Below are 56,844 nucleotides of genomic sequence, written 5' to 3' on the forward strand. Positions count from 1 at the left end.
TCATCCGGGAGCGGATCGGCCGGAAACGGATCATACTGGGCGGGCGGAATGCTCGCGGCCATAGGGACGCCCTTGCGCGCTGGGGGAAACGGCGTCCGGGCGGCTCGTGCCTGCATGGCCTTGGCGCCGTTTCCAGTTGACGTGGCGAAACGGTATCAACTTGGCCTGCCGCCGCAATGAACCAGACAGCTATCATCCCTTGTGGCAGAAACCCGCGCGCAGAATAGCTTATCGGGAGCCGTCCGTGGGCGGCTTCCGCGGGGATCGGGCGCCCGGACAGGAAACAGGGTTAATGCTTTGGGATAGGGGACCGCCCGTAACGCATTTCACCGCCTGATTTTTATGCGCGCGCGTCGGACAGGCGGGAGCGATTTTGGGGGATGGCGATCGGGCATGGCAGTCGTCCCGCGCAGGACCGGACCGGGCATCGCACGGCTTGTCCGCAGCGGAAGAAGCCATGCCCCGAACGGGTTAATCATTATTCCTGCCGCCTTCGACCCGAAGATTGTTTGATCGCGCCCGCCAAAAGCCCGAAGTTCGGGCCTTCCGATGTCTTGACGCCGTCACGGAGACATATTCATGCTATCGCAAACAGGTGCAATGGGCGCCCCGCTTCTGGAAGCGAGGCCCGAGCGGCCCACGGAAGGAAATTCCGCGCCCTTGAGCATGTCCGCGCGACAGGTGCTCAAGATCATAAGGCGGCATGAACTGCTGCTCGGCGCGATCGTGTTCGTCGCGGTGCTGGTGGTTCTGGTCGCGCAGCTTTTGACCACCCCGGTCTATGAAGCGACCGCCACGGTGCAGGTGGAACTCAATGACGACAGCGGTTCGCCCGACATGGCGGCCCGCAACCAGCAGCGCGTTTCCAATGAGGCGGGCATCTACCGCTCCCGCGCGCTGGCGGAGCGCGTCGTGCAGGACCTGAAACTGGCCCATGACCCCCGCTTCGTGGATTCGCCGCTGAAGGAAGGCGCCGTTCTCGATTCCCGGCGATTGACGCGGCTGGCGGGCAGGCTGCTGGCGCGGACATCGGTGTCGAACGTCAAGGATTCGGATTTTATCGAGATCACGGTGCGGTCGGCCTCGCCGGAAATGGCGTCCGAAATCGCCAATCAATATCCGGTCAGCCTGGCCGCCTATCGGGCCGCCATGCGCGACGAGCGGCAGGGCAAGATCGTCCGCCAGCTTGACGATGAGCGCGACCGGCTGGCGGCGGAGGCGCATCAGGCCGAACAGGCCGTCGCCGGTTTCCGGCGCAGCCATCAGATGCTGACCGGCGCGGGCGGGTCGGAGGATTACGCCCAGATCAACCGCATCGCGGTGGAAGCCGCCTCCGCCGCCGCCATGCGCGCCGCGCAGAGCGCCCGCGCCGCCGGCGTCAGCCGGGCGGTTTCGAACATCAGCACGGCGAACGCCTCTTCCTCGCTGCTCGAACAGCAAAGGCGGCAGCTGGACGACCTGACGCGGACGCGCACGGAAATGGCGATGACCTATGGCGTGGAGCATCCCCGCATGCTGGGGCTCGACGCGCAGATTTCCGAAACCCTGGGCGGAATGCAGAAGGAGCAGGCGCGGGTCAACGCCGCCGCCCAGGCGCAGGCGCAGGCGGACGCGGCCCGTGAAGCGGGCATGGCGCGCAGCGAGGCGGCGGCTTCCGCCTCGCGGGCGGGCCAGCTGGAAGGAACGCTGCACGCGATCACGGGCAAGGCCTTCGCCAACACCGCCGCGATGGTCGAACTCAACGCGCTGGAACGCAATGCGGAAACGGCGCGCGCCGCCTTCCTCTCCATGAGCACCAGGGCGCAGCAGGTGAAGGCCAGCCTTGCGGCGGCGGGCATCCATTCGCGTCTGATGTCGCCCGCCGCCATTCCCGAAAACCCGGTCGCGCCCCGGCCCAAATCCGCGACCTTCGCGGCCTTCATCGGATCGCTGATCCTGGGGCTGCTGATCGTGTTCGGGATCGAGCTGACGGACAACCGGCTGTGGAATGCGGAACAGATCTTCCATCAGTTCGGCCTGCGCACCTTCGCGATGCTGCCGGAACTGGCGGGCGACGCCGTGACTTCGGCCAAGGCCAATCCGGTGTTGCAGGACCCTCAATCCCTGTTCGCCGAAGTCGCGCGCGGACTGGGAAGCGAGGTCGCCGACCTCGCCATCCCCGGTCAGGCGCAGACGGTGCTCATTACCTCTCCCATCACCGGCGACGGGAAATCGACGGTCACGCTCACCCTTCTGGCGGCCGCCGTGGCAATGGGACGCCGCGCCATCGTCATCGACCTCGACCTGCGCCGGCCCAGCGACAGCGTGTTGCGCTCCACCGAGGAGCGTGGCGGCATGCCCGACCTGATCGATTATCTGTCCGGCACGGCCGAGGTCGCCAATCTGCTCCCCGCGCCCGCGCAGGCCGCGCCCCCGGCAGAAGGCGCGCGCAGTGCCCCGACCTATGAGCCGGTCGTCATCAGCGCGCGCGAACCGGCGCGCAATCCGGTGGCGCTGATGCGGCTGGGCCGCGTCAGGGAATTGCTGGAGAAGCTGCGGCAGCAATATGACCTGATCGTCATCAACGCGCCTCCCACTCTGGCGACGCGCGATTCCCGCATGTTGATGGAGACGGCGGACCAAACCCTGCTGGTGGTCCGCTGGGGCAAGACCACGACCGAACAGGTGCGCGCGGCGATGCAGGTCCTTCAGAAACCCGTCGACGGCGTCGTCATGAACCGGGTGGATTATGCCGAACATGCGCGGCGGGGCTATGGCGATCCCGTCCAGTTCTACATGGCGTCGGCTGAATATTTCGAAGGCGAAATGCCCCGCCCGCGCCGGTGGTATGAGCGGCTGGGCGGCTTCCCGTGGCGCAAGCGCGCGCCCACCTACGCCTAGATGGCCTTTCGATCGGTGAGATGCCGCCTTTTCAGGCGGCGTTTTGCTGTCTGACCGTTTTGGCTATTCCGCCGCCGCGGCCGAAGGCATTTCCGGCTGGCTCCGATACACCCACCCAAGGTCCAGCAGCACCGCCGTCACCACCGCCAGCACGATATGCGCCACGCTGGCGCCCATGGGTCCGAAATAGACGAGCCCCGGGATCGCCACCATGTAGAAGATGACGGTGCTGAGCGCGAAGACATGGAGCACGAGCTGCGGCTGCCCCATGGACAGCAGGGCGCTGCGCGCGGGCGCGGAATGCATGATGAAAAGCACGGCGATCACCTGGCTCATCAGCAGCGGGAACGCGGCGACATATTGCGCCCCCGGCCCGATGCGCAGCAGCCATTCCCCGAAAAACCATGTGAGCACGGCGATGGCCACGCCCGTTCCGCTCAGCAGCATCTGCGTGTTGAAGATGGTGCCGCGAAACATGTCCCGCTCGCCGCTGCGCCACATGCGCGCCAGTTCGGGATAGAGCACCGTCTGCACCTGCCCTGCGATCTGCTGCCCCAGCTTCGCGATCCGCTTGGCCAGATTGTACATGCCCGCCGCTCCCTGACCGGCGAGCGCGCCGACCACCAGCTCGTCCGCCTCATGGGTGAGCGTCCGGAGCGCCGTGGAAAGATTGGTGGACCAGGCGAAGGACAGGAAATCGGGGAAGTCCCGCTTCAGCCCTTTTAGCGGGACGCTGAGCGGGAAGGGCACGCCCTGCCGCCTCAGCGACTGGCAGCCGAGCCAGACATAGAAGGCGCTGTAGGAGATTTCGGCCACGGTCCATGCCAGTATGAAGCCGATGATGCCCGTCTCCAGCCAGAGGCACAGGGCGGCCAGGATCACCCGCAGGATGTTCGACAGGATCTGCGAATAGGCGACCGCCGCGAACCGTCCGTCCAGACGCAGGGCGGCTCCGGGCGCGCCGATCACCTTGGTCAGCATGGTCAGGGAATAGAGGGCCGCCGCGTCGAGCGGAATGCCCTTCACCCCGAAGACCGGCCCCAGCACCGCCGCGATGGCCACCAGCAGGAACGCCGAAAGCGCCGCCGTGCTGATGTCCAGCAACACGCCATAGCCGTAAAGCCGCGCCATCCGTACCGGATCGGCCTCCACCTCTTCCTCGGCGGCGAACTTGATCAGCGGTTGCCAGGATTCGAACTTGACCAGACGCTCGATGGTGCTCGCCAGAGCGAGGATCAGCACCATCGATCCCCACAGTTCCGGCCCCAGCCCGCGCGCGGCCAGCGCCACGGCGACCAGCATCACGCCCGCATTGACGAAATTGCCCGTCAGCATATGGCCGATATTGACCAGTCGGCGGCCCATCGGGCTGCTCAGCACGGAAGCGATCATCCCCATGGCGCGAAAATCCTTCAGGGTCCGGATGACGGCATCGGTCCGCCCGCTGCCCTGCCCGGTCGCGGCGCAACGGCCCCGTAGGAGATCAGGGCCGGGCTCGCCGCCAGGAAGATGAACAGGAACCAGGCGCGTCCATAGACATGCGGCACGCCCATGACGGCGTTGGCGAACACGACCACCGTCGTGAAGATGGTGAGGAATATGAGTTTTCCGTGGGGCAGCCGCCAGGCGAAGATGCCCGCCAGGATCGGCACGCCCAGGATCACCATATAGCCCAGCAGCGACAGGCCGCCGCCCTCGTTCAGCAGCAGCAGGTAGAGATTATGGACCGGGTGCCCATATTGGCTGACGACGCGATACTGGTCCGCCCCCATGCCGATGATGAGGTTGTCGTCGGCCAGCGTCAGTGCCTCCATGTTCAGTTCCTGCCGGTCCTCGAACGTGCCCGCGCCGGAAATATCGCCCGAATTGATCGCGCCCAGCACGCGCTCCTGGAATTTCTGCGGCATATAGTCCTGCCCGAAGGTCAGGGCGGCGATGCCCAGCGCGCCCACGACGAGCAATGTCTTGAAGTTGCGCCGCCCGCCGAAGAAGATCAGCGTCGCCGCGATCATGCTGTAAAGGCCGGTATTCGAACTGGTCAGGATGATGCCGTAGACGAGCAGGCCCAGGCAGAGCAGGGCGACCGGGGGACGCCACTGCCGCGAGAGCAGCAGGAACCAGACCAGCGGCAGGGTCATGACGGTCAGCACCGCCATGGCGTTGGGATTGTCGACGAAACCGGCGAGACGCCTGCTGCCGGTGATGACCGCCATCTGGCCCCGCGACATGCTGTACCAGCCGGTCAGGTAGATCGCGATGCCGATCGCGCACATGGCGACCATGCCCCAGACGCCGCATTTGATGAGGCGGATGACCTGATCTTCGGGGCGGCGGAGCAGCACCAGCGGCACGATCAGATAGGCGAAGCAATATTGGGCGATCAGCACCAGGCAGCGGGCCATGTCGCCATGGAACATGCTGCTGAAGAAAAGGCCCCCGGTCAGCATGAAAAGCCCCAACAGCCAGAGCCATGTCAGGTTGGCGAAGGGCGGCATCATCCGGCCCGTGGCAAGGCGCAGGCAGAAAGCGCCGGCGAACAGGGCGTCGCTGATGGTGATGTAGATGGCGGGATGGCGGAAGGAGATGTAGGGCGCCAGGAAAACCGCGCCTTGCAACAGGAAGAATTCCCATTTCCGCAACTCGTTCGACCAGAGCTGCGATGCGTTCCTGCTGGCGCTGGATGGACGGCGCGCGGGGGCGGCATATCGGGCCGCTGGATGGTGACTGGTCTGCACGCGGCGGCGCTCCGGCTTGGCTTGGCCTTGATTTCGCACCAGAATGAAGGGACGGTCCGGCTCCGTCCATTGCACATTTTATCCTCCGCCAGATCAAAAGGGGCAGGGGCGGCTAAGCCCATTGGCTATTTCGCCGGTCGTCGAGGATATGAAGCCGGGGGTAAAGTCCGCCCGCCGTCGATACAGTCATCGCGCCGGGAATATTCGGAACATTTTCCAGTCTGGCGATGAAGGCCGGTTCGCCGCCGGGCATGGAGTCTGCCCCATGCCCGGCGGCGAATATGATCATGCGTGGGCGAGATGCGGCTCGGCCCTTGCACCGGCCTGATAGGCAGGCGCCGCGACTGACGGCTGGCTGCCGATCCTGGACGTGGCCACGGCCGGCGCCGCCCATTCGCCGTCCATGCCCATGCCTTGTAGGCCCTGGGTCGCGGCCCAGATGGCTGCCTGCGTCCGGTTGGTGACGCGCAGCTTGCGGAGAACCGCCTTCACATGGACCTTCACGGTCGCTTCGCTGATGGAGAGCTGCCGCGAAATCACCTTGTTGGGCAGTCCGGCGATCAGCCGCCGGAGAATCTCCAGCTCCCGCGCCGAGATGTTGGCGGAATCGATCGTCGCCGCATTGGGAACATGATCGTAGGCGGAACTGCGGTCGATCAGTTTCTGGGCCAGTTGGGACGGAAAGATTTTCTCGCCCAGCGTGATGAGGTCGAGATAGCCGATCAGCCGTTCCCACGGCACGTCCTTGGTGAGATAGCCTTCCACGCCCACCCGGAACGCTTCGAGCATGGCGGAGAAATCGAATTCATTGGCAAGAATGGCGATCCGCGCCGCCGGATGGCGTCGATGGATGGCCGCCAGTGCATCCCCGTCCCATTCCGATCTTTTGTCTTCGATCAGAAGAAGCAGGAAATCCGATTCGGCGACATCCGCCCTTTGAAGGTCTTCAAGACCAAAGCCGGAAAATATGATCTGTCGATCCTGTTCGGAAAGCAGGCATCGAAGTCCCTCCCTGACGATGGAACTTCGGCCGATAAGTACTACTTTGGAAGCTGTCGTCATCCTCCGTCACTCCGTTCAGCATCACGGTTTTACCGCGATGAGTTGAAAGGCAATTTATCTTGACCGAGGCAACCCTGTTATGGACGAGAAGAGTAACACATATGAAGCCCGCCACAAGTGCTTTAAGAATGATTAAAGGAACGATTCCGAAACGATTCATCCAGTGGACCTATTATTAGGGCGATTCGACGGATGATTTCTTGGGACGCGCAGGTTGTTCTGGAGAAGAAGCGCCGCTCGACATCATGGCATCTGCGAATCGGAGTAATCCTGTTGCGATTATTGTGCGATCCAAGAAAGGGATGCTGTCTATCGTACTGGAATGACAGGATTAGTTCAGGACCAGCGAGGCCAGGGCGGTGCGATTGGCGATTTGCAGCTTCTGATAGATGTTCTGGAGATGGATCTTGATCGTGCCCGCCGACGACCCAAGCTCGCGGGCGATCATCTTGTTCGAATAGCCGCGGCAGACGAGTTCCGCGATTTCCATTTCGCGGCGCGTGAGCGTGGCGCAGGCGTCCGCGCGCTCCCTCGGCACGGGCGGGGGCGTTGCCGCCTTCGCCACCAGTTCGGGCGGCAGCCAGCGCCGCCCGGCGGCTACTTCCCGCAGGCAGACGATCAGCGCCTCCGGCGCGCTTTCCTTGAGCAGCAGGCCCGCCACGCCCAGGTCCAGCGCCTCTGAAATCTGGGGTCCGGTGATCGTGGCCGTCAGGAAGATGATCCTGACGTCGATCCCCGATTCGACCACTGCCCGCAGGATGTCCATTCCTCCCAGATCAGGCATGGACACGTCGATGACGCCGATATCGACCCGGCCGTCCTTCAGCAGGGCGAGCGCCTCATGTCCCGATGTGCTGGCCCCCACCACGGTGAAGTCGGGCTCGATCTCCAGAAGGTCGCATAGCCCCCGCAGCAGCAGGGGATGATCGTCGGACAGGACAACGCCATGCATATCCGTTTCCCCTAAACCGGCAACTGGATCAGCATCGCGAGGCCCGGCGCCGTATGCGTGATCGCGAACTGGCCATGAAGATCGGCGACTCGCGCCGCCATGGAGCCGGGCGGACGGCAGGCGGCGGGCGGCGTGCCCGCCATGCCGGTGCCGTTGTCGGCGATTCGAAGCTGAAGCGCCTTCCGCTCCATCGCCGCTTCCAGTTCGAGTTGGGTCGCGCCGCCATGGCGGACGGCGTTGGCGGTCGCCTCCGCCAGCAGTTTCGAGATTTCCAGCGTCATTGCACCCGGCAGCACGAGTTGCTGCGGCTCCACCTCGACATGAATGTCGCAATTCCACTGCTGGCGCAGCGAAGCCGCACAATTCCGCAGGGTGGCTTCCAGCGATCCGTCCTCGTCGGCCAGTTGCACATTCTCGACATAGTGCCGCACCCGGCGCTGCTGATCGAGAATGACGGCGTTGACCAGCGCGAGGCCGTCCCTGGCCTGTTCGGGCACATGCGCCATCGTCGCCTTCAGCCGGAGACTGGCGGCGGTCAGGTCCTGGAGGATGCTGTCGTGCAGATCGCGCGCCAGCCGCGCCCGTTCTTCCGCCCGCGCCGATTGGGCGATGTCGCCCATCAGTGCCAGCCGCTCCAGTTCCGCCGCGACGCGGGCCGCGATGATCGTGGTGAGCGAAGCGCCTTCCTCCAGATAGCAGGTGGGATTGATGACGAAGAGTTCCCCCCGGTAACGAATGCCGGAAAAGGGCGCCGAATAGGCTTTGCGCAACCGGGTGGCCGCCGTCAGGATGGAGGGCGTTGATGGCGAACGGGCAACCACGGCCGATAGGCGCCGGAATGTCGCGGTGGCGTCGGCAGGTTGCAGCAACTCCGCGTCGATAGCCGACCATAGCTCCATGTCCGACATGTCGGCGATCTGAAGATGGCCTGCGCGCCAGACCGCCACCATGCCCGTGGTTTTTTCCTGATCCTGCCAGAATACGATGAGCTGCGGATCGCCGAGCACGTTCGCGGCGTGCCCCAGCAACGATCCCAGCCAGACCCGGATGTCCGCGGAAAACAGGTTCGGCCATGCCGCCAGACGTTCGAGCCGCCGGCGGCTGAGGTCGCGTGATGCGCCGAAATAGCCCAGCATGATGGCCGCGACCAGATAATAGGCGGATCGCATGATGAGGACGTTGAGTTCGGCGTCCCCGTCATCGAGATCGGGCCAGCCCACCAGCAGCAGGACCCCTTCCAGGGCCATCGCCCCCAGGATGGCGCCCAGAAGGCCCCAGCGCACCGTCGTGGCGAGCAGGATGAACGGCAGGAAGGTGCAAAAGGGGCTGCTCAATTCGTCGGTGAGCAGGGCGAGGCCGCCAATGACCAGCAGGTCCATGCCATGGGTGAGCAAATGGACCGGATGGTCGATCCGCCGCCGGACGGGCCGGACGACAAGGATGACGGCGAAAAAGAAGTAGAGCGTCAGGGTGACCCGTGCTTCGGTAGCAAGATAGCCGGGTTTGGTCGGATCGAGATAGATCGCCACCAGGGCGAATATGGCGGTGATCATCCGCGCCACGCCGATCAGTGCCTGGGGATCGACGGACAGCAGCAAATTGGCGGGCTGGGCGGCAAATTTGGCCGTGGCGAACGCATCACGTTTCGGTGTTGGCTTCACGGTGCCACCTTCTTCCTTTGTGGGGGGAAGAATAGCAGCCGCCGATATCGCGCCAATTGCGATTACGGATAGACTCATCCCTTTGAGCCTCTACCGCGATCAGCCGGAAGGGTATGTAATGCCGCCCGGCGAAAGGATCGGGCGATGCACAGCCTCATCATACTCGAAGTCGCGCGTCAGCCGGACGGGTCGCTGCCCGACCGGCTGCTGGAACTCGCCTATCGCGCGAGCCAGCGCGGCTGCATCATGCTGCTGCTGAACGGCGTTTCGCCCTTCGAGGTCGATGCCGCGCTCGATCCGCTGGTGGGGCGGATGCCGCTGGACATTCCGGGCGTGGTCTATCGCGACGTGGCGGAAGGAGATTCGCTTTCGCCGGCGGTGACGGATGCCGCCATGATATTTCTGTCGCCCGGACTGGCGCGGCGCTGCCCGTCCCTTACCCGCCTTGCCAGCCGCCGCTATGCCCGCCCTGCTGCCGCGCTTCCCATTCTGGAGCGCCTGGGCCGCCCGACCTCGCTCAGGGAACTGGCGGGCCGCGCCCATGGGTAGGATGGACTGCCTCCAATGGGCAGTGCTGAAGGTGGTATGCTGATCGGCAGATTCCGCTTTTGAGATGAAGGCCCTATTCCTCTGTCGGTAAACCGAAGCCTTCTCACGACCGATGGAGCGGATATGGATCATTTCATAGGATTGTTCGAAGGCGGCTATGACCCTTGCGCCGCGCTGGTCAGGGCGGGATCGCTCGTGGCCTTCGCGGAGGAGGAGCGCTTCCTGCGGAACAAGCATGCGAAGGGCTGGTATCCGACGCGGGCGCTGCGCTTCTGCCTGGATCAGGGCGGGATCGGCGCGGCGGACGTGAAGGCGATCGCGATCAACTGGGACGTCCCCTCCTACACGAACGGCGTCATGCGCAGCTTCTTTTCGGAAATGCGGAAGAACTGGCCGGTGGATGCCAAGACCGTCGCCTGGCAGAACGGCCTGCTCAACATCTTTTCCGACGAAGCGGTCGTGGCGCGCCACAATGCCGCATGGCGCAAGGCGCTGGGCGCCCGCTCCGCGCCGCCGCTTCATCCGGTGCCGCATCATTATACCCACGCCGTGCACGCCTATCTGCAATCGCCGTTCAACGAGGCGCTGTGCCTGACCGTCGACGGGTCGGGTGACCAGCTCTGCACCGTGCTGTGGCATTGCAACGGCGATCATATCGTGCCGATCTACGAAGTGCCGATGCCGCATTCGCTGGGCTGGTTCTATGCCGCCGCCACCGAATATCTGGGCTTTGAAGCCTATGACGGCGAATATAAGGTCATGGGCCTTGCCGCCTATGGCAAGCATGATCCGGCGATCAAGGCGCTGGTCGACAGGATCGTCTTCCCGTCGGAGGATGGCATCGGCTATTGCGTCGATCCGCGCATGATCCATTACGGCCCGCGTACCTGGTCGGACCGTTTCACCGACTATCTGCCGCGCCTGCTGGGCCGCGATCCCCGCTCCGAAAACCAGCCTATCGAGGAATGGCACCATGACTTCGCCTTCGCCGTTCAGGAGGCGCTGGAGGAAGCCGTCACCCGGCTCGTCCGCTGGGGTCGGCAGAAGACGGGCGCCACTAACCTTTGCGTGGGCGGAGGCGTCGGCCTCAATGTGAAGATGAACAGCAAGCTCTACGACATCGAGGGCATAGAGCATATCTTCCCCCATCCCCTCTGCGCGGACAGCGGCGCGGCGGCGGGGGCGGCGTTCATTGCCTGCTGGCAGCAGACGGGCGTCCATCCGGAAAAGCTGACTTCCCTCGCCTTGGGCCCGGAAGAGAGCGACGCCGAGATCGAGGCTATGCTCAACCGCTGTGGGATCGACTATCACCGCCCCAACGACATCGCCCGCACCGTCGCGGAGGATTTGAGCGAAGGGCGGATCGTGGGCTGGTTCCAGGGCCGCATGGAGGCGGGGCCGCGCGCGCTGGGACAGCGCAGCATCCTTGCCGACCCGCGTACCGTCGAGGCCCGCGACCGGGTGAACGCCGTCATCAAATATCGCGAGCCATGGCGTCCCTTCTGCCCATCCATGAAGGCGGAGGCGGCGGATCATTATCTGGAACGGCCCGACAATGCGCCGTTCATGGTCATCGCCTTCCGCGCCAAGCCCGAACTCGCCCGCGATGCGCCCGCCGTGGTCCATGTCGACGGCACCGCGCGGGTGCAGATGGTGCATGAACAGACGAACCCGCTGTTCCACCGGCTGCTGAGCGCCTTTGAGAGCATCACGGGCGTGCCGGTGCTGCTCAACACATCGTTCAACGTGAAGGGCGAGCCGGTCGTGTGCAGCGCGGTGGACGCGGTGCGGACATTTTTCGGCACTGGCATGGATACGCTGGCGCTCGGCAACTGCCTGATCCGCAAGCCGGTCGCGCCGATGGCGGCCTGACGGGCCCCGACAATCAAGGAAGGGAGAGCGGGTGATGGAAGCCTTCTCCGAATCGCCGGCCCATGCCGGGCTGTCTCTGCCACCCCACGCCGATGCCATGGCGGCATCCCCGCCGTCCTCGCCCGAAGGCCGGCCCGCGCCAAGACGAAGCCTGATCGGCCAGATCGAAAAGGCGCTGGTGATCGCTCCCCATCCCGACGACGAGGTTCTGGGGGTCGGCGGCACCATGGCCCGGCTCGCCCGCCAGGGCGCGGACGTGCAGGTCTGCATCCTGACGCGCGGCGATCCGCCTCGCTTCCCGGCGGGCGCGACCGAGCGGGTGCGGCGGGAAAGCGCCGTGGCGCATCGGAACCTGTCCGTCACCCAGACCCATTTCTGCGACCTGCCCGCCGCCGAACTCGACCGGGTGCCCCATGCCGAAATGAACGCGAGGATCGGCGCGGTCATCGATCGGATGCGGCCTGATGCCCTGTTCGTGCCCTTCGTCGGCGACATCCATCTGGACCACCAACTGGCCTTCATCTCCGCCCTCGTCGCCGCGCGGCCGCGCCATGGGCAGTCCCCCGGCCTCATCCTCGCCTATGAGACGCTGTCGGAAACCAACTGGTATGCGCCCGGCGTGACCCCGGCTTTCGTGCCCAATGTTTTCGTCGACATCAGCGAAACGCTCGAAATCAAGCTGGAGGCCTTCGCCGCCTATGAATCGCAGGTGAAGGCCTTTCCCGACGAACGGTCCATCGAGGCGCTGAGAGCGCTGGCGAAGGTGCGCGGCGCATCCGTGTTCCGCGAGGCGGCGGAAGCCTTCATGCTGGTCCGCCAGATCGCCTGACGGGTGTATGCCCTTTTCCGTCTGCCGAACTCCTTGGCGAAATGCACATGAGCGTCGATCAGGCCGGGCATCACGTGAGATTGGATGGACCAAGACAATCGGCCGGACGATCGCTGTAACCCCAATCATGGGAATTTTCCGGCGATCATATTCCGGCGCCCGCCCCATGGCGAACAGGCCGGGACACTGTCCCGGCCTGTCCTCAAACGGGGCTATGCCATGATAGCGATTTGCTTCACGCCGATAGCGCGGGTGTGGCCGCCATGCCCAGCGCATCCGCGACGCCCGCGCCATAGGCGGGGTCGCAGCGCGTGCAATTGTCGATATGGCGCTGCTTGATGAAATCGGGGGCATCGCCCATCGCCCGCGCGGTGTTGCCGAACAGCGCCTGCTGCTGCTCGGGGCTCATCTGCTGGAACAGCTTGCGGGGCTGGGTGAAATAATCATCGTCATCCTCGCGATAGTTCCAGTGCATCGCATCGCCCGAAATCCGCAATGGCGGCTCGCTATAGTCAGGCTGCTGCTGCCACTGGCCGAAGCTGTTGGGCTCATAATGCGGGCGGCCGCCATAATTGCCGTCCACCCGGCCAGCACCGTCGCGATGATTGCTCATCACCGGACAGCGCGCCGCATTGACCGGAATCTGGTGATAGTTCACGCCCAGCCGGTAACGTTGGGCATCGGCATAGTTGAACAGCCGCGCCTGCAGCATCCGGTCGGGCGACACGCCGATGCCCGGCACTAGGTTCGACGGCGCGAAGGCCGACTGTTCCACGTCCGCGAAGAAATTCTCCGGATTGCGGTTCAGTTCGAACTCGCCCACCTCGATCAACGGATAGTCCGCCTTGTACCAGACCTTCGTCAGGTCGAAGGGATGGAAGCGATAGGTTTCGGCCTCCGCCTCGGGCATGATCTGCACATACATCTTCCATTTCGGGAAGTCGCCGCGTTCGATCGCGCCATAGAGGTCGCGCTGATGCGTTTCGCGGTCGCCGCCGGCCAGCGCCGCGGCCTCCGCGTCGGTGAGGTTTTCGATGCCCTGCTGGCTTTTGAAGTGGAACTTCACCCAGAAACGCTCGCCCGCCTCGTTCCAGAAGCTGTAGGTGTGGCTGCCGAAGCCGTGCATGTGACGGTAGCTTTTCGGGATGCCGCGGTCGGACATCACGATCGTCACCTGGTGGAAGGCTTCGGGGAGCAGCGTCCAGAAATCCCAATTATTGGTGGCGCTCCGCATGTTGGTGCGCGGGTCGCGCTTCACCGCCTTGTTGAGATCAGGGAATTTGCGCGGATCGCGCAGGAAGAAGACGGGCGTGTTGTTGCCCACCATGTCCCAATTGCCTTCCTCTGTATAGAATTTCAGCGCGAAACCGCGAATGTCCCGCTCGGCATCGGCTGCGCCGCGTTCTCCGGCGACGGTGGTGAAGCGGGCGAACATCTCCGTCTTCTTGCCCACCTCGCTGAAGATTTTCGCGCGGGTGTAACGGCTGATGTCATTGGTGACGGTGAAGGTGCCGAACGCGCCCGATCCCTTGGCGTGCATCCGTCGTTCGGGGATCACCTCGCGCACGAAATTGGCGAGCTTCTCATTCAGCCACACGTCCTGCGCGAGCAGCGGTCCGCGCGGACCCGCCGTCAGGCTGTCCTGATTATCGGGCACCGGCGCACCGAAGGCGGTGGTGAGATGAGACACGGGACATTGGCCGGCGTCGGGATGCGTCTTGGTCATGGCGATACCTCCTTTTTGAATGGCACCCCTGCTTTCTACGCCTTGACTATTAATTCGTCCTCTTCATTAAATCTGTCATTGTGATTGAGAAATTTGATGAGTGATCCGAAACGACCATTTGCGGAGATCGCGTCGATCGCCATCGGCCCGAACGGCTTCAAGTGAGGTCCAGGCCGAGATAGCGCAGCGCAGCGGATACCGCCGCATGGGCCAGACTCATCGCAGGAAGAACTCGACCGGCACCACCAGTTCGATGGTGTCGCCCGTGACCGACGCCGGCGGTTTGGGCAAGGGCTGGGCCCGCTTGGGCAGGGCGATCGCCTCCGCATCGAGGGACGCGATGCCCGACGACCGTTCCAGCCGCGCGCTCAGCACCTTGCCCTCCCGGTCCATCAGGAAGCGGATATAGGGCACGCCCTGTTGCTTGCGGAACAGCGCATCGCGCGGATAGCGGCGCACCTTGTTGAGCGCCGCCAGCACCTGTCCTTCCCAGGTCGGCTTGGCGTTGCCGGGCGGCGGTGGCGCGGCCGCGGGCTTCACTTCAGGCGGCGGCGTCTTGTCGACCGGCACGGGCGTTGGCCGCACCGGCGGCGGCACAGGGATCGTGACGGGAGTGGGAATCTGCACCTTGGGAGGTTCGGGCTGCACCTTCTCCTCCGGCTGCTGCTGTGGGGCGATTTCGGGCGGCGGCGGTTCATCGACCGCTATTTCCGCCGGAGGCGCGGGGGGCGCGACATCGAAAACGCTGAGCGTCGTCGCCTGCTGCTTCACATATTCGCTGTGCCACCGGACCAGCATCAGCCCGGCCACCACGATATGAACGGCGATCGTCAGCGACAGGCCCATCGCCCTGCGGCGACCATGGGCGCCTGCGCGATAACCGCCGTCCGAAGCGGCGGCATCGACGGCGGCGGACGATGGAACGATCGGCTCCCGCTTGCCCCTATGGTCCTCATCAAGGCGGATGGCGGCGCGAAGCATCAGGCTACTCCCGAAAGGACCGCCGTGCCCAGCGACAGCGGTACGGCGACAAGGCCTGCCAGCGGCAGCAGGCGAGGACGGTAGGTAAGGCCAAGGGCCGCGCCGAGCGCCGCGAGCGTCAGCACGCCCAGCCAGAAGGTGATGCCGACCGCCGTTCCGAAGCGCAACATCAGCGGCACGGCGGCAAGCGCGATCGCGGCCCACCCGGCCGCCTTCCAGGGCGCGACGGAGCGTCCCTTGGGCAGCACGCCGGTCATGTCGCGATGATGTTTGTCCATCGCGAAGGCCAGCGCGATGAAGCCCGCGAAACTGGCGAGCAAGGCGGACAGCGCCGGAAGACATCCGATCATGACGCCGCTCCCGGTCCGGCGGCCCAGAGTATCGCCCCGGCGGGAGCGGCGACGGCCAGCAGCCCCAGCCACGCCCTCGTCGCGCTGCGGGCATGGAAGACGGCCATGATGATGGCGGCATAGAGGAAGAAACTCGCTAGGGTCGTCGCATGCAACGCCTCTGCCGCCGATACGCCCAGCCATGGCAGCGCGAGCGTCGCCAGCAGCGTCAGCATATTGGTCAGGACATAGCCGCCGCCGACCGCGGCGAGGATACGCGACAGCAGCGGCCCGTCGACCGGCAACCTGCGGAGTCTATGGCTGAACGGCTTCGGCTTCATGCGGCCACCGCTTCGGCTGCGCGCTGGCGCGCTCTGGCGGGCGCTGCCGTGCCTGCCCGCTGTTTGCGGATCAGGATGCGGCGTATATGGGCAAAGAGCAAGGCGAGGCCGATCGCGCCCAGATCGATGCTGGCCAGCGTCCAGTCGCCCGCCGGAAGGCTGACGCCCAGATGCCGGTTCGTGGTCAGCAGGTTGATGACCGGGACCAGGCCGAAGGCGGCGATGGCGATGGCGGTCAGTTCGCCCCATGCCCTGGCGGTCGGCCGCCAGATCGCATACAGGAAGCAGGCCCCCCAGGTCAGGAACAGCGTGTGCATTTCCCAGGCCGCGCGCCCTTCCATCGCCGCCGGGATCAGCCGGTTCGCCCAGAAATAGGCCGCCACGCCGATGGGAAGCCCCATGATGGTCCCCAGATTCAATATGTCGACCAGGACGATGCCGAAGGGCAGCCGGCCCGCCTTCGCCAGCTTCGCCTTGCGCTTGGCCGACCAGAGCAGCAGCCCGGTGGCGATCATCGCCGCGCCGCCCAGCCCCGACAGCACATAGAGCGCGCGCAGCACCGGCCCCGCGAAATGCCCTTCATGCGCCGCCAGCAATGCCAGCGAGAAGCGGGCCGAGGCCGTGCCCCTATCGCCGTCGTCGGGCAAGCGCGCGCCGGTCACGCCATCGAACCGCATGGCCGGCCCGTTCCGGCTGAGCGTGGTCAGGGTGTGAGCGGCGATCACGACCTTCGCATCGGCCCGGCCGGGATGCTCCACCGTCAGACGGGCGATGCTCCCCGCCCCCCATTTCCGCTCAGCTTGGCCTAGCATCGGAGCCAGCGGCGCGTTGCCCGCAGGCGCCTCCTTCACTTTCCCGCTCTCTTCCTCGCCATAAACCTGTTCGTAGAAGCGGTCGCGCGACGGGCCTTCGGGATAGAGCGTGTCGATCGGCACCGGCATATAGGTGAAGAGGAAGAAGATCAGCCCCGACCAGGTGATCATCAGGTGGAAGGGCAAGGCGGTGACGCTCAGCAGATTATGCGCGTCGAGCCAGCTCCGTTGCCCCTTGGCGGGACGGAAGGTGAAGAAATCCTTGAAGATCTTCTTATGCGTGACGATGCCGCTCAGGATCGCCACCAGCATGAACATGGTGCACACGCCAACGATGCGGATTGCCCAGTCATAGGGCATGTATCGCAATGCATAATGCATGGCGTACAGTTCCTCGCCCCCGCCCGTCTCGCGTATTCGTCCTTTCTGCTCGGCCCCGGTCGCGGGATCGACGGCGGCGAGGGTGAAGGCGCCATAATCCTCGCCCGGCTTGGGCCAGGCCTGCCAGCCTGCCTTGAACTGCGTCTCGCCACGGCGGCCGGGGAAGAAAATATACCAGCGCTCGGCGTCCTGCCCATGGGCGCGCAGCCATGTCTCGCCGGCGGGCAGCAGGGATCGGGCGGCGGGCGGCGCGCCCTGCAACGGCAGTTCAGGCCGCATCCAGCGGCTGACCTCGCTGTTCACATAGCCGAAGGTGCCGGTCACGAAGACGAAGAACAGAACCCAGCCGACCAGCAGGCCGGTCCAGGTGTGCAACCACGCCATGGATTGGCGGAAGCCCTCCTTCATGACCGTCCTTCCAAGCGCGCCGCCCGTTCCATCAGAACTGGCCGCGCAACGTGACCATGACGTTGCGGGGATCGCCATAGAGATTGCCGTAACCCGGCCCGTCGATGGTCACATAATAGGTCTTGTCGAAGATGTTGTTGAGGTTCGCGCTGATCGAGAAGCGGTCGTTGAACGCATAGCCCGCCCGCGCCGACCAGATCGCATAGCCCTTCACGCGGAACTGATATTCATAATAAGGACCGTCATAGAGGCCGGTCAGCGGATTGAGTTCCTGTATCCAGCCCGAATGGAAATTGCTGCTCTGCGCGGTGACGCCCGCGCCGATGCTGAGGCCCTTGAGCGCATCGCCCTGGAATTTATAGTCGGTCCACAGCTTCAACAGATGCTTGGGCGTGGTTTCAGAATACCGGGCGTCGCTATCCCGCTTGTTGACGTTGTTGTTGTAGGTATAGCCGAACGCGACCTGAAGGCCGGGGAAAATCTCTCCGTTCAGTTCGACCTCCACGCCCTGGCTCTTGATATAGCCGTCGCGGATATAGCAGCAACTGTCGCCGCCAATCGGCGGACTGGCCGGGTCGGACGCCGCCTCGCCCTTCTTCGTCACGCGATACCAGGCGACCGATCCGGTCAGCTTGCCATCGGCCAGCTCGCCCTTGATCCCCGCCTCATAGTTGCGGCCGGTCACGGGGTCGAGCGGCGAGCCGGGACGCGGGCCGCTATTATATTGCGCCTGCGACTGATAGATTTCGGCTACGCTGGCGTAGAGGCTGAACCCCTTGTAAAAGTCCCAGATCGCCGCACCATAGGGAATGAACACACTGTCCTGTTCGACCCGATCGCGCAGCGCGTTCGTGATGAGATCGTAATTGCGGGTCTTGTCCCGGAACGCCAGACGGCCGCCGCCGATCAGCGACAGGCTTTCGACGGGATGAATACGCAGCGTTCCATAAAGCCCCATCCGCTCGATCGTCTGGCGATTGCGGTAATTCCAGTTGGGCGGGAAAACAGGCTGCTCAGGATAGACCGGATCGAAGATGTCGTCCTCCAGGCCGATATAGGTCCAGAGTTGCTGATACACCTGATTAAGGCGGACATAATCGACGCCCAGGATCAGATTATGGGTCTGGCCGAACAGTTCGAAGCTGCCCTGCGCGTTCAGATCGACGGTGGTTTCCTTCGTCGCCTTGTCCTGCTGGAAATACCACCAGTTGAGGCCGGAACCGTTAACCGGATCCACGGCGTTTTCCATCTCCGCCGCGTTGGTCTTGTCACGGTTGCGCATGTGATTGGCGGTCAGCTTGATCGCCCAGTCGTCGCCGATCCGCTGCTCCAACCGTCCAAAGAAGACGCTCGTGCCGCGCTTGATCCAGTTCCACGGCGTGCCCATGTTGAAATCGCGCGGTAGGCCGATGTCGACGCCGTTGCGGTAACGCGGCAGCGAAACGTTGAAACCATCCTTCCGGTCTTCCTGCCGGGTGAAGCCCGCGACCAGCAGGGTGGACGGGGTCAGATCGGCTTCGATCAGACCATGGATCAGCGCGCGGCGATCCTGCTTGAAGCGCTGGAAGCTGTGGCCGCTGTCGATGACGCCGATGGCACGGCCGCGGATCGCGCCATTGGCCGCTAGCGGGCCGGTGACATCGCCTTCCACTCGATAATTGTCCCAGCTGCCGCCATAGGCGTTGAGCTGAAGCTGCGCCTCCTCCAGCGCGCGCTTGCGCGTGAAGTTCAGGACGCCGCCAGCTTCCCCGGCGCCGAACAATCCGTCCGCGCCGCGCACCAGAGCGATGCTGTCATAGATGGCCGTGTCGATGTCCGACATGCCATCGACCCGGAAGCTCGTGGCGCCCCCGTCATAGCGGGCATAGCTGATATTCAGACCCCGGCTGTTATAGGTCGAGGACAGCCAGTTGCGGTCCACCGTCACGCCGGTGGTCTGCAACATCACATCCTCGATGCTGATGAGATTCTGGTCCTCCAGCCGCTGGCGGGTGATGACGGTGACCGACTGCGGAATCTGACGCAGGCTTTGCGCGGCTTTCCCGACATTGGTGGCCAGCGGCGCATAGCTGCGGCTTCCTTCGGTCATGACCGGATCGCTGGCGGCGGAGAGGGGCGAAACCGAACCCCCGGCACGGCCGTTACCGCTTCCTTCCACCCGCACCGGACCGAGTGAAACCGCGTCCCCGGCAATGTCGGGCACGTGCTCCAGCACGACCGTATTGCCCATCAGGCGGAAGGAAAGGCCGGTGCCGCTCAGCAAACGGGATAGCGCCGACATGGCCGACATGCGGCCAGCGACTCCGCTCGACGTTCGGCCGGACAGAAGATCGGCCGGCGCGCTCACCTGCAGGCCCGCTTGCTGGCCATAGCTGGTGATGGCCGTCGCCAAAGGCTGGGCGGGGATGTCGTACGACCGTTCGGACGCGGTGGATTGCGCCATTGCGATCGACGGCGCCACGACTATTGAACTCGTGCCAGCCAGCAAGGCGGCCGCGAAGACTCTTTCCATCTGTCCGAAACGCAAAATATTTCCCCCGGAGTGCATTCTTTCTGAGCATGAAACTGCGAATGCGTTGCAATTGCTTGCCCAGAGAAAGAGACGTTGCAGGCCCGTCCGTTTTCGGTCGGAGAAGAAAAATTTATTCCGAAAAGGTCGTAACCGGCTCAATCCTGCGAATAAATGACCAGCCAGCCGCCGATCGTCATCACCCGTCCACCATAAGCACGGGCCATGCCGTGCAGCGCTTCAAGGGGGTCGGATGCGTTAAAGACGCCGGTCAGGCGTTGACGGGCCAGCGCGTCACCCCGCGCCACGATCATGCCGTTGAACCAGGGGCGTAGTCGCTCGATGGCGTCGGCGATCGACTCATCCTGAACGATCAGCTGGCGCTCGCGCCACGCCGCCACCTGTGTCGCAGGCACGATCTGCCGATTGACGCGTCCCGACGCGGCCACGATGGCGGCCTCGCCTCCGGTCAGGATGTCGGCGGGCCCGTCGGCGGGCTCGACCCGAACCCGGCCATGTTCCACCCCGATGAAGGCGGGCTGTGCCGCCGCCTCCGCCTCGCGGACGTCAAAGGCAGTGCCCAGCACGGTCACGGTGGCCCGCGCGCCCCTCACCCGGAACGGCCGTTGCGGATCGGGCGTGACGGTGAAGAAGGCTTCGCCCTTCAGCAGCCTGATGTCGCGCCGTCCTTCCGCATAGTCGACGGCGATGGCGGACCGGGGGGCCAGTTGGACGACACTGCCGTCCGCCAATGTAATCCGCTGTATTTCGGCAACGCCGGTGCGATGATCGGCCTGCAATCTCAGCATCGCGGCTGGCATGAACAGCAGGCCGAGGCATAGCGCGCAGCCCGCCAATAGTGCCGCGCCACGCCAATGACGCGAGGATGCGGTTATCCTTTCCGCCCGCGTGGCGGGCCATGGCCGCCGCGCCTGACCGGTCCGGACGGCATAGGTCGGTTCGATCTCGCCCAACCGATCATGGATATGGCGCATCTCCGCCCAGGCGAGATGATGCGCGGCATTCGCCTCCAGCCAGGTCTGGAAGTGCTGCTGAAGCACCTCGTCAGCGGGACGCTCGTGCAGAGCGATAGCCCATATGACCGCCTGCTCCTCTGCACCCCGCTCAAAGGAAATGGGAGGATACCCCTCTATGCCGCGGTCCATGCGCGTCCTTGTCCCCTGATCGTCGCCATGACCATCAGACGTTCAACCAGCGGATTTTTTCGCCCGTAGCAGGATAGCAATCACTGTCCAGCATCGGCAGGCTGACGCAGCGCCGCGCGGCAATGCCGCAGTGCAGCGGCGACCAGTTCATGTGCCCGCGTTATCGAAATGCCGAGCGCAATGGCGATATCTTGCAGCCGCTCGCCCTCGAACCGATGCATTTCAAACGCCACGCGGGTCCGGTCGTCGAGCGTGTTCAGGGCATCGCGTAAAATTTCCAACTCGCGGCGCGCGATCACCGCCCGCTCGACCGAAGGCGCGTCGTCGGCAGCCGCCCGCCTGATATCGCTGGGATCGCCGTCCTGCGATCTCGCCCGTTCGCGTGCCAAGCTGCGGTTGCGGTCTATCGATAGGTTGCGGAGCACACGCCGGAACAGATGGGCGGGGTCGCCGATACTTTCCCGGCTCGCAATGGTGCGACAGCGAATCCAGGCATCCTGCACCAGATCCTCCGCCCCGAACTCGTCGGAACTGACCGTGCGCGCATAGCGGACCAAACCGCCATGTTGCCGTTGATAAAAATCGCTTAGCCCTTTCACACCACGGCCTTTAAGGAAATGCGAACGATTCGCAAGCGTGATGTAAGGGGCGCCTCCAATGGCTCGCCGCCTATCGGTTGAGATGCGCTTTCGCAGGGCATTGCGGAAGTCCCGCCGGGCGGGGGGGACGTCAGCCGAGGCTGGGCTGTCGCACACGACGATCCGCCGGATTTGGGGCGCGTTTGGCTTGCAGCCGCACCGGTCGGAGGCGTTCAAGCTGTCGAGCAATCCGCTGTTCGTCGACAAAGTGCAGGACGTTGTCGGTCTTTACCTGTCGTTTAGGGTCCAAGCCTTCTCCCTCGGCTTGGCGGCATTGATCTGGATATAGGTCAGCATGGTCGTTTTCCCAGCAAAGCCGGGTCGATCCGAGAGTAACAAAAGGAGCAACATTTTGTGGCTGCTGCTGTTGCTCTTAGCCGGATTTCACCGGACGGTGTCTGGCAATTCTCAGTCGAAAAATGATGTGAGACCAGCCGCTTACTGGACTTATCTGGACGTATCCAGAGCCAGTGTTGGTGCCCAGAAGAAGTCTTTTCTAAGTAAATATGCCTGCGGAAGGCGTTGAAATCAATGTATTTTCTTTTACAATCGGTGACGCAAGATTACTTGTTTTGACCTCATATTGTGCCAAATGTGCCACAATACTTAGGTTGGTCGCGTCTTTGATTTGAGTAAGGAGGATACAAGCGATGGCTACCATCCAAAAGCGCAAAAAGGCTTGGCGGGTTCAAGTCCGCCGCAAGGTGGTGACACGCCTCGAAGAGGAGACCCGGATCGGCAAAGGCGGGACCCTGGCGGCGCAGCTGTCGCGGCTCGATCTGATCGTGCTCGACGAGCTTGGATATCTGCCGTTCGCACGCTCGGGAGGGCAGTTGCTGTTCCACCTCATCAGCAAGCTTTATGAGCGCACCAGCGTCATCATCACCACCAACCTTGCCTTCGGCGAGTGGCCTACCGTCTTCGGGGATCCCAAGATGACTACGGCGCTGCTCGACCGCGTCACCCACCACTGCGATATCATCGAGACGGGCAACGACAGCTGGCGCTTCAAAAACCGCAGCTGACCGCTACCTTCGGCGCCTTCAAAAATCTATCTTGCGCTGCGCGCGCCTCCGGTCGGGCTACGCCCGCCCTCCGCCGCACGCAGCGCAAGGCCATCTTCAACAAACCAACATCATATCCGAAAAAGGGGGTCCCTCTTCGACGCCGATCGGGGGTCCCTTTTGAACGCCGTTTGACATCAAGCCCGGCGACTTCGGCAATTATCGTCATCGGATCTCGATCCAGCGCGCGGATAACGTCAATCAGCTCGATAAGATCAAGACGCCGTTCGCCGACTTCATATTTGGCGACGAAAGATTGCGGTTTTCCGACTTTGGCGGCCAGTTGGTCTTGCGTCCACCCGCCAGCCTTGCGCGCATCGACAAGCAGTTGCCGAAGCTTTTGATGGCGAGGTGAGCGAAGGGATTTATACATGCAGGACCGGCGAATTGTGAACAACCGCCGTCGCCATCATCCCGATTCAGGATTATCCCATTTTAGGATTATTGACTTTGCCGGGCGGAGGCCCATGGTTAAGAACGACCTCCCGGCGCAAAGCCGAACATGGGAGGTGGAGAGCATCATGCGCCCACGCCCCAGCCTCGAACCGGAGTTGCTACCGGCTCCCCCTGCATCGGACGATCTGACCGACTACGATTATCTTCTGCTGGTCGTCTATCTGCGTCTGCTCGATGCCGACGCGGACGGCGCGGATTGGGCGGAAGTCGCCCGGATCGTGCTGCATCTCGATCCAGCGAGCGACCCCGAAAAGACGCGCGCTATCCATGCCGCGCATCTGGCGCGGGCGCGATGGATGCGCGACCACGGCCATGACAAGCTGCTGGCCGACACACAGGAACTGATACCGCCGCGCGACCGGATGCATTAAAACGCTAGATGCGGGCTACTCAAAGCAATTTTGGGGAGCGGCTTCGGCAAGCGGTGGGCGTAACGCCGCTACGCTTTCGGCTCGAACGGATGCGGTAGAACAGGACGGTTATCGGATTGTTCGAGGACGCCCCATGCGTTTTACCGGGGAACCGCTGTTGGCATTTGCCCAATCCCGAACCACCTCCGGTAGCCATCTCGGACGTGCCAGTGCCGCCACGCGCGGCGGTAACTTTTCCGGCTGCTGCGATACCATCCGGCAAATGGTGCTTTCCGAATAACCCAGGAACCTTGCCAACTCCCTCGGCGTCCAAAGCTTATTATCTTCCATTGTCATGCCTCCTTTGGACCGAGGAGGTTAAGGCAGAAATTGTCACATAATGCCGACCCCATTCACACAAGCTGGACCTCCACGCGCCGCCCGACGATCGCGGCGGCGCGCTGCAAGGTTTCGATGGTGACATTGCCATCGTTGGGGTCAAGCAGCCGGTTTACCTGCGTGCGGCTGGTTTTCATCATCGTGGCGAGACGGTTCTTGCTCAACTTGCGCGCCCGCATCGCCTCCGCAAGCTGCCACGCGATCACCTCCTTGATGGCCTTGGCCTGAAACTCCCCAAGCATCCCTTCTTCTTCAAGGAAGCTATCGAGAGTCGATCCCCGGTGCGGATTGTCAGCCATGTTCGACCTCCTTCTTGCGCTCGCGCGCCAGTTTCAAATCCGGCTCCGGCGTTTTCGGGCTTTTCTTGATGAAGCCGTGCAACGCATACAGTTCGCCGTCATGGAAGCAGAACAGCACGCGGGCGATGGTCTTATCCGGCAAATCCGTGCGGACCTCGAACAAGCCTTTTCCCATCGGCCGGACTAGGGGCATCCCCACAGACCAGCGATATTGCACCCGCTGCAAGTCCTGACCGACAATCCGCCTGTTCTCGATTGGCAGGCCCGCCAACCAATCCCGAACCGGCTCGTTACCGGCAAGCGTCCTGTAAAAGACCAGTTCGATCTTACGGGCCGACTGCTCCATATCCGCACCTTATATAGTCCATGCACCTTATATAGTGCAAGAGAAGAATCGGCCGGTCGATCCGCCTTCATGCGTTCGACCGGCCGCCGCGAGCCGTGCCAGCGGCCTAGCCCGCCCTCTGGAAGCGCCTGCCGAAATCCGGTTTCAGGATTTTCCCGCCGTCGCGCAGGTTATCGAGATAATCGGACCAGTGCTGCATCATCTTGACGCGCTCATCCCAATACTCGCCACGAGCATAGGCGCGGCGCACGCCGTTGTTTTCCATGTGCGCCAACTGGCGTTCGATGGCGTCGGGGTTCCAGATGCCCATTTCGTTGAGCAAGGTCGCGGCCATTGCCCGGAAGCCGTGCGCCGTCATTTGCTCCTTGGCATAGCCCATCCGGCGAAGCGCAATGGTGATGGTGTTTTCCGACATGGGCCGCTTCCATGTATGGAAGGCCGGAAAGACATAAGGGCCGTGGCCGGTCAGCGGATGCAGTTCTTCAAGGATTTGGAGAACCTGCCGGGACAGCGGCACCTTATGCGGCCAGCGCATTTTCATCTTCTCGGCGGGGATCGACCATATCGCGCGGTCAAAATCGAACTCACTCCATTCCGCCCGGCGCAATTCGCCGGGCCGGACGAACACATGCGGCGTCATGCGAAGCGCAAACCGGGTGATGGCATGGCCGGAACAAAGCTCGATGGCCCGCATGATCTCGGCCGCATCCTTGGGCGTGGTGAGCGCGGCATAATGCTTGGTCTTGGGGACGATGATCGCCCCGCGTAGATCGGCGGCAACGTCGCGTTGCGCCCGCCCGGTGGCGACGCCATAGCGGAATATCCGGCTGATGACGCTCCGCATACGGCGGGCGCTTTCATAGCGGCCGGTCGCTTCCAGCACGCGAAGGACGGCAAGAACCTCCTGAACCTCGATCTTGTTCAAGGGCCGCTCGCCAATCAGCGGATAGGCCATGTCGAGCAGCCAGCGCACCTTGTCGAGCGTAACCGGCGCGCGGCCTTCGCGCTCGATCTTGACCAGCCATTCCTCCGCGACCGACTTGAAGGTAATGGCGGCGTCGATCTCCGCGCGCACGCGGGCAAGCTTCTTCTGCGCGTTGGGGTCGAAGCCTTCCTTGATCTGCTCGCGCGCCTTGTCCCGCCTGTCGCGGGCGTCGGCAAGGCTGACCTCCGGCCATACGCCGAAGGACAGGGTTTTGACCTTGCCGAGATAGCGGTAGTTCATCCGCCAGTATTTTCCGCCCTGCGGCGTCACCAGCAGATACAGAGCGCGTTCGTCGTGAAGCTTGTAAGCCTTGTCACGGGGCCGCGCATTTTTGATGGCAATGGCAGTTAAAGGCATGAGGGTATCTCCATCCGAAACCGGGTGGAACGACCCTCCTAGATACCTCCAAAGTGGGGGTATCTGTGGCCGGACGCACCCGAACCATGTTGGACAAGATACCGGAAAAAACGCTTTGGCCCCAGTCACTTACGGGACGTTGGTGGACGTCCACGGACGGGTAAATGGTGCCCAGAAGAAATGTAGAATGTTATTCTCATGCAATATCAGGGCGTCCCTAACTACACTGTAAAACAAACGATTTTTATTTCATAGTGTTCGTGGTCGGTCGCCCTGATTTGTCTGAACTTGGTATGAAACGTGGGAATAATTGTGGGGTCATTTAGCGTGGTAAGAGGCGTGGGAACTGACTCCAAATATCCCCTATCAGGGACTCGAACCAATTGCACTTACGGCATTGAAGGTAAAGAACGCGAAGCCTGGTCGGTATACCGATGGACGGGGCTTGTGCCTCTATGTGAAGCCGAGCGGCTCGCGGACATGGGTGCTGCGGATGCAGAAGGGCGGCAGGAGACGAGACTATGGCCTGGGATCGGCCCTGGACGTGTCGCTAGCCGAAGCGCGGGAAGCCGCGATAGCCCTGCGTCGAAAGGTGCGGGAGGGTTGTGATCCGGTTGCCGAGCGGCGGAAGGCGCGCAAGGTCGTTCCGAATTTCGAGAAGGCCGCGCGTGACTGCTACGAGGCGTTGAAGGAGGGCTGGAAAAACCGGCGTCATACCAACTGGATTTCCAGCCTTGAGAACCATGTCTTTCCGGCAATCGGCAAGAAGCCGGTGGATCAGATAGGCAGTGCTGCCGTGGTCGCGGTTCTGTCGCCCATCTGGCTTGAGATACCGGAAACCGCCCGAAAAATCCTGCAACGCATTGGCGCGGTGCTGGACTTCGCCCACATCAAAGGCTGGGTGCCGGAGGAAGTGTCGCTGCGTTCCGTTCGCAAGGGACTTCCCCGCCAGATCGGTAAGGGCGGGCATCTGGAAGCCATGCCCTATGCCGATGTTCCGGCCATCATGCAGAAGCTCGCGGCAGCATCGCCGACGACCGGGCGGGATGCCTTGCGCTTCACCGTCTATAACGCCGTGCGGTCGAACGAGACACGCTTTGCCGTGTGGACCGAGTTCGATCTGGACAAGGCTATCTGGACAATTCCGGGAGAGCGCATGAAGGCGCGCGAAACCCATGTCGTGCCGTTGTCCGCGCCCGCCGTGGCATTGCTTCGCAAGCGGTGGGCGCAGCGCACCAGCGAAACCGGCCTTGTATTCTCCCCAGACGGCAAGCGGCCTATCAGCGATATGACCATGACCAAGGCGCTACGCGATGAGGGCGTCAAAGGCGCAACCGTTCACGGCTTCCGTTCCACCTTCACCGATTGGGCAGCGGAAACCACGGACTTTCCCAAGGAGGTTGCCGACAAGGCGCTGGCGCACAAGCTCCCCAACCAGGTTGAAGCAGCCTATCGACGCACCGATTTTTTTGAGAAGCGGCGCAGCCTTATGGCGCTTTGGGCCGAGTATCTGGACAAGGTGCCCGCGAAGGAAGGGGAGGACGCCGCTGCCACGGCGTCCGAACCTACAGACTTCCTCGCTGCCGCCTGATGAGGTCGTGCAGGCTGGCGGTGGTGATGCGAGTGGATTTCCCGAGCTTCACTGTCTCGACTTCGCCAGCCGCGATCAGCTCGTAGAGCTTGGTGCGGCCGACGCCGATCATGCGGGCAGCGTCATTGACGCGAACGCAGATTGGATCGGGGGATGGGCGCGCGGTCATGGCGCGGCCCTTTCGCTTTCATCAGCGCGATAGCCTGCTGGATCGGCAATCCAGCGTTGGACGGCTGACTCATGCCAGCCCGCGCCGTTGATGCTGATGGACACCTGCCGGGGAAACGTCCCATCCGCGATCTTGCGATAGAGGGTGGAGCGGGAAAGGCCGGTGCGATGAAGCACCGTCTTTAGACGAATGATCCTTTCAGGGTTGGACATTGAGGTAACTTTCGATTTGTAGCGGTTGACAAAGCTCCCCTGCGAACAGAATTGGTGACCGTGACGCCGCCCGCAAGAGCGTCACGTCCGCGATGTGGTGAAGATGGTGCTTACGGCAGTATAAATGTGGGTAACTGCGGCGAACGGCGGCGTATGTCGGCATACTGCGGCGCACGGCGGTGGAATACGGCACATGGCGGTATTCGAGACTCTATTCTTGCACGTTCCTTTACCAACCGTGACAAATTAGCCACGGCATTTCTCAGTTTACAGGGGCAAGAAGCGGCGGGATGGACCTTGCCTGTTTCCGAGTCGCGCAACATGATCGACCTCTTTCTTTCGCCGGTCCGTCCGCCACATGGTCAAGTTGTATCGCCTTGTCCCGCCTTGCAAGAGGGGGAGGCACTACAGTGCCGATCATAGCCAACTTAGTCCTGAAAGCGCCAACATAGTGGCTTTCGGCAAGCGCGCCTTCGGGCATCCGGCATTGAACTATAATGCTATGTGTTATATATCGACTATGGAGCAGGAGAACCGCCATCACGCGCATTTTCAAGAATGGCTGGTTCGAGCGCTTTTCGCGGAAGGAACGAATCAATGATTCGGCCCTTCGCGACGCCGTGCAGCGGGCGGAAAGCGGGCTGGTGGACGCCGACCTTGGCGGCGGCGTCATCAAGCAGCGCGTGGCGCGTGCCGGTCAGGGCAAGTCGGGCGGCTATCGCACGCTGATCCTGTTCCGGCACGGTGACAGGGCGATATTCGCTTTCGGCTTCGCCAAGAGCGCGCAGGCGAACATATCGAAGGCGGACTTGGCACTGTTGCGCGATGCGGCTGCCGAAGCGTTGGAATGGAGCGGCGAGGAATTGGACCGGCTAGTAGTGGCCGGAACGCTGGTGGAGATCGAAGATGGCAACGACGACGAAGGATAAGGGCTATCGCAGCGAGATCGCGGGTGCGATTCATGAGATGATGAGCGACGCGCACGACGCGGGCGTTGTGTCGCGCGCGACGCTCCGGACTTTTGATGAAGCGTGCCTCGCTCCGGCCCCCGTGCTGGCTGGCGATGAAATCCGCGCGATCCGCGAGCGCGAGCATGTCTCGCAGCCGATATTCGCTGCCTATCTCAACGTATCGCGCAATCTGGTGTCCGACTGGGAGCGTGGCGTTAAGCGGCCAGGTGGTCCCGCCCTGCGGCTGTTGTCCATCATCCAGCGCAAGGGGTTGCAGGCAGTGGCTTGAGCGCCATTGGCCCTCTCATTTCGTGATTCTGAGATCGGCCCGCATCGCTTCCTTCATGTCGTAGTCGGCTTTCATGCGCGCCGAACGATCATCATTGGTTTCGACAATTCGGCGGATCGCATCGCGCACAGACACCGGCGCAACCAACTCACATCGCATCTGCCAGTAGGCGAACGCCTTTGCAGCTTCGTCTGTCCTTTCGACAGCCGCGCGATGATAGGCTTCCAACAATCCGATATAGGCAGCTTGTTTCTCACGAAACGCGCGTTCATCCTGCTTCGATCGCTGCGCCAACCACGATTGGATTAGGGCCGTGACGATCGACCCGAGGCCGAAGGCGGTTAGCAAGGGAATGAGTTGAACCATTTGAACACGGTAACGACAATCGTTGCTCGGCGCGATGTTCGTTCTATAGTTTTGGTATGCGCGATCACATCATTGCAGAGATACGGCGACTGGCAGCAGCGAATGGTGGAAAGCCGCCCGGCAAAAGCGCATTTCAGTCGCAGACCGGAATCGGTGAAACAAAATGGAGCGGCGTCTATTGGTCGAAATGGGGCGACGCTGTTGAAGAAGCCGGATTTTCCGCGAATGAATGGACCAAACGCCGCGATACGGCAGAACTCACTGAACAGTTTGCCCAAATCACCTTAGCGCTGGGGCACGTTCCAACAGTCCGTGAGCTTAAACTGCTTCGACGCAAGGGTGATGAAGCTGCGCCGAGCCCCGGCATCATCAGCGAGCATTTTCAGGGCCAGAATGGTGTTATCGAAGCGCTACGCGAACTGTCGTATCGCGATCCAACTTATGAACGGTTGAGAGCCTTACTGCCAACTCCAAAGCCTGCGATACGCCTAGCCAAAACGGCAACACCTGATGGGTGGGTGTATCTCGTCAAGTCCGGCGAGTTCTACAAAATTGGTCGTAGCGACGAAATCGAACGGCGGCTTAAAGAGATCAAGGTCGCGCTGCCCGATAAAGCCGTGCTGTTCCATTCTATCCAAACCGATGATCCTGCCGGTATAGAAGCATATTGGCATCGCCGTTTTGCTGATCGTCGCGCGAACGGCGAATGGTTCAAACTCACGTCTGCGGATGTGGCCGCATTCAAGCGTCGTAAGTTTCAATAAAGATGAACGGGCCTATCGCCGTCGCGGTCATAACAGCTGTAACTGGCATCTTTATCAGCGCACTCACTTTCTATCTAACGCGGCAAAGAGAGCGCGAAGCGGAATGGCGGACGCAGAAACTCGCGCACTACAAGCAGTTTATGACAGCACTAAACGCGATCGTCGGTCCGCCACCTACGACCGAAGAACGTGTCACATTCGCCAACGCCGCCAATAACATATTCCTTGTTGGCTCGCCTCGCGTTCTAGTTGCGCTGCGGCACTATTTGGACGAAACGGCGGATTCAAATAGCAACAAGGAAGTCGATCGACATGACGAACTTCTAACCCTTCTGATATTCGCCATACGCGACGACATAGGGATAAAGCCGAACCAGCCGACCGAGCCGTTTGAGTTTCGCCTATGGTCCGGCAAGCCTCGCGCCTGACAGGATGATCGAAGCGCCGATTTCGCCGGTCAACCCGTTTCGGTCTCTGCCTCGAACGCGCGCTTGCCCTTGCGCTTCCACAGCGCCAATGCGTGATCGCGTTCCTCGCCTTGCAACTTGCCGGCGATGGAGAGGAACGCGCCGTAGAGTGTGGTGCGGTCGTCGTCGATCAGATCGACCAGCCCGGCCTTGACGACGAGGCCGCCGAGTTCGATCAGATGCCGCGTTCTCTCTCGCCTTTTCACGACCCATGCCCTTGTGTCGGTTCGCGCCTTTTGTGCTTCAAGCCGATGCCGCGCCGCCTTCGAGCGGTAGAGCGCCCTCCGGCTCACGTTCAGATCGCGGCGCAGGCTTGCGCGCCTTGCTCCGAAAGAAGGCCGCGCCCGCCTTGCGCCAGCCCTCCCTTGTTGTCGCGTCCTTGCTGGCGATGGCGTCGAGCAGCGCCCCGGCCAGCAGATCGGCGTCAAGCGTATCGGCCCCGGTTGCGGCGACCAGTTCGCCAAGCTGGCGCACGCGGCGTTCCTTAATCGCCTTCGCCTTGTCGGCAAGGGCCTTGAGTTCCGAATCAAAGTCACGCAGTTTACGCATCACAGTCTCCATTCTTTGCGGATAGAGTGATTCTAAAGTATCGTCGCGCGTAATGCTGTAGAGTCGCCGGGACGCTCTGGAACCACCTAGTCCCTGCTCGAATTTTATTCGAGAAGGGCGCGCTTATACGTCGTGCCGACGTGCGCTTAGTGGCGTAGATGGATTGCCCTCATGGCAATCTATCACTTCTCGGTCCAGGTCATCAGCCGCGCGGATGGACGCAGCGCCGTCGCGGCAGCGGCCTATCGTTCGGCCGACCGGCTGCACGACGAGCGCCTTGACCGCGACCATGATTTCCGCGCCAAGAGCAGCGTCGAGCATAGCGAAATCATGCTGCCGGAGAACGCGCCGGAGCAATGGCGCGACCGCGAACGCCTTTGGAACGATGTCGAGGCGTTCGAGAAGCGCAAGGACGCGCAGCTTGCCCGCGAGGTGGAGTTCGCCATTCCGCGCGAGATGTCGAAGGCGGACGGCATCGAGCTTGCCCGCGATTTCGTCGGCCAAGAGTTCGTCGCGCGTGGCATGATCGCGGATTTGAATGTGCATTGGGACATTGGCGCTGACGATCAGCCCAAGCCCCATGCCCATGTCATGCTCACCATGCGCGAGGTCAACGAGGATGGTTTCGGGCCGAAGGTCCGCGACTGGAACCGCACCGAGCTTGTCGAGCAATGGCGCGAGCGTTGGGCCGATCATGTCAACGCGCGCCTTGCCGAACTCGATATTGACGTCCGCATAGACCACCGCAGCCTTGAGGCGCAGGGCATCGAGCTTGAGCCGCAAGACAAGATCGGCCCCGCCGCACAGCGCATGGGCGAGCGCGGGCTTGAATCCGAGCGGATCGAGGATCACCGCGCCATCGCGCAGCGCAACGGCGAGCGCATCATTGCCGACCCGCGCGTTGCCCTGGACGCGATCACCCACCAGCAGGCGACCTTCACCACGCGCGACCTTGCCATGTTCATTTATCGGCACAGCGACGGCAAGGACCAATATGACCGGGCGATGAGCGCCGTTCGCGCCTCGCCCGATTTGATCGCCTTGGGCAAGGACGGGCACGGCGATGACAGGTTCACCAGCCGCGAGATGATCGAAACCGAGCAGCGGTTGCAGCGCGCATCGGAATTGATGGCCGAGCGCGAGCGGCATCGCGTGGATGAGAAGGACCGCGCCGCCGCACTGGCAAACGCGGAGGGGCGCGGGTTGGTGTTGACCGGCGAGCAGCGCGCGGCGTTCGACCATGTGACCGGCGAGCGGGGCCTTAGCGTTGTCGTCGGCTACGCAGGCACCGGCAAGAGCGCGATGCTTGGCGTTGCGCGGGAGGCGTGGGAGCGCAGCGGATTCGAGGTGCGGGGCGCGGCGCTGTCCGGCATCGCCGCCGAAGGCTTGGAGAACGGCTCCGGTATCGCGTCGCGCACCATCGCCAGCATGGAACATAGCTGGGCGCAGGGCCGTGATATGCTCACCGCGCGCGATGTGCTGGTGATAGACGAGGCGGGCATGGTCGGCACGCGCCAGATGGAGCGCGTTCTTTCTCATGCCGCCGACGCTGGCGCAAAGGTCGTGCTGGTAGGCGACCCGCAGCAGTTGCAGGCGATCGAGGCGGGCGCGGCGTTCCGGGCGATCAACGAGCGGCATGGCGGCGTCGAGATTACGGAGGTCCGTCGCCAGCACGAGGAATGGCAGCGCGACGCCACCCGGCATCTTGCGACCGGCCGCACCGGCGACGCGATCAGGGCCTATGCCGATCATGGCATGGTCCATGCGGCCGAAACGCGCGAGCAGGCGCGCGGTGATCTTGTCGAGCGGTGGGACCGCGAGCGCACCGACGCGCCGGATCAAAGCCGGATCATCCTCACCCATACCAATGACGAGGTGCGCGAGTTGAACGAGGCGGCGCGCGACCGGATGCGCGCGGCGGGCGAGCTTGGCGATGACGTGCGCGTGAAAACCGAGCGCGGCGACCGCGCCTTTGCGACCGGCGACCGTATCATGTTCCTCAAGAACGAGCGTGGGCTTGAGGTGAAGAACGGCACGCTGGGCACCGTCGAGCAGGTCAGCCCGGAGCATATCGCCGTCCGCACCGATGACGGGCGCAGCATCGCGTTCGACCTGAAGGATTATGCCCATGTCGATCATGGCTACGCCGCCACGATCCACAAGGCGCAGGGCATGACCGTGGACCGGGGGCACCCGGCATGGATCGCCACGGCTCCTATGTCGGTATGACCCGCCATCGGGACGGCATGGCGCTGCACTATGGCCGCGATGATTTCCGCGATCAGTCGAAACTCGTTCGCACGCTCAGCCGCGAGCGCGTCAAGGACATGGCGAGCGACTATGAGCGCCGCGACCCCGCACAGCAATTCGCAGAGCGGCGCGGCATCGGCCTTGGCGAACGGATCGTGGAAATGGCCCGCGCGGGAGCGGAGAAAGCGCGCGGAATCTTCGACGGCCTGCGCCTGTCCCTGTCCGCCCAACAGCGCGAGCCATCGGCCACGCCTGAACGATCGCGCTCCATCTTTGCGGATTTCAAACCGCCAGCCTCTGTTGCCGATCCCGCAAGGACGGCGCAGGCCGAGCGCGAGCATATCCGGCAGCTTGCCGTTCAGCGCCATGCCCGCGCCGTCGCTGACATATGGAAGATGCAGGACAAGGGCTTGCCCATCCTGCCCCACCAGCGCGCCGCACTCGACAAGGCCCGCGAGGCGATGAACCAGACGAGCAAGTACGCCGCGCACGACATGGAGCGCGCCTATAACCGCGATCCCGCGCTGGCATCGGATGCGGCAGGCGGCCGTGTCCGCCAGGCTATGCGCGCCATGCAGCTTGAAGCCGAAATCCGCACCGATCCCGACAAGCGCGCCGACAGGTTCGTGGAGGGCTGGCAGCAGCTCGGCCGGCATCGAGAGGAACTACAGCGCGACGGCGATTTCCGAGGGGCGCGCAAGGTATCTGAGCAGATGGCGGGCATGGCGAAAAGCCTCGAACGCGACGCGCAGGTGGAATCGCTGTTGCGCGACCGCAAGCAGGAATTGGGCATCGGCTTCGAGAAGGCCGCCAACTCTCCCACCACCTTTCCACCAGCGTCGGCATCGAGATGGGCCGGGGCCACGACCACGGACTTAGCAGATAGGAGAGAAGATCATGGGCAATTTGCCAGCCATTGCGCCCGAAGCTGATCCAGCCACCCACGCCTTCGCGCGACTCGCGGAGAAGGTGGACTTGCTGGAAGCGGCCATTGCCGGGCTTGCCGCCAAACGCGAAGCTACGCCCGATTACAGCGAAACGCTTGGCGAGATCGCGGCCTTGCTCGAAAAGATGCGGAGCTCGATCCACGCGCTGGCGCGCAGGCCCGCCATGGATATTACGCCCGCTGCAATGGCCGAGCGGATCGCGGCGGCCGCTGCCAGGGCACGCGCGGAGGATGCCGCGACCATCAATCAGATGCAGGAGCGATTCAACAGGGCCACGGCCCGGATGGAGTATATTCAGGGTACTATCGCCACCGCCCGCGAGCAGCGCCGCCAGTTTCATCTATGGGGGATCGGCGGCGCGCTGGCGGCCACGGTGCTTTGCTCATTCCTTCCCGGCTTCGTTGCGCGCGCCATGCCTGATAGCTGGCACCTGCCCGAACGCATGGCCGCGCGGACGCTGGACCTTGACCGATGGACGGCCGGAGAACGCCTGCTTGCCACGTCTGAGCCGGAACGCTGGCGAACAGTGGTTTTCGCCAATGCGATTTTGCAGGATAATCGCGGCGCTCTTGCGAATTGCCTTCGTGTAGCAGGCGCGAGCAACAAAGAAATCAGATGCAATATCCTGGTGAAATCGGCGTTACGTAGCGTGCTATGAGGACGCCACTGAGGTCAAGATACAGCGTTAAGCAGATGCTTGACCATGCTCTCCGTCCGTCTCCGTTCCAACAATCAGGTTGGACCCTATCGAGAGGGTGAAAGCCGCGCCGCCATCGGGATCGTTGGAGGCGCTTACGTCGATGCCCAGCGCTTCGGTAAACCCCTTGACGATCGCAAGCCCGAGGCCGCTCCCGCCGCGCCGGTCTCCACCCGCGCCTTGCGCGAACGTCTCGAATATCGCGGCTTCGGTTCCCGGTTCCAGGCCCGGTCCTTGGTCCCGCACCGTCAGCAGGATGGCATCACTTGTCCGTCGCCCAGCTATTGTAATCGGCCCATCGGCTCCGCCATGTTGAACAGCGTTGGCCAGCAGATTGATGAGGATATGGTGCAGCAGGCGAGCATCTGCCCGGACTAACGGCAGGTCGGCTGGCACCTTGAAGTCGATATGATGGCCGCGCAGCATATCCTTCAGATCATGGACGGCACCAGCGACGGCATCGGTCAGGTCGATCGGCTCAGGCACGAGATTCAACGCGCCCGCATCGAGACGAACCATATCGACCAGATTGTCGAGGAACCGCCGCAGCCTAGCCACCTCCGCGCGGGCAAGCGGCAGCGATGCGGCATCGGGGTGCTCGACCCCGATAGCTTCGATCGCGCCAGTGACGCCGGTGAGTGGCGTCCGCAGATCATGACCGATGGACGACAACAGGGCGGCGCGCAGCCGGTCGCGTTCCTTGAGCAGCGAGATGCTACGCATCTCATCTTCAAGATGCAGCCGCTCGTGTGCGAGCGCTGCCTGACCGACCAGCGTTGAGAGCAGCACGGCCCGGTCGGCGGGCACCGGATCGCGGCCATCGTCGCGCGCCACGCCGAGGACGGCGAGCACTCCGAGCGAGGTCTTGAGCGGATGAAACTGCCAATCCGCCACCGGCAGCGTGGCGCTACCGGAACCTGCCAGCTCGCCGCGAGTCCAAGCCCAATCGGCCGCCGCCTGATCCAACGGACTTAGTGTCGCGTCCGCCGGCATGGCGGCGACCGTGCGCAGCTTTCCATTCCGCTCAGCAAGAAGCACGGAGCGGACTTCCAGCAGCCGGGAGACTTCCTCGCATACCGCTTCCGCCGTCCCCGTGCGATCCGAAGCGCGAGCTAGAGTCTGGGAGAAAGCCGCCAGCGCCGCGCTTTCCTGAGCACTGCGCACGCCTAGCCTTGCCCTTGTTCGCAACCGACCGGCCAGATTGCTGGAAAAGGCCGCAACCCCGGTCAGGATCAGCATTGTAAGGACACTTTGCGGGTCCGCGATCGTGAACGTCCAGGTTGGCGCAAGGAAGAAGAAATTGAACGCGAGAGCGGCGGCGAGACTGGCGACCAGGCCCGGCCGTAGGCCGTAGAGACTGGCGGCGATGATGACCGGAACGAGATAGAGGAGGTCGATCGCGCCGGTGCCGATCCAGGGTTGCGCCAGCACGGCCAGCAGCGTCGTGCCCGCGATCATCAGTGCGATAGCAGCATAGGTCCGGGGACGCCCCCAACCTCTGAGCAGCGTTCGCACCTGATCGGATGACGCCTCGCCTTCTGCCACCGAAGGGATGACATGCACAGCGACGCCCTGCGCGCTTTTGACGAGCGCATCGACCACCGATCCGTGGCGGAACTCGAACCACCAACTGCGCTGCGACTTTCCGATCACAACCTGGGTTGCGCGCATCCCTTCGATCTGGCTGCGCAGGCCGGCGACGACGCTTTCCGCGGGCACAGTCGCAATGGTGGCACCTAGTGTCGCTGCCAGCGCGAGCGAAGCGGCGACACGCCGCTTTGCCACTTCATCGAACCCCTCGCTGCGCGGTGTTTCGATATGCACCGCCATCCAGGGCGCGCGCAGAGCGTCGGCAAGCCGCTTGGCAGTCCTGACCAGCGCGTCCGATCCAGGCTGCTCGCTGACGGCGAGGAGGATGCGATCGCCCGCGCCGAAGGTGCCGGGCAACGCGGTGGCGTCCAACTCCTGCAACATCTGGCGATCGACGCTGAGCGCCGCGCGGCGAAGCGCCATCTCGCGCAGCGCGGACAGGTTCGGCTTGGAGAAGAAATGGCCCAGCGCGCGGGAAGCCTCATGTGGCACATAAACCTTGCCCTCTTTCAGCCGGTCGATCAGTTCATCAGGCGGCAGGTCAACGACCATGATCTCGGCGTTTTCGAACACGCTATCAGGCACGGTTTCGCGCACGCGGACGCGCGTAAAGCTGGCCACTACATCGTTGAGGCTTTCGACGTGCTGGATATTCAGTGTGGTGTAAACGTCGATTCCCGCATCCAGCAGTTCTTCAATGTCCTGCCATCTTTTCGGATGCCGACTGCCTTCAATATTGGTGTGGGCATATTCGTCCACCAGCGCGAGGGCTGGCGCGCGGGCAAGCACGGCATCCAGGTCCATTTCGGTCAGGGTGCGGCCGTGATATTCGATGCTGCGGCGCGGGATCACCTCGAAAGGTTCCAGCAGCGCTTCAGTCTCGGCCCGGCCGTGCGTTTCGACCACCGCCACCACAACATCGACGCCTTCGCGCAGTAGGCCGGCTCCCTCGGTCAGCATCGCGAAGGTCTTGCCCACGCCGGGAGCGGCACCGAGAAATATCTTGAGCTGCCCACGCTCTGCGCGCCGCGCTTGCCGCAGTAGGGCATCTGGCGAAGGTCTTTTCTCGTTGGCGGCATGATCGGACATGACCAAGTGCTTACGCTCGCTTGTTTCCCGGCACCATGCGCGACTTGTTCAACTTAATGCGGATTTAATGCGGCACCGCATTTTCGCCCGCGAAACTTAATGCACTTGAAGCGTAGTCACAGGGCGACAGCGGCCCGACTCCACGGGTCCGTCACCTGAGGAATTATCCATGTCCGATCTATTGTGGCTCGGGCTGCTCGCCGGGCTGTTCGCCCTGACGCTCGCCTACGCCAAGCTCTGCGACGAAGCCTGAAGCCATGCCGTCGTCGCTCATCATCGCCGGCATCGTTGCCATCGCTCTCCTCCTCTACCTCGTTGTCGTGCTCCTGCGGCCCGAGCGCTTCTGACCGGAGCCATAAACCATGACCATAGCAGGCTGGGCACTGATCCTGCTCTTCACCATCGTCACTTTCGCGCTGGCTAAGCCGATGGGGCTATGGCTTTTCGCGCTCTACGAGGGCCGCACGACGCCACTGCATCGGTTGCTTGGTCCGGTCGAGCGCGGCTTTTACCGGCTCGCGGGGATCAACCCCGCCGAGGAACAGGGATGGCGGCGCTATGCCATCCATATGCTGTTGTTCAACCTCGCCTTGCTGCTGCTCACCTATGCGGTGCTGCGCCTGCAAGCCGTTCTCCCGCTCAACCCGCGAGGCTTTGCCGGTGTCAGCGCTGACGGCGCGTTCAACATCGCGGTCAGCTTCACCACCAACACCAACTGGCAATGGTATGCGGGCGAAACGACGCTCTCGAACCTGAGCCAGATGCTCGGCCTCACCATCCATAATTTCCTGTCGGCGGCGACGGGCATTGCCATTGCCTTCGCGCTGTTTCGGGGTTTCGCGCGGCGTGAGGCGAAGGGCGTTGGTAATTTTTGGGCGGATGTGACGCGGATCACTCTCTACCTGCTGCTGCCGCTTTGCATCCTCTATGCGCTGTTCCTGATCGTCAGCGGTGTCCCGCAGACGCTAGCTGGGTCGGTGGACGCGACGACGCTCGAGGGCGCGCGGCAGACCATCGCCCTGGGGCCGGTCGCCAGCCAGGAAGCGATCAAGATGCTTGGCACCAATGGCGGGGGCTTCTTCAACGCCAACAGCGCGCATCCGTTCGAGAACCCCACGGCGCTCACCAATTTCGTGCAGATGCTTTCGATCTTCGCGATCGGCGTCGGCCTCGCCTATGCTTTCGGCAAAGCGGTCAAGGACACGCGGCAAGGCTGGACGATCCTCGCCGCGATGGCCGTTTTGTTCCTTGCCGGCACGGCCGTCGCCTATTGGCAGGAAGCGGCGGGCAACCCCGTCCTCCATCAGCTAGGCATTGCCGGCGGCAATATGGAAGGCAAGGAGGTTCGCTTCGGCATCGCCGCCTCGGCCCTGTTCGCCGTCATCACCACGGCCGCGTCCTGTGGCGCCGTCAACGCCATGCACGACAGTTTCACGCCTCTGGGCGGCATGATCCCGCTGTTCAACATGCAGCTTGGCGAGGTAGTGGTCGGCGGTGTCGGCGCGGGCATTTACGGCTTCCTGCTGTTCGCCATCCTCGCGGTTTTCGTCGCCGGGCTAATGGTCGGCCGCACGCCCGAATATGTCGGCAAGAAGATCGAGGCGCGCGAGGTCAAGCTGGCCGTGCTCGCCATCGCCGTGCTGCCACTCTGCATCCTCGGGTTGACTGCGTTGTCCGCCGTGTTGCCTGCCGGCCTCGCGGGGCCGCTCAATAAAGGACCGCATGGCTTTTCCGAGATCCTCTACGCCTACGCCTCGGGCACGGGAAACAACGGATCGGCCTTCGCTGGCCTGACGGCGGGCACGCCGTTCTATAACGGGCTGCTCGGCATCGCCATGTGGCTGGGGCGCTTCTTCGTGATCGTGCCGGTGCTCGCCATCGCTGGCAGCCTTGCCGCCAAGCGCTACACGCCGGCCACCAGCGGCTCCTTTCCCACCACGGGCGGACTATGGGTTGGCCTACTGGTGGGCATCATCCTGATCCTGGGCGGCCTCACCTTCCTGCCCAGCCTCGCACTCGGTCCCATCGCCGATCATCTCGCGATGATCGAAGGTCAGCTTTTCTAACGGACATTGTTGTGATGGAAATTGGCATGAACACACCTTCCTCCATGTTCAGCGCTTCGCTGGTCCTGCCCGCGATCCGGGATGCCTTCGGCAAGCTGAATCCGCGCGAACTGATCCGCAATCCGGTGATGTTCGTGACCGCCTGCGTCGCGACGCTGCTCACCCTTCTCCTGATTCTTGGCGAACCGGGTCTGCCGCTCGGCTTCCAGCTCCAGCTCATTCTCTGGCTCTGGCTGACCGTGCTGTTCGGCACTTTCGCCGAGGCGCTGGCCGAAGGCCGGGGCCGCGCACAGGCCGCCTCGCTCCGCGCCACCAAGGCCGAACTGAAAGCCAAGCTCATGCTGGGCGTCGGCGACACCTATGAGATCGTTCCCGCCAGCCGGCTTGAAAAGGGCGAGATCGTGCTTGTCGAGACGGGCGATTTGATCCCCGCCGATGGCGAGGTGATCGAAGGCGTTGCCAGCGTCAACGAGGCGGCGATCACCGGCGAAAGCGCGCCGGTGATCCGCGAGGCGGGCGGCGACCGTTCCGCCGTGACGGCTGGCACGCGCGTTATTTCCGACAGGATCACGGTTCGCGTCACCGCTGAACCGGGCCAGGGCTTCCTCGACCGGATGATCGCGCTGGTCGAAGGCGCGGAGCGTCGCAAAACGCCGAACGAGGTGGCGCTCACCATCCTGCTGGTCGGTCTCACCATCATCTTCCTGATCGCGGTGGCCACGATACCGGGCTTTGCCGCCTATGCCGGGGGCATGGTGCCTGTGGCGCTGCTCGCCGCGCTGCTTATCACGCTCATTCCCACGACCATCGCGGCGCTGCTTTCCGCCATCGGCATCGCGGGCATGGACCGGCTCGTGCGCTTCAACGTGCTCGCCAAGTCGGGCCGCGCGGTTGAGGCAGCCGGCGACGTGGATGTGCTGCTGCTCGACAAGACTGGCACCATCACGATCGGTGATCGGCAAGCGAGCGAGTTCCGCCCGCTCGCAGGCGTGGATGTCGATACGCTCGCCGAGGCGGCGCTGCTGTCCAGCCTAGCAGACGAGACACCGGAAGGGCGCTCGATCGTGGTGCTGGCGCGGGAGCGTCACGCGGTTCGCGTCGCCGCGCTCGTGGCCGGCTCGGAGGTCATCCCCTTTTCGGCGCAGACCCGGCTTTCGGGCGTTCGCGTGGCGGACGCGCTCATCCAGAAGGGCGCGATCGATTCCGTGCTTAAAGCCCATGAGCAGCCCGGGGACAGCCTCGCCGTCCGCGAATTGATACGCGTTACCGATGAGATTGCGCGGGGTGGCGGCACGCCGCTCGCCGTCGTCCGGGAAGGAAAGTTGCTCGGTGCCATTCACTTGAAAGACGTGGTGAAGGCGGGCATCCGCGAACGCTTCGGCGAGCTGCGCAAGATGGGCATACGCACGGTGATGATTACCGGCGACAACCCGCTGACCGCCGCCGCCATAGCGGCCGAGGCGGGTGTGGACGACTTTCTCGCCCAGGCCACGCCCGAGGACAAGCTGGCGCTGATCCGGCGCGAACAGGCGGAGGGCAGGCTGGTCGCCATGTGCGGTGACGGCACCAACGACGCGCCCGCGCTCGCCCAGGCGGATGTCGGCGTCGCCATGAACACGGGCACGCAGGCGGCGCGCGAAGCGGGCAACATGGTCGATCTCGACAGCGATCCCACCAAGCTGATCGAGATTGTCGGCCTGGGCAAGCAACTGCTGATGACGCGCGGCGCGCTCACCACCTTTTCGGTGGCGAACGATGTCGCCAAATATTTCGCGATCATCCCGGCGATCTTCGTCGCGCTCTATCCGGGCCTTGGCGTGCTTAACGTCATGGGACTAGCGACGCCGCGAAGCGCGGTGCTGTCCGCGATCATCTTCAACGCGCTCATCATTCCGCTGCTGGTGCCGCTCGCGCTGAAAGGCGTGCGCTATCGGCCGATGGCGGCCGGGCCGCTGCTAGCGCGCAACCTGTCCATCTACGGCCTGGGCGGCCTGGTCGCGCCTTTCATCGGCATCAAGCTGATCGACCTCGCCGTGTCCGGCCTCCATCTTGCCTGAGGATTTCTCGCCATGCTTTCCGACCTTCGTTCCGCATTGCGCCCCGCGCTGGTGCTCACCTTGCTCTTCGCGCTGCTGCTGGGCTTGGCCTATCCCCTGGCGCTCACCGGCATAGGTCAGGCACTTTTCCCCTATCAGGCAAACGGCAGTCTGGTCCGCGAAGGCGACCGGGTTATCGGTTCCGCGCTCATCGGTCAGGCATTTGCCAGCGACCGCTATTTCCACGGACGGCCCTCCGCCGCTGGCGCGAACGGCTATGATGCCGCCGCCTCCGCAGGTTCCAACCTTGGCCCCGCCAGCAAGGCGCTGGCCGAGCGTGTCCGCAATGATGCGCAAGCACTTGCCGCCCTCGCACCGGGTCGCCCCGTCCCGCCCGATCTGGTGACGACCTCCGCCTCGGGACTCGATCCCCATATCAGTCCCGAGGCGGCCTTGTATCAAGTCGATCGCGTCGCCAAAGTGCGGGGCTTGCCGGCCGAACAGGTCCGCGCATGGGTCCAGGCGCGGATAGAATATCCCCTTCTAGGATTCATCGGCGAGTCTCGCGTCAATGTTCTCGCGCTCAATCGCGCGCTCGACCGGGAGACGAAGGGCAACTAATCTCACACTATGGCATCGGTCGCAAAAATCCTGATCGTCGAAGATGATGCCCATATACGGCGGCTGTTGCGCACGGCTGTTCAGCGTGCCGGTCACGGCGTCGTGGAGGCGACGAGCGCGCGCGAGGGACTGTCCCTGCTGGACATCGAGAAGCCCGATGTCGTGCTGCTCGATCTTGGCCTTCCCGATCGTGACGGGCTGGAATTGATCCAGCCGATGCGAAGCCGGTCGAGCGCGACGCTGATTGTCGTTTCGGCGCGGGAGGACACGACGGAGAAGGTGGCCGCCCTCGATCTTGGCGCGGACGACTATCTGACCAAGCCGTTCGACACGGAGGAACTGCTGGCCCGCATCCGCACGGCCATGCGCCACCGCACTCCCGACCAGGAGACGGAGCGGGTGATCGAGACGGGCGACGTGCGGATCGACCTTGCGCATCGCCGGGTTGAACGCGCAGGCAAGGATATTCACCTAACGCCCAAGGAATATGGCGTGCTCGCCGAGTTGAGCCGGCGTCCCGATCGGGTCGTGAGTCATGCGCAGCTACTTCGCGCGGTTTGGGGAGCCGCGCAGGAGGATCGCGTCGATTATCTCCGCATTGCGGTGCGCGGCCTGCGTCAGAAGCTGGAAACTGACCCGTCCCGCCCGCGATTGATCGTCAATGAGTTGGCAGTTGGTTATCGGCTGCGTGTCCGATCCCCGGAAGAACGACCCTGACCTTCTTGCTTGCGAGGGTTTGGAATCGTCTCAATCCAGCCCCATAGGCACCAGCAAGTCCCACATAAAATGTGGGAACATATGTGGGGGTGTTTTTTTGAGATCACCCTTTTATCGTGGAAAATCAGCACGATAAAAGGGTTGACTGGTGCCCAGAAGAGGACGGACAAGTAATACTCAAGTATTTGAAATACTTGGTAGATATACATTTCGGAGATTGAAATGCCACTTGCCATGCCCCCAAATCAGATTTGCAGTAAAGATTTGGGTCTTTGGGCGGTGTTTCAGGCACATTCACCTTGTATCATTATGCCTCTTTGGCTTCAAGGTTGAATTGCATAATCTGCCATTCCGGGGTGATGGATTCGCGCTAATGCAGACCCCTAATAATCTGGAAAAAGGTGCCGTTATGGAAAACGGAACTGAACGCCGTCCGCCTCTGGCGTGACCGGCGTGCCCCCAACGCCGGGAGCATTCAAATTGCGCTCGTTCATTTTTTGTTCTATTGAGGAAACTCACACGCGGCGTTGAGGCAATATGAGCGCGCAAAAGTTTTTCGAAGAGCGAACCGATCAGTCTGAGGTCAAGGCTCGTATCGTAAGCAAATATTTTTCGACGTGGGCGCAGGTCGTTATGCCAACTGTTGCCAGATCAGGCGGCAAGATCGCTTATATGGATCTTTATGCAGGTCCAGGGCGCTATCGGGATGGAGCTGCCTCCACACCCTTGCTGGTTCTTCAGGCAGCGATTGATCATCCGCAAATGTCTCAGATGCTCACCGCTTATTTCAATGATGCTGATGGAAACAATACGTCCACGCTTCAAAATGAAGTCGGAAAACTGCCCGGGTTCGAAAAACTGCGTTACAAGCCCAATATAACCTGCGGTGAAGTGGACGACGATGCGGCCACGTATTTCAATGAAACTCGGCTAGTGCACTGACTCAGTCGGTTGGTACAGGCAGCCGCCTGAGTTTGGCGAGAATGGTCTCGGCCGGCTTGGTCCAGACGAAGGGCTTAGGGTCGGCGTTCTGCTTTCGGATGTAAGCGCTAATGGTGTCCTGGAGGTCGACGACGGAGGTGAAGACGCCGCGCCGGATGACCCTTCGGGTGAGCGCCGAGAAGAAGTTCTCGACGGCGTTGAGCCATGAGCCCGAGGTCGGGGTGAAATGGAACACCCAGCGTGGATGATCGGCGAGCCACTCCAGGACCTTCGGATGCTTGTGGGTGGCGTAGTTGTCGAGGACGGCGTGGATCACCTTGCCGGCAGGAACGGCGCGCTCGACGGCGTTGAGGAACTTGATGAACTCCTGGTGCCTGTGCTTGGGCATGCAGCGACCGACGACTGTGCCGTGGAGGACGTCGAGCGCGGCGAACAGGGTGGTCGTGCCATTGCGTTTGTAGTCGTGCGTCATTGTTCCGCATTTGCCCGGCTTCAACGGCAGACCGGGTTGGGTTCGGTCGAGGGCCTGGATCTGGCTCTTCTCGTCGATCGAGATGACGACGGCGTGAGCCGGCGGGGCCATGTAGAGACCGACGATGTCTTCGACCTTGGCGGCGAAGGCGGGGTCGCTCGATCTCTTGAAGGTTCGCAGACGGTGGGGTTGGAGGTGATGGACCTGCCAGATGCGCTGGACGGTTCGGAGCGAGACGCCGAAGGCTTTGGCCATTGCGCGGCCGGTCCAATGGGTCACGGCACCGGGCGGTTCGGAGCAGGTCAACGCAACGATCCGTGCGACGACGGGCGCGGCGATCGGCGCCGTACCGGGCTTGCGCGTCTTGTCGCGGAGAAGACCATCGACGCCTTCCTCAGCGAAGCGCTGTTGCCAGCGCCAGACCGCAGGTCGGCTGACGCCGGCGCGGCGGGCCACTTCGAGCACCGGCAAGCGGTCGCTGGAGAGCAGCACGATCCTGGCGCGCAGCACATGCTTGAGCGGGCAGTTGCGGTCGCCGACGATTTGTTCAAGCCGAGCACGGTCGGCGGCGTTCAAGAGGATGTTGACGGTCTGGGCCATGACGGGAGAGTCGCATGTCCTAGACGATTTGTGAATCTCCCGTCTGCGTCATTGCACTAGGTTTCGTGGACAAAGCTTGACTGGGGACTCGGTCGCTGATTCAAGGCTGGCTTTTGGAGGCAGCCTTGGGCGAGCGGATCGGCGTTACGGACGAAGAATGGGAAGTGATCGGGCCGCTGCTGCCGCCTGAGCACGGTCGTGGATGCCGCCCGGCGCAGGATAATCGCCCTTATTTCGAGGGCATGATGTGGATTGCGCGGACCGGCGCGCAATGGCGGCACCTGCCGGACGAGTATGGCAAGTGGAACAGCGTGTTCCGGCGCTATCGACGATGGGTCACGACCGGCGTGTTCGATGCCATGCTCGAGACGCTGGCCGAACTGGCGGGGCGCGACGCGGCCGCCGACATGATCGACAGCACGGTGGTCCGGGCACATCATTGTGCCGTCGGCATAAAAAGGGGACTCAGCAAACCGAGGCGCTTGGCCGATCGCGAGGCGGCTTCACGACGAAGCTCCACGCAAGGTGCGATGCCAGGGGCCTCCCCCTCGGCTTCGTGCTGACACCCGGACAGGCGCACGATGTGCAGGGCTTCGCCCCACTGTTCCGTATGATAACCGACCGGATCAAGGCCTTCCTGGCCGACCGGGGCTACGATGCCGATGCGATCCGCGAAGAGATCGAGGCGGCGGGTGTCGAGGCGGTGATCCCTGCCAAGGTCAACCGGCGCAATCCCGCCCCGCACGACCGCGCGAAATACAAATGGCGCAACCTGATCGAACGCCTGTTCAACAAACTCAAGAACTGGCGGCGCATCGCGACCCGCTACGATAAAACCAAAGAATCATACCTCGGCTTCGTAGCGCTCGTGTCAGTCAAACTCTGGATACCCTTTGTCCACGAAACCTAGTTCCGTCTTTTTCATTCGTAGATCCGTTTGGTTACAAAGGATTATCTCTAAAGATCGTGCAGGGAGTTATAAAAGATTGGGGATGTGATTGCGTGTTTTTCTTCAATTATAATAGGATTAACGCAGGCATCAGCAATCCGGGTGTTAAGCAGCATATGGACGCGCTTTTTGGGGAAGAGCGCGCAAATGCCCTGCGCGCAAAACTGCCTGGGCTCAGTCCAGAATTGCGAGAGGCTGCGATCCTGGAGGCGCTGGCGAATGAGATTCATTCGTTGGGTGGCAAATTTGTCTTGCCCTTCACGTTCAAGAACAGCGAGGGCACACGCACTTCCCACAAGCTGATATTCGTGTCGAAGCACTTCAAAGGCTACGAGATCATGAAAGATATCATGGCAGCCGAGAGCTCGACAACGGACGAAGGTGTTCCATCACTCACGTACTCACCAGCAGATGCCTCAATGCCGCTTCTTTTCTCGCTTGCGCAACCGATGTCCAAATTGAAGGGGATGCTGCTCGAACACTACGCTGGCCAAACATGCTCTCTCGATGAAATCTACGAAAGCCACAGCGTGGGCAAGCCATATATCAAGAAAAACTATCGAGAAGCGTTGAACACTCTGGAGGCAGCTGGTCAGGTATCGGCGTATTCAACCAAAGGAACGCGCCGAAAGGGCACTTACCCCGACCACGTGAAGATACAGTTCAAGGGCGGTATCTGAACGTGGCAACGAACTCATCAATTGAATGGACGGAAGCGACTTGGAACCCGGTGGTTGGTTGCACGGTAATCTCACCAGGTTGCACAAACTGTTATGCGATGCGCATGGCGCGGCGGCTTGAGGCCATGGGGCAGCCCAAGTATTCAGGCACTACGCGCTTGTCGGGCGGCCGCCCGAAGTGGAATGGGACGGTGCGTATCGACGAGGAGAGCCTGAATCTTCCTGCCAGATGGCGCACTGGTAGAATGATTTTCGTCAACTCAATGTCTGACCTTTTCCATGACGCCGTGCCTTTGAGGTTCATAAGGCAGGTTTTCGAGACGATGGCGGCGACCCCGCAGCACACGTATCAAATTTTGACCAAGCGGGCCGAGCGTCTGGAGGAGTTGGCTTTAGAAATCGATTGGCCGAAAAATGTGTGGATGGGGGTAAGCGTCGAGAATTCAGACTATCTCTACCGCATTGACCATCTCCGCAGGACTAGAGCTCAAACTAAATTTTTGAGCCTCGAACCTTTGCTTGGGCCTCTCGAAAACATGAATCTGCAGAGCATCGATTGGATCATCGCGGGTGGCGAGAGTGGCCCTGGAGCAAGACCGGTGGAGCCTGGCTGGGTTCGTTCGATCCGTGACCAATGCATTGCAGAAGGGGCGGCGTTTCACTTCAAGCAATGGGGCGGCGTCAACAAGAAGAAGGCCGGACGGATCCTAGATGGCAGGACTTGGGACGAATTTCCCCAATCTCGTCGGGAAGCCATGACTACTTCGGAGCTGAAAAAGCTCGGCCTGGTTGACTGATTAGCAATTTTCGATTGCGAGACGGAAGCAGGTGGCAAAGCGTCCGCGATCAGCAGCACTGACTCCGGCTTCGGTGAATTTCTCCTCCCAGCCTCCGGCCACCTGCATGCGCATGTCTTCGACCATGGCTTGGGCCTGGTCGGGCGCGAGGTCGAACCCGGCAGCGCCAGCGAGAGCATTGGCGACAGTGGCGTCCCGGCCTTGCGGGCCGACGCCCAGCACCAGGCGTCGTTCAAGGCCGACCTGCGGCTTAGGCACGACATCGTAAAGCGGTGACAGTCGCCAACCTTTGCCGTCGAACAGGAAGCCATGGTTGCGCAGGTGGTCGTCGTCATTGGTTACGAGGATGTTGAACACCATGCGCCGGAACAGTTCGTGGAGATCGCGGCGCACTTCGGTGCCATGCTGGCGAAGAACGGCCGCGAGGTCCGCGTAGCTGTAGCGGCTTACTTCGCTCTCGTGCGCGCCGAGCATGGTCAGGCCGGAGGCGAAGGGCCGCCGCTCCAGCCAGTTGCCGTGCGACTGGCGATCGAACCGTTCGATCAGATAGATGTCGCGTTCCAGCACGCGCCTGAAGTCGAGCGCCGGAACGTCGAGGCCACAGGTCGCAGCAAGGCGCATGGTCGCCAGCTCGACCCCGCATTCGGGGAAACTGTCATTGCGGGCCTGGAACTTGGCAATCCACGGCTGGCCGTCAATTTCGGTCGCAGCCTTTGGGCGCGCGCCACCGAGTGACGAACCGGCGGTGAGCAACCGCCGCAGGTTCTCGTCGAGCTGATCGACATGCTGCGCGCGCTCGGCAGCTTCGGCCAGTTCTTCCAGGGTAAAGTGTTCGCCCGGCGCATTGCCATCGCCCCACGGCGTGATGCGCTCCGGACGCTCGGGCGTGGGGCCGAATGCCAGTGCGCCCACCCGGTAATCGCCAGAGGCCAGGATCAGATCGATATCGCTCGGCAGGCGGTCGCCCATCGCCTTGTACATCAGGTATTGGCCCCAGCCATCGGGAGCTGCGTCGCGAATGCCGCCGAAGACGGCAAAGCCTTCTTCGGTCCGGAATGTGCGTTCAGTGCCCGGCTCGTGAAGCGGCAGTGCCACCGGATCGACAGGAACGCGATCCGGACGGGCGAGGTAGCGGCGACCATAGGCGAAAGTCGCGAACTGGTTGCGCGGTTCGTCAGTCATCGTCAGCAGCCCAGCTGGAACAGGGCCGCCTGCGAGGTGAACGAACACATAGGTGCGCACCGTTGCCATGACCGTCAGAAGTCCAGCTCGTCGCTGCTCACGGCATGCGTCGTCTTGGGCAGCCGGGCAAGGTCTTCGCTGATGCCTGCCCTGTCAGTATCCGGGGCGACGAGTTCGGCGAGGCGCTGGGTCATGCCGAACACATGGAGCGCACTTGCCAGCACGGCCAATCCCACGGTTGCATCGCCGGCCTCAAGGCGCTGAAGCGTCTGTACCGAAACCAGCATGCGTTCTGCCATCAACCGCTGCGGCAACTTGCGGCGGCGGCGGGCGATGGAAATGTCCTTGCCCAGCTGCGCAATCGCGCGCTGGCTCTGGGGCGGCAGGCCGCTGGCAGCTCTGGAGGCGCGTGACATGAAGAATGTATGTCATATCATGTGAAAAATGTCAATTCAGCATGATATGTCACTACATTAAGGGGCGTTTCAGCCTGTAGCATGCAGTTCGCGGCGGTGCCACGCGCCAGCAGATGATTGCCATAAATCTGACCCTCGGACCCTTACCGCGCACTGACAATCCGCCGCAAACCCAAGCGACACTGCAATCGGGGAGTAGGGATGGTCCAACAGGAGGAATGGAAGAAGAACAGGTGCTTGCCTCAATCCATTGAATCAAGAATATTCATGGCATGACAGAGAGGTCAGCGCCCTCAGTATTTCCGCAGCCGGACGGCGCGTTGGCGTTGGACGAGTCATTTGCCCGATTCTGCAGCTTGAAACGCACCCAACCGACTGCAGACCTGCTGGGGGGCAAGGTGCTCGACTGCATGCTGGTCGCGGCAACCGAGTGCGAAACGGCACACAACCGGTATGCCGCATTTGCTTTTCCAGGTGCTGCATTCGGCATTGCCGGAGCGCTGGAATACATTCGCAACCGCCGCTTTCTCGCGTTGGCTATCGGCCTTGCTGGCGCAGCAGCAGCCTCGCCCCTGTTGCGGGCAAGAACCCATCGCACAGAACCATCAAAGGCAAAGCTGCTCGACACCGCCACGCTCAAGCAGCGCCGCTTCGTCATCGCCATGCTCGAATTTCAGGAACACCTCGCCGCTGGTCGCATCGCGGCCTTCGAGCGGATCACGCCTCATGAGCGTGACCGCCAATACCGCGAAGTTCACCCGAGCCTGTTCAGGGCCGACCATGCGCTCGCGGCAATTGTCGGCGGCAATCGCTATTGGGCGTGCGCAAGGGTTCGCTCATCCTTGCAGCACCAGTTGCCGACAACCGACTTGCTGTTCGAGATCGGCAGCATCCGTGCCCGCGCCTACCTCGATGGCAAATATCTTGTCGAAGCAACGTCCGAGAGCTTTGCGCGTGCAAAGCAGGCAATCATGGCGCGTTTTCCCAATGATCGAACCCTGCACGCACATCTCGACAGCATCGAGAAAATGCGTGCCCTCGATCCGACGAAGTTTCCATCGCCTGCCGCCAAGGCGGCGGAAGTTGCAGGCCATATCGACAGGGCAAGAACGCAGACGCTGCTGGCCGAGGGGCTTTTGGATTACTTCGAGAACAGGATGAGGCAGGTAGAAGTCGAAGGGCTCGACTAGCTACTGAACTTTTATGACTGCCCACCGGCAGCACCGCCGAGCAACCTTGAGCTTCGCAACGAAGCGAAAGGATGCCCGATGGAACAGCCACCCCTCTCCGGCTTGCTGACGACGCAGGACCTGATTGCCCTCGTCCGGCTCAGCCGCACCTCGATATACAGAATGACACGGCAGGGGCGGTTTCCGCCAGCCTGCTCGATAGGCAACGGACATATCCGCTGGCGCGAAGCCGATGTCCGCGCCTGGATGGCTGAACTGCCATCGCAGGCCTACCCGCAGGGTGACAGCGAACCACGCTATGACCCGCCTCACAGCCCCCGGCGGCTGTCATGAGCGGCGGCCCCGTTTCCATCCCGCAGGCCGATGCCGAGCTGCATCCGGTGATCGAGCGGATCACCGGCCATTCGGTCGATATCGAGTTCCTGTTCTGGCCAATCACTGGACCGGAAGGCGAATGCTGCGGCGGCCATCTCAATGTTGGCAGCGCACGCATCTGGCTTGACCCGGACCACGCCAGCAATCTCGCCGACCGGGTTCGCGCGGCCATCGACCAGGCTGTCCTGAGCAACTTCCCATCTCCCACCAATCAACGGAGATTGTCATGAGAATTTCGCAAGCAGATGCCCTCGCCATTGTCGCGTCGGACTCGTTCCAGGAGCAGATCGTTGGCCCGATGATCGAGGCCTTTGTCCGTCGCCTCAGTCGCCCTGGCGAGGATGGCAAGACCTACCGCTCGTTCATTCTCGACTGGCTCTATTTCGAACGTCCGATGCTCGATCGCTTTATCGGCGAGCAGTTCAACGTCCAGTTTGAAGGTCCAGCACTTGCCATTGACGGGACCGACTATCCCCTTGGCGGTTTCATCGAACGGCAGATCGAATGGGTTCGCCTTGATCCCGTCGATGCATTCGAATTGCGCACCAGATTGCGCAAGGCAGTGGACGCCGAAGTCACCGACTGGATCGATGGCAGGCCGATGAAATTCCTGCCTGCCATTGTCGAAAAGCCGTTCCCGGATCGGGCGGCAGCGGATGCCGAGGCCGCGCGGATCATCCGCGACTTTCAGGGCTCCACCGGAAAGCCCGAGGGAGGCCGCAGATGACAATCAGGACTGTCATGCCGGATCACAATTCGGGCCACGATGCTACGCATCGAGGCAAGATAAGGTCTACACACCCCACGCACCCGTGCAGCGAGCATTTCCGCCGGTTTGCGAGCGGGCGGATAGCGTCCTCGGAATTGCGCCAGCCCCAGATTAGCGCGTTTGAGGCATTCCCCGAGCGCGCCAAGCGCGCGCCCCGGAGCTGGCCATGCTGACCGCGAGCAAGCGCACCGTGCGCCTCAATCCGTCGCAGGGCCGAACTCTTCGTGGGATCGCGGAACGCCGAGGCCTCACCGAATATGCGATGCTCCAGCGCATCATCGAAGCTGGGTTTCTGTCCGTGATCAACGGGACCGACCGGGACACCGACACCCGCGAGATCGCCAACGGGGTTGGCGCGATTGCGGAGCGTCTGGCCGAGGTCGAGCGGGTGCTCGACCGTGCGCTGTTCACGGCCTGCGCCGCCTATGCTTACGCCCGCCATTCAGCCCTTGGGACCAAGAAGCCGGACGAGGCGATTGCCGCCGATGCCAAGGCAGCCTTCGAGCGCCAGCGCTCGCTTGCCCTGGAAATCGAGCCATGAGCCGGGAGCACGATTTCGCCGCCCGTTCGCATTCGCTGTGGCGGATGCGGATGGCTCATTTGCAGCAACGCTTCGGCTTCTTCTGGCGGCTCGTCTTGGGCTGCACGCTGTGCGGTTCAGCAATTGCGGCCCAGCTGTTCATGGTTCCGCGCACGACTGTTCTGGCGGTCCAGTGTCTGGGCGCCAGACTGCTGATCTTGCTGGGTGATATGGTCGGCAAAGAACTGCGCATGAACGCCACGCTCGGCGGCGAGAAGATGACCTTCCACGCCCGCGTTGTGGCCTATTCCGACTACTGGCTGCGGCCCTACGACCGTATGCTGGACTGCCTGTTCTGGGGCGCTCTGGCCGGGCTTGCCCTGGGCTTGGTGGCCATCTGGCTGATCCAGCGGACCATGTCATCGCAGGGCGAGCAAACGCTCGGCGACAGGGTGCTGGGGGGCACCCGTGTCATTGCGGAAGCGGAGCTTGCCGCGCGTATCACGCATCATGCCGATCCGGCCTCGCTGGCGATTGGACCGGTGCCCGTTCCGCGCGGGATCGAGACCCGGCATTTTGCCTTTCTCGGCACCACCGGCAGCGGCAAGACCACCGTCCTGCGCCAGATGCTCGACCGCATCGAAGCGCGCGGCGAAGCGGCGCTGGTCTATGACACCAGCGGCGAATTCATCGCCCATTATTACAATCCCGAGCGGGGCGATGTGATCCTCAATCCGTTCGATGCCCGCTGCGCCTTCTGGTCGCCCTTCGACGAGATTTCCCATCCCGCCGATGCCGACCGGATCGCGCGTCAGCTCGTCTCCGAAACCGGCAGCCAGGACGACGATGTCTGGCTGGAGACGAGCCGCATCCTCGTTGCCAACATGCTCCGCTCGCTCTGGGCCGAAGGCAACTGCAACCTTGAAGCCCTGCTCGAAGCCTTGCAGGTCAGGAGCAAGGAACAGCTCAAGCACTGGCTCGGTCATACCTCGTCGGCCCGGACCTTTGCCGATGACGCCGACCGAGCCACCGGCAGCGTCCTGTTCATGCTCGCCAAGGCCGCGAACCTGATCCAGTTCCTGCGGATCGATGATGGCGGCGCGGAGCGCTTTGCCTTCCGGAACTTCATAGCCGGGCTGGACGGGCATGAAGGTGCAAAGCCGTGGATCTTCGTGCCGCGCAAAGAGGACTATTTCGAGGCAGCCAAGCCGCTCATGGCCTGCTGGCTGGAATGCGCGGCAAGCGCCGTCCTCGGCCTTACGCCTTCGCCAGACCGGCGCATCTGGTTCGTGCTCGACGAGCTGGCTGATCTGCCGCGCGTCGAAAACCTGGCCCGGTTGCTGCCTGAAGGGCGCAAGTTCGGCGCGGCGATCGTGCTCACCTTCCAGGCCTTGGGACAGATGCGCAATCGCTACGGCGCAAACATCGCCGAGGCCATGCTCGCCTGCTGCAACACCAAGCTGTTCTTGCAGACAGTCGACCGGGAAACCCGCCAGTGGGCCAGCCAGACCATCGGTGATTGCGAGGTGGAAATGCGGGTTGCCACCGACACGCTTTCTATCGGCAACGAAGTGCCGCGAACGACCGTCGCGACCCAGCGCGCTTTCCGCGCTGCCGTGCTCGAAAGCGAGCTGCGGCTAGCCCCGCACCAGGGCTACCTGCTGCTGCCCGATGGTCTGCCCGTGGCGCGCATCGGGCTGACCGCCGATCACATCCGGGCGCGCGGGACTGCCCGCCAGCCTGCCTTTGTCGCTGGCGATCCAGCGGGCACGCTGTGGAGCCGGGTGAGCGAAATTGCCCGTAACGCCGCGCCCGATGCCAGGCCGGGGCCGGTCTGATGGTTGCCTCGGTCTCGGCCCTGTCGAGCGCCGGTCAAGCCGCAAGCTACTACGAAGCCGACGACTACTATGCCGAAGGTGGTCTTGCCCCGTCCGAATGGTTCGGCGAGGCCGCCGGGGCACTGGGTCTGGACGGAGAGGTAGACCGCGAGCAGTTTGCGGCCCTGCTTGAAGGGCGGGTTGGCGACGAACAACTGGGCACCGCGCGCGATGGCAAGGTCGAGCATCGACCCGGTTGGGATATTACCCTATCCGCACCCAAGTCCGTATCGATCATGGCCGAGGTCGCAGGTGACAAGCGGCTGATCGCGGCGCACGGCGCGGCGGTGAAGGTGGCACTGGCCCATGTTGAAAACCACATGGCCGCAACCCGCGTGCGCGAGGGTGGTGAGGTCCAGCGCCAACCCACCGGCAATCTTGCCATTGCCACCTTCCGCCACGCGACAAGCCGGGCGCAGGACCCGCAGCTTCACACCCATGCCGTCGTCATCAACGCCACCCAGGACAAGGATGGCAAATGGCGCAGTCTGGAGCCGCGCGCCATCTACCAGCTCCAGAAGGAAATCGGCGCCATCTACCGCCAGGAGCTGGCGCATGGCGTTGCCGAGCTGGGCTACCGGATCGAGCCAGGCAAGGACGCTATGTTCGAGATTGCCGGAGTGCCGGACAAGGTGATCGAGGCTCTGAGTCAGCGCACGGCGGCGATCGATGCCCGGCTTGCCGAGCGGGGCACAAGCCGGGAGGAGGCGAGCGCCGCCGAGAAGCAGATTGCCGCGCTCGATACCCGCGAGGCCAAGACCCACGCCGATATTCGCGAGTTGCGCGCTGACTGGCGCGCGACAGCCGATGCCAGCGGGTTCGACGCCGGGGCGCGGGACCGGCTTGTGGCTGGTGCAATAGGACAGGCGCGGGACATCGCGACGGCGGCCAGCCCCGAGCTGCTGGCGCGGCATGCCGTTTCCTTTGCCGCTGCCAAGCTGGCTGAACGCGAAGCCGTGATGTCAGCCAGCACGCTGGCGCGCGAGTCGGGGGACTTTGCCTTCGGCAAGGTCGGTCATGGCCAGATCAGCGCGGCCATTGCCGGGGCCGAGCAACGCGGCGAGCTTGTGCCCCGGACATTTCTGGACCGGCGCGGCGCGGAGTTTGCCGGTTTCACCACCCCGCAAGCCATGGAAACCGAACGCACCATGCTGCGGCTTGAGGCTGCCGGGCGGGGTATGGCCGAGCCGCTCGCCAGCCCGCTGGCGGCAGCGCGAACGGTTGAGCGCGCAGCGCGGCAATCGGCCCGTTTGGGATATGCCTGGACCGACGACCAGAAGCGCGGGGCCACCGACCTGCTGACTTCGCGGGACCGAATTGCTGCCGTTCAGGGCTACGCCGGAACCGCCAAGACCACTACTGTTCTCGCGACCTATGCCCGTGAAGCAGAACGGCACGGGCTTTCGGTCACGGCACTTGCGCCCACCGCATCGGCGGCGACAGTTCTGGGAGAAGCGCTAAGTCTTCGCGGTGATACCGTTGCCCGGCACCTGCTCACGCCAGAAGGGCGCAATGCGGGCAAGAATGCTGTCTGGATCGTCGACGAAGCCTCGATGCTCTCGGCGCAGGACATGGCAAAGCTGATGGCCAGCGCTGACAAGGCGGGAGCCCGGCTCGTTCTTGTCGGGGACATGAAGCAGCTCGGTTCGGTCGGCGCAGGTGCGGCCTTCGCACAGTTGCAGGCGGGAGGCATGACCACAACCAGGCTGGCCGAAGTCGTTCGGCAGACCAATGCCGAAACGCGCGAAGCCGTCATGGCATCGATCGAGGGCCATGCTGGCAAGGCTCTGGCTGCGCTGGATCGGGGCGGCGGCAAGGTCATCGAAGGGGCCACGCCGAAAGAACGCTTCGTGGCCATGACGCAGCATTACCTGTCCCTGTCACCCGCCGAGCGAACGCGGACATTGGTGATCGAGCCTTCGCGCGAGGGCCGCGACACGCTCACCGGCATGATCCGGGAACACTTGTCTTCGCGCGGGGAGCTGTCGCGGGACCGACTTCAGTTTGCCGCTTTGGAGGCCAGGGGCATGACCCGTGCCGAAGCGCGCGAAGCGGCGAGCTATGCCATCGGCGATGTCGTCCGGTTCAACCGCGACTATGCCGCCAAGGATGTCCGCCGGGGCGAGGCTCTGACCGTCAGTGGAGTTGATCCGGAGCGGAACCGTGTTGCTCTGGCGAGCCGCGATGGCCGGGCGATTAACTGGCATCCCCGGCAATGGGGGGCGAGCAAGGCCGAGGTGTTTGAACCCAAGCCCATGGACTTGCGCACAGGTGACCGGGTGCAGTTTACCCGCAACGAACGCGACGCAGGACGGATCAACGGACTTGGCGGGACAGTGACCGGCATCGACCCATCAACCGGTCAGGCGACCCTGAAACTGGCGAATGGCCGCGAGCAGCGGCTCGACCTCACCAATCCTCGCGACACCCATCTGCGCCATGCCTATGTCCAGACCGCCCACGCCGCGCAGGGCCAGACCGCCGAGCGCGTCCTGATCCACGCCGACAGCCGTTCAACCAATCTGGTCGATCAGAAGATGCTCTACGTCGCGTTGTCACGGGCCAGAGGCGAGGCGGTTGTTGTCACCGATGACAGGGACCGGCTTATCCGGGCAATC

General features: G+C 62.8%; 53 protein-coding genes and 4 pseudogenes (2 of these 57 only partly in view). 30 read left to right on the plus strand and 27 right to left on the minus strand.

Features of this window, described 5'->3' with window-relative positions; genetic code table 11:
- Positions 1-62, minus strand: the start of a protein-coding gene (locus tag SCLO_RS14690) for a polysaccharide biosynthesis protein (RefSeq protein WP_066515262.1). The gene continues 2,035 nt to the left of window position 1, outside the view; the window shows 62 of its 2,097 coding nt (coding positions 1-62); it begins with the start codon at positions 60-62; its stop codon lies beyond the left edge, outside the window.
- Positions 63-666: 604 nt separating this feature from the next.
- On the opposite strand from SCLO_RS14690, the gene SCLO_RS14695 reads away from it, so the two are divergent.
- Positions 667-2,880: a GumC family protein gene (locus tag SCLO_RS14695; protein ID WP_231923418.1), complete on the plus strand. Its 2,214-nt coding sequence runs from the start codon at positions 667-669 to the stop codon at positions 2,878-2,880.
- A gap of 63 nt (positions 2,881-2,943) precedes the next feature.
- Here SCLO_RS14695 and SCLO_RS14700 read toward each other — a convergent pair whose 3' ends face one another.
- The 5 genes from SCLO_RS14700 to SCLO_RS14720 all read right to left on the minus strand — a co-directional run bounded on the left by SCLO_RS14700 (position 2,944) and on the right by SCLO_RS14720 (position 9,290).
- On the minus strand, positions 2,944-4,278 hold the full coding sequence (locus tag SCLO_RS14700; RefSeq protein WP_066515259.1) for a lipopolysaccharide biosynthesis protein: 1,335 nt from the start codon (positions 4,276-4,278) through the stop codon (positions 2,944-2,946).
- A 14-nt stretch (positions 4,279-4,292) separates the two neighbouring features.
- Positions 4,293-5,690: an O-antigen ligase family protein gene (locus tag SCLO_RS14705; RefSeq protein ID WP_066515257.1), complete on the minus strand. Its 1,398-nt coding sequence runs from the start codon at positions 5,688-5,690 to the stop codon at positions 4,293-4,295.
- Positions 5,691-5,900: 210 nt separating this feature from the next.
- Positions 5,901-6,677 (minus strand): LuxR C-terminal-related transcriptional regulator, encoded by a 777-nt coding sequence (locus tag SCLO_RS14710; protein WP_066515256.1) that lies wholly within the window; start codon positions 6,675-6,677, stop codon positions 5,901-5,903.
- Between the two features lie 331 nt (positions 6,678-7,008).
- Positions 7,009-7,629 (minus strand): response regulator, encoded by a 621-nt coding sequence (locus SCLO_RS14715; RefSeq protein WP_066515253.1) that lies wholly within the window; start codon positions 7,627-7,629, stop codon positions 7,009-7,011.
- A gap of 11 nt (positions 7,630-7,640) precedes the next feature.
- Positions 7,641-9,290: a sensor histidine kinase gene (locus SCLO_RS14720; RefSeq protein WP_066515251.1), complete on the minus strand. Its 1,650-nt coding sequence runs from the start codon at positions 9,288-9,290 to the stop codon at positions 7,641-7,643.
- A gap of 144 nt (positions 9,291-9,434) precedes the next feature.
- Here SCLO_RS14720 and SCLO_RS14725 point away from each other — a divergent pair, with 144 nt between their 5' ends.
- From SCLO_RS14725 to SCLO_RS14735, 3 genes are all read left to right on the plus strand, one after another.
- Positions 9,435-9,839 (plus strand): hypothetical protein, encoded by a 405-nt coding sequence (locus tag SCLO_RS14725; protein ID WP_066515248.1) that lies wholly within the window; start codon positions 9,435-9,437, stop codon positions 9,837-9,839.
- Between the two features lie 123 nt (positions 9,840-9,962).
- Positions 9,963-11,711, plus strand: coding sequence for a carbamoyltransferase family protein (locus SCLO_RS14730; protein ID WP_066515245.1), 1,749 nt, complete (start codon positions 9,963-9,965; stop codon positions 11,709-11,711).
- Between the two features lie 34 nt (positions 11,712-11,745).
- Positions 11,746-12,540, plus strand: coding sequence for a PIG-L deacetylase family protein (locus tag SCLO_RS14735; RefSeq protein ID WP_231923246.1), 795 nt, complete (start codon positions 11,746-11,748; stop codon positions 12,538-12,540).
- A gap of 235 nt (positions 12,541-12,775) precedes the next feature.
- On the opposite strand, the gene SCLO_RS14740 is transcribed toward SCLO_RS14735, so the two are convergent.
- The 8 genes from SCLO_RS14740 to SCLO_RS23440 form a co-directional block, all read right to left on the minus strand.
- A complete protein-coding gene (locus SCLO_RS14740) occupies positions 12,776-14,266 on the minus strand; it encodes a catalase (protein WP_066515242.1) in 1,491 nt (496 codons plus the stop codon).
- Between the two features lie 216 nt (positions 14,267-14,482).
- Positions 14,483-15,247: an energy transducer TonB family protein gene (locus SCLO_RS14745; RefSeq protein ID WP_066515241.1), complete on the minus strand. Its 765-nt coding sequence runs from the start codon at positions 15,245-15,247 to the stop codon at positions 14,483-14,485.
- Entirely contained in the window at positions 15,247-15,597 is a 351-nt protein-coding gene (locus SCLO_RS14750; RefSeq protein WP_066515240.1) for a DUF3325 domain-containing protein, read from the minus strand. The genes SCLO_RS14745 and SCLO_RS14750 overlap by 1 nt, the downstream gene beginning before the upstream one ends.
- A complete protein-coding gene (locus SCLO_RS14755; protein WP_066515239.1) occupies positions 15,594-15,917 on the minus strand; it encodes a DUF3649 domain-containing protein in 324 nt (107 codons plus the stop codon). The genes SCLO_RS14750 and SCLO_RS14755 overlap by 4 nt, the downstream gene beginning before the upstream one ends.
- Positions 15,914-17,518 carry a PepSY-associated TM helix domain-containing protein gene (locus tag SCLO_RS14760; protein ID WP_066515237.1) on the minus strand — a complete coding sequence of 535 codons (1,605 nt, stop codon included), beginning with the start codon at positions 17,516-17,518 and terminating at the stop codon, positions 15,914-15,916. The genes SCLO_RS14755 and SCLO_RS14760 overlap by 4 nt, the downstream gene beginning before the upstream one ends.
- Positions 17,519-17,549: 31 nt before the next feature.
- Entirely contained in the window at positions 17,550-20,030 is a 2,481-nt protein-coding gene (locus SCLO_RS14765; RefSeq protein WP_169800540.1) for a TonB-dependent siderophore receptor, read from the minus strand.
- Between the two features lie 155 nt (positions 20,031-20,185).
- A complete protein-coding gene (locus SCLO_RS14770; RefSeq protein ID WP_066515233.1) occupies positions 20,186-21,193 on the minus strand; it encodes a FecR family protein in 1,008 nt (335 codons plus the stop codon).
- 80 nt (positions 21,194-21,273) lie between these two features.
- Positions 21,274-21,948: a sigma-70 family RNA polymerase sigma factor gene (locus SCLO_RS23440; RefSeq protein WP_322788828.1), complete on the minus strand. Its 675-nt coding sequence runs from the start codon at positions 21,946-21,948 to the stop codon at positions 21,274-21,276.
- Here SCLO_RS23440 and SCLO_RS14780 point away from each other — a divergent pair.
- Positions 21,923-22,069 (plus strand): annotated as a pseudogene (locus SCLO_RS14780) (IS630 family transposase); the annotation flags it as partial. The gene SCLO_RS23440 and the pseudogene SCLO_RS14780 sit on opposite strands and share 26 nt — an antisense overlap.
- 466 nt (positions 22,070-22,535) lie before the next feature.
- Positions 22,536-22,856 (plus strand): annotated as a pseudogene (locus SCLO_RS14785) (ATP-binding protein); the annotation flags it as partial.
- On the opposite strand, the gene SCLO_RS14790 reads toward SCLO_RS14785, so the two are convergent.
- Complete coding sequence (locus SCLO_RS14790; RefSeq protein ID WP_096362164.1) at positions 22,840-23,268, minus strand: helix-turn-helix domain-containing protein; 429 nt, start codon at positions 23,266-23,268, stop codon at positions 22,840-22,842. The pseudogene SCLO_RS14785 and the gene SCLO_RS14790 overlap by 17 nt on opposite strands.
- A 94-nt stretch (positions 23,269-23,362) precedes the next feature.
- Here SCLO_RS14790 and SCLO_RS14795 point away from each other — a divergent pair, with 94 nt between their 5' ends.
- Complete coding sequence (locus SCLO_RS14795) at positions 23,363-23,722, plus strand: DUF2285 domain-containing protein (RefSeq protein WP_231923248.1); 360 nt, start codon at positions 23,363-23,365, stop codon at positions 23,720-23,722.
- A gap of 392 nt (positions 23,723-24,114) precedes the next feature.
- Here SCLO_RS14795 and SCLO_RS14805 read toward each other — a convergent pair whose 3' ends face one another.
- The 3 genes from SCLO_RS14805 to SCLO_RS14815 all read right to left on the minus strand — a co-directional run bounded on the left by SCLO_RS14805 (position 24,115) and on the right by SCLO_RS14815 (position 26,087).
- Positions 24,115-24,399 (minus strand): XRE family transcriptional regulator, encoded by a 285-nt coding sequence (locus tag SCLO_RS14805; RefSeq protein WP_066521165.1) that lies wholly within the window; start codon positions 24,397-24,399, stop codon positions 24,115-24,117.
- A complete protein-coding gene (locus SCLO_RS14810) occupies positions 24,392-24,745 on the minus strand; it encodes a type II toxin-antitoxin system RelE/ParE family toxin (RefSeq protein ID WP_066521166.1) in 354 nt (117 codons plus the stop codon). Before SCLO_RS14810 ends, SCLO_RS14805 begins: the two co-directional genes overlap by 8 nt.
- A gap of 106 nt (positions 24,746-24,851) precedes the next feature.
- Positions 24,852-26,087 (minus strand): tyrosine-type recombinase/integrase, encoded by a 1,236-nt coding sequence (locus SCLO_RS14815; protein ID WP_066521169.1) that lies wholly within the window; start codon positions 26,085-26,087, stop codon positions 24,852-24,854.
- A 445-nt stretch (positions 26,088-26,532) separates the two neighbouring features.
- Between SCLO_RS14815 and SCLO_RS14820 the strand changes: the two genes are divergently transcribed.
- Entirely contained in the window at positions 26,533-27,678 is a 1,146-nt protein-coding gene (locus SCLO_RS14820; RefSeq protein ID WP_231923249.1) for a tyrosine-type recombinase/integrase, read from the plus strand.
- Here the strand turns inward: SCLO_RS14820 and SCLO_RS14825 are convergent.
- On the minus strand, positions 27,653-27,847 hold the full coding sequence (locus tag SCLO_RS14825; RefSeq protein WP_066521174.1) for a helix-turn-helix domain-containing protein: 195 nt from the start codon (positions 27,845-27,847) through the stop codon (positions 27,653-27,655). The two genes, SCLO_RS14820 and SCLO_RS14825, sit on opposite strands and share 26 nt — an antisense overlap.
- Positions 27,844-28,059: a helix-turn-helix transcriptional regulator gene (locus tag SCLO_RS14830; protein WP_066521176.1), complete on the minus strand. Its 216-nt coding sequence runs from the start codon at positions 28,057-28,059 to the stop codon at positions 27,844-27,846. The genes SCLO_RS14825 and SCLO_RS14830 overlap by 4 nt, the downstream gene beginning before the upstream one ends.
- Before the next feature lie 497 nt (positions 28,060-28,556).
- Here SCLO_RS14830 and SCLO_RS14835 point away from each other — a divergent pair, with 497 nt between their 5' ends.
- On the plus strand, positions 28,557-28,988 hold the full coding sequence (locus SCLO_RS14835; RefSeq protein ID WP_066521181.1) for a type II toxin-antitoxin system RelE/ParE family toxin: 432 nt from the start codon (positions 28,557-28,559) through the stop codon (positions 28,986-28,988).
- Positions 28,966-29,298, plus strand: coding sequence for a helix-turn-helix domain-containing protein (locus tag SCLO_RS14840; protein ID WP_066521184.1), 333 nt, complete (start codon positions 28,966-28,968; stop codon positions 29,296-29,298). Before SCLO_RS14835 ends, SCLO_RS14840 begins: the two co-directional genes overlap by 23 nt.
- Positions 29,299-29,313: 15 nt before the next feature.
- On the opposite strand, the gene SCLO_RS14845 is transcribed toward SCLO_RS14840, so the two are convergent.
- On the minus strand, positions 29,314-29,664 hold the full coding sequence (locus tag SCLO_RS14845; protein WP_066521187.1) for a hypothetical protein: 351 nt from the start codon (positions 29,662-29,664) through the stop codon (positions 29,314-29,316).
- 56 nt (positions 29,665-29,720) lie between these two features.
- On the opposite strand from SCLO_RS14845, the gene SCLO_RS14850 reads away from it, so the two are divergent.
- Both SCLO_RS14850 and SCLO_RS14855 read left to right on the plus strand, forming a co-directional pair.
- A complete protein-coding gene (locus SCLO_RS14850) occupies positions 29,721-30,428 on the plus strand; it encodes a GIY-YIG nuclease family protein (protein ID WP_066521189.1) in 708 nt (235 codons plus the stop codon).
- 2 nt (positions 30,429-30,430) lie between these two features.
- The gene (locus SCLO_RS14855; protein ID WP_066521191.1) at positions 30,431-30,856 is read left to right on the plus strand and encodes a hypothetical protein; all 426 of its coding nucleotides are present in this window, start codon (positions 30,431-30,433) and stop codon (positions 30,854-30,856) included.
- Positions 30,857-30,885: 29 nt separating this feature from the next.
- Here the strand turns inward: SCLO_RS14855 and SCLO_RS14860 are convergent, their stop codons facing one another.
- Entirely contained in the window at positions 30,886-31,101 is a 216-nt protein-coding gene (locus SCLO_RS14860) for a conjugal transfer protein TraD (RefSeq protein ID WP_066521193.1), read from the minus strand.
- A 37-nt stretch (positions 31,102-31,138) separates the two neighbouring features.
- Complete coding sequence (locus SCLO_RS14865) at positions 31,139-31,444, minus strand: conjugal transfer protein TraD (protein WP_066521201.1); 306 nt, start codon at positions 31,442-31,444, stop codon at positions 31,139-31,141.
- A gap of 171 nt (positions 31,445-31,615) precedes the next feature.
- Here SCLO_RS14865 and traA point away from each other — a divergent pair.
- Together traA and SCLO_RS14875 are read left to right on the plus strand one after the other, a co-directional pair.
- Positions 31,616-34,281 (plus strand): annotated as a pseudogene (gene traA / locus SCLO_RS14870) (Ti-type conjugative transfer relaxase TraA); the annotation flags it as partial.
- Positions 34,282-34,669: 388 nt separating this feature from the next.
- Complete coding sequence (locus SCLO_RS14875; RefSeq protein ID WP_123905525.1) at positions 34,670-35,299, plus strand: DUF6118 family protein; 630 nt, start codon at positions 34,670-34,672, stop codon at positions 35,297-35,299.
- Between the two features lie 27 nt (positions 35,300-35,326).
- Here SCLO_RS14875 and SCLO_RS14880 read toward each other — a convergent pair whose 3' ends face one another.
- Positions 35,327-38,017, minus strand: coding sequence for a sensor histidine kinase (locus SCLO_RS14880; protein WP_066521205.1), 2,691 nt, complete (start codon positions 38,015-38,017; stop codon positions 35,327-35,329).
- Positions 38,018-38,274: 257 nt separating this feature from the next.
- On the opposite strand from SCLO_RS14880, the gene kdpF reads away from it, so the two are divergent.
- From kdpF to tcmP (SCLO_RS14910), 6 genes are all read left to right on the plus strand, one after another.
- Complete coding sequence (kdpF, locus tag SCLO_RS24420; protein WP_066521207.1) at positions 38,275-38,364, plus strand: K(+)-transporting ATPase subunit F; 90 nt, start codon at positions 38,275-38,277, stop codon at positions 38,362-38,364.
- 15 nt (positions 38,365-38,379) lie between these two features.
- Positions 38,380-40,083: a potassium-transporting ATPase subunit KdpA gene (kdpA, locus tag SCLO_RS14890; RefSeq protein WP_066521209.1), complete on the plus strand. Its 1,704-nt coding sequence runs from the start codon at positions 38,380-38,382 to the stop codon at positions 40,081-40,083.
- 26 nt (positions 40,084-40,109) lie between these two features.
- Complete coding sequence (gene kdpB / locus SCLO_RS14895; protein WP_066521211.1) at positions 40,110-42,140, plus strand: potassium-transporting ATPase subunit KdpB; 2,031 nt, start codon at positions 40,110-40,112, stop codon at positions 42,138-42,140.
- A gap of 12 nt (positions 42,141-42,152) precedes the next feature.
- A complete protein-coding gene (gene kdpC, locus SCLO_RS14900) occupies positions 42,153-42,740 on the plus strand; it encodes a potassium-transporting ATPase subunit KdpC (protein WP_066521214.1) in 588 nt (195 codons plus the stop codon).
- A gap of 9 nt (positions 42,741-42,749) precedes the next feature.
- On the plus strand, positions 42,750-43,457 hold the full coding sequence (locus tag SCLO_RS14905; protein WP_066521216.1) for a response regulator: 708 nt from the start codon (positions 42,750-42,752) through the stop codon (positions 43,455-43,457).
- Between the two features lie 537 nt (positions 43,458-43,994).
- Positions 43,995-44,399: a three-Cys-motif partner protein TcmP gene (tcmP, locus tag SCLO_RS14910; protein ID WP_096362165.1), complete on the plus strand. Its 405-nt coding sequence runs from the start codon at positions 43,995-43,997 to the stop codon at positions 44,397-44,399.
- Position 44,400: 1 nt separating this feature from the next.
- Here the strand turns inward: tcmP (SCLO_RS14910) and SCLO_RS14915 are convergent, their stop codons facing one another.
- Complete coding sequence (locus SCLO_RS14915; RefSeq protein ID WP_066522499.1) at positions 44,401-45,471, minus strand: IS630 family transposase; 1,071 nt, start codon at positions 45,469-45,471, stop codon at positions 44,401-44,403.
- Positions 45,472-45,635: 164 nt separating this feature from the next.
- Between SCLO_RS14915 and SCLO_RS14920 the strand changes: the two are divergent.
- From SCLO_RS14920 to SCLO_RS14930, 3 genes and pseudogenes are all read left to right on the plus strand, one after another.
- Positions 45,636-46,381 (plus strand): annotated as a pseudogene (locus SCLO_RS14920) (IS5 family transposase).
- Positions 46,354-47,100: a three-Cys-motif partner protein TcmP gene (gene tcmP, locus SCLO_RS14925; protein ID WP_231923419.1), complete on the plus strand. Its 747-nt coding sequence runs from the start codon at positions 46,354-46,356 to the stop codon at positions 47,098-47,100. The pseudogene SCLO_RS14920 and the gene tcmP (SCLO_RS14925) overlap by 28 nt, the downstream one beginning before the upstream one ends.
- A gap of 2 nt (positions 47,101-47,102) precedes the next feature.
- Positions 47,103-47,897 (plus strand): DUF5131 family protein, encoded by a 795-nt coding sequence (locus tag SCLO_RS14930; protein WP_083949153.1) that lies wholly within the window; start codon positions 47,103-47,105, stop codon positions 47,895-47,897.
- Here the strand turns inward: SCLO_RS14930 and SCLO_RS14935 are convergent, their stop codons facing one another.
- Both SCLO_RS14935 and SCLO_RS14940 read right to left on the minus strand, forming a co-directional pair.
- Complete coding sequence (locus tag SCLO_RS14935) at positions 47,898-49,148, minus strand: type II toxin-antitoxin system HipA family toxin (protein WP_066519993.1); 1,251 nt, start codon at positions 49,146-49,148, stop codon at positions 47,898-47,900.
- A gap of 5 nt (positions 49,149-49,153) precedes the next feature.
- Positions 49,154-49,495, minus strand: a complete 342-nt coding sequence (locus SCLO_RS14940) for a helix-turn-helix domain-containing protein (RefSeq protein WP_123905526.1) — start codon at positions 49,493-49,495, stop codon at positions 49,154-49,156.
- A gap of 356 nt (positions 49,496-49,851) precedes the next feature.
- On the opposite strand from SCLO_RS14940, the gene SCLO_RS14945 reads away from it, so the two are divergent.
- From SCLO_RS14945 to mobF, 7 genes are all read left to right on the plus strand, one after another.
- Complete coding sequence (locus tag SCLO_RS14945) at positions 49,852-50,685, plus strand: hypothetical protein (RefSeq protein ID WP_123905527.1); 834 nt, start codon at positions 49,852-49,854, stop codon at positions 50,683-50,685.
- 78 nt (positions 50,686-50,763) lie between these two features.
- Positions 50,764-51,018, plus strand: coding sequence for a helix-turn-helix transcriptional regulator (locus SCLO_RS14950; RefSeq protein WP_066519988.1), 255 nt, complete (start codon positions 50,764-50,766; stop codon positions 51,016-51,018).
- Positions 51,015-51,290 (plus strand): hypothetical protein, encoded by a 276-nt coding sequence (locus SCLO_RS14955; RefSeq protein ID WP_066519986.1) that lies wholly within the window; start codon positions 51,015-51,017, stop codon positions 51,288-51,290. The genes SCLO_RS14950 and SCLO_RS14955 overlap by 4 nt, the downstream gene beginning before the upstream one ends.
- Complete coding sequence (locus SCLO_RS14960) at positions 51,287-51,787, plus strand: hypothetical protein (protein ID WP_066519985.1); 501 nt, start codon at positions 51,287-51,289, stop codon at positions 51,785-51,787. Before SCLO_RS14955 ends, SCLO_RS14960 begins: the two co-directional genes overlap by 4 nt.
- Positions 51,788-51,995: 208 nt before the next feature.
- A complete protein-coding gene (locus SCLO_RS14965) occupies positions 51,996-52,370 on the plus strand; it encodes a hypothetical protein (protein ID WP_066519983.1) in 375 nt (124 codons plus the stop codon).
- Complete coding sequence (locus tag SCLO_RS14970) at positions 52,367-54,187, plus strand: type IV secretion system DNA-binding domain-containing protein (RefSeq protein WP_066519981.1); 1,821 nt, start codon at positions 52,367-52,369, stop codon at positions 54,185-54,187. Before SCLO_RS14965 ends, SCLO_RS14970 begins: the two co-directional genes overlap by 4 nt.
- Positions 54,187-56,844: the 5' portion of a MobF family relaxase gene (gene mobF / locus SCLO_RS14975; protein WP_066519977.1), read on the plus strand. 90 nt of this gene lie beyond the right edge of the window; the window shows 2,658 of its 2,748 coding nt (coding positions 1-2,658); the start codon lies at positions 54,187-54,189; the stop codon falls past the right edge of the window. Before SCLO_RS14970 ends, mobF begins: the two co-directional genes overlap by 1 nt.

Origin of the sequence: Sphingobium cloacae (assembly GCF_002355855.1) — a bacterium.
Classification (GTDB): Bacteria; Pseudomonadota; Alphaproteobacteria; order Sphingomonadales; family Sphingomonadaceae; genus Sphingobium; species Sphingobium cloacae.

Coding starts and splice junctions, on each gene's coding strand:
- SCLO_RS14745 (WP_066515241.1), bottom strand. CDS start 15,247: ATGCTTCGCGCCGCCATCCGCCTTGATGAGGACCATAGGGGCAAGCGG.
- SCLO_RS14795 (WP_231923248.1), top strand. CDS start 23,363: ATGGTTAAGAACGACCTCCCGGCGCAAAGCCGAACATGGGAGGTGGAG.
- SCLO_RS14725 (WP_066515248.1), top strand. CDS start 9,435: ATGCACAGCCTCATCATACTCGAAGTCGCGCGTCAGCCGGACGGGTCG.
- SCLO_RS14840 (WP_066521184.1), top strand. CDS start 28,966: ATGGCAACGACGACGAAGGATAAGGGCTATCGCAGCGAGATCGCGGGT.
- SCLO_RS14760 (WP_066515237.1), bottom strand. CDS start 17,518: ATGAAGGAGGGCTTCCGCCAATCCATGGCGTGGTTGCACACCTGGACC.
- SCLO_RS14730 (WP_066515245.1), top strand. CDS start 9,963: ATGGATCATTTCATAGGATTGTTCGAAGGCGGCTATGACCCTTGCGCC.
- tcmP (WP_096362165.1), top strand. CDS start 43,995: ATGAGCGCGCAAAAGTTTTTCGAAGAGCGAACCGATCAGTCTGAGGTC.
- SCLO_RS14850 (WP_066521189.1), top strand. CDS start 29,721: ATGCGCGATCACATCATTGCAGAGATACGGCGACTGGCAGCAGCGAAT.
- SCLO_RS14735 (WP_231923246.1), top strand. CDS start 11,746: ATGGAAGCCTTCTCCGAATCGCCGGCCCATGCCGGGCTGTCTCTGCCA.
- SCLO_RS14710 (WP_066515256.1), bottom strand. CDS start 6,677: ATGACGACAGCTTCCAAAGTAGTACTTATCGGCCGAAGTTCCATCGTC.
- SCLO_RS14915 (WP_066522499.1), bottom strand. CDS start 45,471: ATGGCCCAGACCGTCAACATCCTCTTGAACGCCGCCGACCGTGCTCGG.
- kdpA (WP_066521209.1), top strand. CDS start 38,380: ATGACCATAGCAGGCTGGGCACTGATCCTGCTCTTCACCATCGTCACT.
- SCLO_RS14940 (WP_123905526.1), bottom strand. CDS start 49,495: ATGTCACGCGCCTCCAGAGCTGCCAGCGGCCTGCCGCCCCAGAGCCAG.
- SCLO_RS14970 (WP_066519981.1), top strand. CDS start 52,367: ATGAGCCGGGAGCACGATTTCGCCGCCCGTTCGCATTCGCTGTGGCGG.
- SCLO_RS14740 (WP_066515242.1), bottom strand. CDS start 14,266: ATGACCAAGACGCATCCCGACGCCGGCCAATGTCCCGTGTCTCATCTC.
- SCLO_RS14830 (WP_066521176.1), bottom strand. CDS start 28,059: ATGTCCAACCCTGAAAGGATCATTCGTCTAAAGACGGTGCTTCATCGC.
- SCLO_RS14715 (WP_066515253.1), bottom strand. CDS start 7,629: ATGCATGGCGTTGTCCTGTCCGACGATCATCCCCTGCTGCTGCGGGGG.
- SCLO_RS14855 (WP_066521191.1), top strand. CDS start 30,431: ATGAACGGGCCTATCGCCGTCGCGGTCATAACAGCTGTAACTGGCATC.
- SCLO_RS14835 (WP_066521181.1), top strand. CDS start 28,557: ATGCTATGTGTTATATATCGACTATGGAGCAGGAGAACCGCCATCACG.
- SCLO_RS14960 (WP_066519985.1), top strand. CDS start 51,287: ATGAGAATTTCGCAAGCAGATGCCCTCGCCATTGTCGCGTCGGACTCG.
- SCLO_RS14810 (WP_066521166.1), bottom strand. CDS start 24,745: ATGGAGCAGTCGGCCCGTAAGATCGAACTGGTCTTTTACAGGACGCTT.
- SCLO_RS14790 (WP_096362164.1), bottom strand. CDS start 23,268: ATGTATAAATCCCTTCGCTCACCTCGCCATCAAAAGCTTCGGCAACTG.
- SCLO_RS14700 (WP_066515259.1), bottom strand. CDS start 4,278: ATGGGGATGATCGCTTCCGTGCTGAGCAGCCCGATGGGCCGCCGACTG.
- SCLO_RS14770 (WP_066515233.1), bottom strand. CDS start 21,193: ATGGACCGCGGCATAGAGGGGTATCCTCCCATTTCCTTTGAGCGGGGT.
- SCLO_RS14955 (WP_066519986.1), top strand. CDS start 51,015: ATGAGCGGCGGCCCCGTTTCCATCCCGCAGGCCGATGCCGAGCTGCAT.
- SCLO_RS14750 (WP_066515240.1), bottom strand. CDS start 15,597: ATGATCGGATGTCTTCCGGCGCTGTCCGCCTTGCTCGCCAGTTTCGCG.
- SCLO_RS14880 (WP_066521205.1), bottom strand. CDS start 38,017: ATGTCCGATCATGCCGCCAACGAGAAAAGACCTTCGCCAGATGCCCTA.
- SCLO_RS14865 (WP_066521201.1), bottom strand. CDS start 31,444: ATGCGTAAACTGCGTGACTTTGATTCGGAACTCAAGGCCCTTGCCGAC.
- SCLO_RS14815 (WP_066521169.1), bottom strand. CDS start 26,087: ATGCCTTTAACTGCCATTGCCATCAAAAATGCGCGGCCCCGTGACAAG.
- SCLO_RS14935 (WP_066519993.1), bottom strand. CDS start 49,148: ATGGCAACGGTGCGCACCTATGTGTTCGTTCACCTCGCAGGCGGCCCT.
- SCLO_RS14805 (WP_066521165.1), bottom strand. CDS start 24,399: ATGGCTGACAATCCGCACCGGGGATCGACTCTCGATAGCTTCCTTGAA.
- kdpC (WP_066521214.1), top strand. CDS start 42,153: ATGCTTTCCGACCTTCGTTCCGCATTGCGCCCCGCGCTGGTGCTCACC.
- SCLO_RS14965 (WP_066519983.1), top strand. CDS start 51,996: ATGCTGACCGCGAGCAAGCGCACCGTGCGCCTCAATCCGTCGCAGGGC.
- SCLO_RS14950 (WP_066519988.1), top strand. CDS start 50,764: ATGGAACAGCCACCCCTCTCCGGCTTGCTGACGACGCAGGACCTGATT.
- SCLO_RS14905 (WP_066521216.1), top strand. CDS start 42,750: ATGGCATCGGTCGCAAAAATCCTGATCGTCGAAGATGATGCCCATATA.
- SCLO_RS14765 (WP_169800540.1), bottom strand. CDS start 20,030: ATGGAAAGAGTCTTCGCGGCCGCCTTGCTGGCTGGCACGAGTTCAATA.
- kdpB (WP_066521211.1), top strand. CDS start 40,110: ATGAACACACCTTCCTCCATGTTCAGCGCTTCGCTGGTCCTGCCCGCG.
- kdpF (WP_066521207.1), top strand. CDS start 38,275: ATGCCGTCGTCGCTCATCATCGCCGGCATCGTTGCCATCGCTCTCCTC.
- SCLO_RS14695 (WP_231923418.1), top strand. CDS start 667: ATGTCCGCGCGACAGGTGCTCAAGATCATAAGGCGGCATGAACTGCTG.
- SCLO_RS14755 (WP_066515239.1), bottom strand. CDS start 15,917: ATGAAGCCGAAGCCGTTCAGCCATAGACTCCGCAGGTTGCCGGTCGAC.
- SCLO_RS14845 (WP_066521187.1), bottom strand. CDS start 29,664: ATGGTTCAACTCATTCCCTTGCTAACCGCCTTCGGCCTCGGGTCGATC.
- SCLO_RS14825 (WP_066521174.1), bottom strand. CDS start 27,847: ATGACCGCGCGCCCATCCCCCGATCCAATCTGCGTTCGCGTCAATGAC.